General features: G+C 68.0%; 53 protein-coding genes and 1 riboswitch (1 of these 54 only partly in view). Of the genes, 20 read left to right on the top strand and 33 right to left on the bottom strand.

Features of this window, described 5'->3' with window-relative positions; all coding sequences use genetic code 11:
• Window positions 1–15 precede the first annotated feature (15 nt).
• The 3 genes from HNQ73_RS02720 to map all read left to right on the top strand — a co-directional run bounded on the left by HNQ73_RS02720 (window position 16) and on the right by map (window position 2,307).
• On the top strand, window positions 16–408 hold the full coding sequence (locus tag HNQ73_RS02720; RefSeq protein ID WP_183331955.1) for a GFA family protein: 393 nt from the start codon (window positions 16–18) through the stop codon (window positions 406–408).
• 86 nt (window positions 409–494) lie between these two features.
• Window positions 495–1,382 carry a YghX family hydrolase gene (gene yghX, locus HNQ73_RS02725; RefSeq protein WP_183331956.1) on the top strand — a complete coding sequence of 296 codons (888 nt, stop codon included), beginning with the start codon at window positions 495–497 and terminating at the stop codon, window positions 1,380–1,382.
• A 175-nt stretch (window positions 1,383–1,557) separates the two neighbouring features.
• Window positions 1,558–2,307, top strand: a complete 750-nt coding sequence (gene map / locus HNQ73_RS02730) for a type I methionyl aminopeptidase (protein WP_183331958.1) — start codon at window positions 1,558–1,560, stop codon at window positions 2,305–2,307.
• A 15-nt stretch (window positions 2,308–2,322) separates the two neighbouring features.
• On the opposite strand, the gene HNQ73_RS02735 is transcribed toward map, so the two are convergent.
• Together HNQ73_RS02735 and HNQ73_RS02740 are read right to left on the bottom strand one after the other, a co-directional pair.
• A complete protein-coding gene (locus HNQ73_RS02735; protein WP_183331960.1) occupies window positions 2,323–2,709 on the bottom strand; it encodes a DUF983 domain-containing protein in 387 nt (128 codons plus the stop codon).
• Between the two features lie 124 nt (window positions 2,710–2,833).
• Complete coding sequence (locus HNQ73_RS02740; protein ID WP_183331962.1) at window positions 2,834–4,228, bottom strand: aminotransferase-like domain-containing protein; 1,395 nt, start codon at window positions 4,226–4,228, stop codon at window positions 2,834–2,836.
• A 199-nt stretch (window positions 4,229–4,427) separates the two neighbouring features.
• Here HNQ73_RS02740 and HNQ73_RS02745 point away from each other — a divergent pair, with 199 nt between their 5' ends.
• The 6 genes from HNQ73_RS02745 (at window position 4,428) to HNQ73_RS02770 (ending at window position 10,579) form a co-directional block, all read left to right on the top strand.
• Window positions 4,428–5,693 carry an MFS transporter gene (locus HNQ73_RS02745; RefSeq protein ID WP_183331964.1) on the top strand — a complete coding sequence of 422 codons (1,266 nt, stop codon included), beginning with the start codon at window positions 4,428–4,430 and terminating at the stop codon, window positions 5,691–5,693.
• Between the two features lie 43 nt (window positions 5,694–5,736).
• Complete coding sequence (cysK, locus tag HNQ73_RS02750) at window positions 5,737–7,233, top strand: cysteine synthase A (RefSeq protein WP_183331966.1); 1,497 nt, start codon at window positions 5,737–5,739, stop codon at window positions 7,231–7,233.
• Between the two features lie 227 nt (window positions 7,234–7,460).
• The gene (locus tag HNQ73_RS02755) at window positions 7,461–8,069 is read left to right on the top strand and encodes an OsmC family protein (RefSeq protein WP_183331968.1); all 609 of its coding nucleotides are present in this window, start codon (window positions 7,461–7,463) and stop codon (window positions 8,067–8,069) included.
• Window positions 8,070–8,141: 72 nt separating this feature from the next.
• Complete coding sequence (locus HNQ73_RS02760) at window positions 8,142–9,383, top strand: flavin-containing monooxygenase (RefSeq protein WP_183331970.1); 1,242 nt, start codon at window positions 8,142–8,144, stop codon at window positions 9,381–9,383.
• Window positions 9,384–9,500: 117 nt separating this feature from the next.
• Window positions 9,501–9,725, top strand: coding sequence for a DUF1127 domain-containing protein (locus HNQ73_RS02765; protein WP_183331972.1), 225 nt, complete (start codon window positions 9,501–9,503; stop codon window positions 9,723–9,725).
• Window positions 9,726–9,949: 224 nt separating this feature from the next.
• Window positions 9,950–10,579 (top strand): hydrolase, encoded by a 630-nt coding sequence (locus HNQ73_RS02770; protein ID WP_183331974.1) that lies wholly within the window; start codon window positions 9,950–9,952, stop codon window positions 10,577–10,579.
• A 105-nt stretch (window positions 10,580–10,684) separates the two neighbouring features.
• Here the strand turns inward: HNQ73_RS02770 and HNQ73_RS02775 are convergent, their stop codons facing one another.
• Window positions 10,685–11,611: a LysR substrate-binding domain-containing protein gene (locus tag HNQ73_RS02775; protein ID WP_183331976.1), complete on the bottom strand. Its 927-nt coding sequence runs from the start codon at window positions 11,609–11,611 to the stop codon at window positions 10,685–10,687.
• Window positions 11,612–11,756: 145 nt separating this feature from the next.
• Here HNQ73_RS02775 and HNQ73_RS02780 point away from each other — a divergent pair, with 145 nt between their 5' ends.
• On the top strand, window positions 11,757–12,518 hold the full coding sequence (locus HNQ73_RS02780; protein WP_183331978.1) for a pirin family protein: 762 nt from the start codon (window positions 11,757–11,759) through the stop codon (window positions 12,516–12,518).
• A 37-nt stretch (window positions 12,519–12,555) separates the two neighbouring features.
• Here the strand turns inward: HNQ73_RS02780 and HNQ73_RS02785 are convergent, their stop codons facing one another.
• Window positions 12,556–17,259, bottom strand: a complete 4,704-nt coding sequence (locus tag HNQ73_RS02785; protein WP_183331980.1) for an alpha/beta fold hydrolase — start codon at window positions 17,257–17,259, stop codon at window positions 12,556–12,558.
• Window positions 17,260–17,624: 365 nt separating this feature from the next.
• On the opposite strand from HNQ73_RS02785, the gene crcB reads away from it, so the two are divergent.
• The 4 genes from crcB to HNQ73_RS02805 all read left to right on the top strand — a co-directional run bounded on the left by crcB (window position 17,625) and on the right by HNQ73_RS02805 (window position 20,169).
• Window positions 17,625–18,017 carry a fluoride efflux transporter CrcB gene (crcB, locus tag HNQ73_RS02790; protein WP_183331982.1) on the top strand — a complete coding sequence of 131 codons (393 nt, stop codon included), beginning with the start codon at window positions 17,625–17,627 and terminating at the stop codon, window positions 18,015–18,017.
• Between the two features lie 12 nt (window positions 18,018–18,029).
• The gene (locus tag HNQ73_RS02795) at window positions 18,030–18,428 is read left to right on the top strand and encodes a CrcB family protein (RefSeq protein ID WP_183331984.1); all 399 of its coding nucleotides are present in this window, start codon (window positions 18,030–18,032) and stop codon (window positions 18,426–18,428) included.
• Window positions 18,429–18,592: 164 nt separating this feature from the next.
• Complete coding sequence (locus HNQ73_RS02800; RefSeq protein WP_183331986.1) at window positions 18,593–19,678, top strand: NAD/NADP-dependent octopine/nopaline dehydrogenase family protein; 1,086 nt, start codon at window positions 18,593–18,595, stop codon at window positions 19,676–19,678.
• A 20-nt stretch (window positions 19,679–19,698) separates the two neighbouring features.
• Window positions 19,699–20,169 (top strand): Lrp/AsnC family transcriptional regulator, encoded by a 471-nt coding sequence (locus HNQ73_RS02805; RefSeq protein ID WP_210310565.1) that lies wholly within the window; start codon window positions 19,699–19,701, stop codon window positions 20,167–20,169.
• A 19-nt stretch (window positions 20,170–20,188) separates the two neighbouring features.
• Here HNQ73_RS02805 and HNQ73_RS02810 read toward each other — a convergent pair whose 3' ends face one another.
• Genes HNQ73_RS02810 through HNQ73_RS02820 form a run of 3 tightly spaced genes read right to left on the bottom strand, consistent with a single transcriptional unit; the run spans window position 20,189 to window position 23,123 of the window.
• Window positions 20,189–21,694: a tripartite tricarboxylate transporter permease gene (locus HNQ73_RS02810; RefSeq protein WP_183331990.1), complete on the bottom strand. Its 1,506-nt coding sequence runs from the start codon at window positions 21,692–21,694 to the stop codon at window positions 20,189–20,191.
• Window positions 21,691–22,164, bottom strand: a complete 474-nt coding sequence (locus HNQ73_RS02815) for a tripartite tricarboxylate transporter TctB family protein (protein ID WP_183331992.1) — start codon at window positions 22,162–22,164, stop codon at window positions 21,691–21,693. Before HNQ73_RS02815 ends, HNQ73_RS02810 begins: the two co-directional genes overlap by 4 nt.
• Window positions 22,155–23,123, bottom strand: a complete 969-nt coding sequence (locus tag HNQ73_RS02820; protein WP_244649780.1) for a Bug family tripartite tricarboxylate transporter substrate binding protein — start codon at window positions 23,121–23,123, stop codon at window positions 22,155–22,157. Before HNQ73_RS02820 ends, HNQ73_RS02815 begins: the two co-directional genes overlap by 10 nt.
• A gap of 298 nt (window positions 23,124–23,421) precedes the next feature.
• On the opposite strand from HNQ73_RS02820, the gene mazG reads away from it, so the two are divergent.
• Entirely contained in the window at window positions 23,422–24,261 is an 840-nt protein-coding gene (gene mazG / locus HNQ73_RS02825) for a nucleoside triphosphate pyrophosphohydrolase (RefSeq protein WP_183331994.1), read from the top strand.
• 3 nt (window positions 24,262–24,264) lie between these two features.
• Here mazG and hflX read toward each other — a convergent pair whose 3' ends face one another.
• The 8 genes from hflX to dusB form a co-directional block, all read right to left on the bottom strand.
• Window positions 24,265–25,665 (bottom strand): GTPase HflX, encoded by a 1,401-nt coding sequence (gene hflX / locus HNQ73_RS02830; protein ID WP_183331996.1) that lies wholly within the window; start codon window positions 25,663–25,665, stop codon window positions 24,265–24,267.
• Between the two features lies 1 nt (window position 25,666).
• On the bottom strand, window positions 25,667–25,921 hold the full coding sequence (gene hfq / locus HNQ73_RS02835) for an RNA chaperone Hfq (protein WP_055458280.1): 255 nt from the start codon (window positions 25,919–25,921) through the stop codon (window positions 25,667–25,669).
• A gap of 176 nt (window positions 25,922–26,097) precedes the next feature.
• On the bottom strand, window positions 26,098–26,955 hold the full coding sequence (locus HNQ73_RS02840) for a D-amino-acid transaminase (protein WP_183331998.1): 858 nt from the start codon (window positions 26,953–26,955) through the stop codon (window positions 26,098–26,100).
• Window positions 26,952–28,322: a nitrogen assimilation response regulator NtrX gene (gene ntrX / locus HNQ73_RS02845; protein ID WP_183332000.1), complete on the bottom strand. Its 1,371-nt coding sequence runs from the start codon at window positions 28,320–28,322 to the stop codon at window positions 26,952–26,954. Before ntrX ends, HNQ73_RS02840 begins: the two co-directional genes overlap by 4 nt.
• Window positions 28,319–30,598: a sensor histidine kinase gene (locus HNQ73_RS02850; protein WP_244649778.1), complete on the bottom strand. Its 2,280-nt coding sequence runs from the start codon at window positions 30,596–30,598 to the stop codon at window positions 28,319–28,321. Before HNQ73_RS02850 ends, ntrX begins: the two co-directional genes overlap by 4 nt.
• A 104-nt stretch (window positions 30,599–30,702) precedes the next feature.
• Entirely contained in the window at window positions 30,703–32,148 is a 1,446-nt protein-coding gene (gene ntrC, locus HNQ73_RS02855; protein WP_183332002.1) for a nitrogen regulation protein NR(I), read from the bottom strand.
• A 12-nt stretch (window positions 32,149–32,160) separates the two neighbouring features.
• The gene (locus HNQ73_RS02860; RefSeq protein WP_373284839.1) at window positions 32,161–33,273 is read right to left on the bottom strand and encodes a two-component system sensor histidine kinase NtrB; all 1,113 of its coding nucleotides are present in this window, start codon (window positions 33,271–33,273) and stop codon (window positions 32,161–32,163) included.
• Window positions 33,274–33,296: 23 nt separating this feature from the next.
• Entirely contained in the window at window positions 33,297–34,301 is a 1,005-nt protein-coding gene (gene dusB, locus HNQ73_RS02865; protein ID WP_183332006.1) for a tRNA dihydrouridine synthase DusB, read from the bottom strand.
• Window positions 34,302–34,478: 177 nt separating this feature from the next.
• Between dusB and HNQ73_RS02870 the strand changes: the two genes are divergently transcribed.
• Window positions 34,479–35,690, top strand: a complete 1,212-nt coding sequence (locus HNQ73_RS02870; RefSeq protein ID WP_183332008.1) for a bifunctional 2-C-methyl-D-erythritol 4-phosphate cytidylyltransferase/2-C-methyl-D-erythritol 2,4-cyclodiphosphate synthase — start codon at window positions 34,479–34,481, stop codon at window positions 35,688–35,690.
• Window positions 35,687–36,184 (top strand): CinA family protein, encoded by a 498-nt coding sequence (locus tag HNQ73_RS02875; RefSeq protein ID WP_183332010.1) that lies wholly within the window; start codon window positions 35,687–35,689, stop codon window positions 36,182–36,184. The genes HNQ73_RS02870 and HNQ73_RS02875 overlap by 4 nt, the downstream gene beginning before the upstream one ends.
• Before the next feature lie 4 nt (window positions 36,185–36,188).
• On the opposite strand, the gene HNQ73_RS02880 is transcribed toward HNQ73_RS02875, so the two are convergent.
• The 9 genes from HNQ73_RS02880 to eno form a co-directional block, all read right to left on the bottom strand.
• On the bottom strand, window positions 36,189–36,665 hold the full coding sequence (locus HNQ73_RS02880; RefSeq protein ID WP_183332012.1) for a type II toxin-antitoxin system RatA family toxin: 477 nt from the start codon (window positions 36,663–36,665) through the stop codon (window positions 36,189–36,191).
• A 9-nt stretch (window positions 36,666–36,674) separates the two neighbouring features.
• Window positions 36,675–37,634, bottom strand: a complete 960-nt coding sequence (lipA, locus tag HNQ73_RS02885) for a lipoyl synthase (protein ID WP_183332014.1) — start codon at window positions 37,632–37,634, stop codon at window positions 36,675–36,677.
• Between the two features lie 140 nt (window positions 37,635–37,774).
• Complete coding sequence (locus HNQ73_RS02890) at window positions 37,775–38,029, bottom strand: GlsB/YeaQ/YmgE family stress response membrane protein (RefSeq protein ID WP_183332016.1); 255 nt, start codon at window positions 38,027–38,029, stop codon at window positions 37,775–37,777.
• A 113-nt stretch (window positions 38,030–38,142) separates the two neighbouring features.
• Window positions 38,143–39,582, bottom strand: a complete 1,440-nt coding sequence (lpdA, locus tag HNQ73_RS02895; RefSeq protein ID WP_183332018.1) for a dihydrolipoyl dehydrogenase — start codon at window positions 39,580–39,582, stop codon at window positions 38,143–38,145.
• 56 nt (window positions 39,583–39,638) lie between these two features.
• Complete coding sequence (locus tag HNQ73_RS02900; RefSeq protein ID WP_183332020.1) at window positions 39,639–40,994, bottom strand: pyruvate dehydrogenase complex dihydrolipoamide acetyltransferase; 1,356 nt, start codon at window positions 40,992–40,994, stop codon at window positions 39,639–39,641.
• A 15-nt stretch (window positions 40,995–41,009) separates the two neighbouring features.
• On the bottom strand, window positions 41,010–42,407 hold the full coding sequence (locus HNQ73_RS02905) for a pyruvate dehydrogenase complex E1 component subunit beta (protein ID WP_183332022.1): 1,398 nt from the start codon (window positions 42,405–42,407) through the stop codon (window positions 41,010–41,012).
• Between the two features lie 96 nt (window positions 42,408–42,503).
• Window positions 42,504–43,571, bottom strand: a complete 1,068-nt coding sequence (gene pdhA / locus HNQ73_RS02910) for a pyruvate dehydrogenase (acetyl-transferring) E1 component subunit alpha (protein WP_183332024.1) — start codon at window positions 43,569–43,571, stop codon at window positions 42,504–42,506.
• Window positions 43,572–43,755: 184 nt separating this feature from the next.
• The gene (locus tag HNQ73_RS02915) at window positions 43,756–44,079 is read right to left on the bottom strand and encodes an FtsB family cell division protein (RefSeq protein ID WP_183332026.1); all 324 of its coding nucleotides are present in this window, start codon (window positions 44,077–44,079) and stop codon (window positions 43,756–43,758) included.
• Between the two features lie 97 nt (window positions 44,080–44,176).
• A complete protein-coding gene (eno, locus tag HNQ73_RS02920) occupies window positions 44,177–45,460 on the bottom strand; it encodes a phosphopyruvate hydratase (RefSeq protein ID WP_183332028.1) in 1,284 nt (427 codons plus the stop codon).
• A gap of 188 nt (window positions 45,461–45,648) precedes the next feature.
• Between eno and queF the strand changes: the two genes are divergently transcribed.
• Window positions 45,649–46,107 (top strand): preQ(1) synthase, encoded by a 459-nt coding sequence (gene queF, locus HNQ73_RS02925; RefSeq protein WP_183332030.1) that lies wholly within the window; start codon window positions 45,649–45,651, stop codon window positions 46,105–46,107.
• Here queF and HNQ73_RS02930 read toward each other — a convergent pair.
• The 9 genes from HNQ73_RS02930 to tpiA form a co-directional block, all read right to left on the bottom strand.
• A complete protein-coding gene (locus tag HNQ73_RS02930) occupies window positions 46,089–46,706 on the bottom strand; it encodes a thiamine phosphate synthase (protein ID WP_244649776.1) in 618 nt (205 codons plus the stop codon). The genes queF and HNQ73_RS02930 overlap by 19 nt on opposite strands.
• A 3-nt stretch (window positions 46,707–46,709) precedes the next feature.
• Window positions 46,710–47,507 (bottom strand): thiazole synthase, encoded by a 798-nt coding sequence (gene thiG / locus HNQ73_RS02935; protein WP_183332032.1) that lies wholly within the window; start codon window positions 47,505–47,507, stop codon window positions 46,710–46,712.
• Between the two features lies 1 nt (window position 47,508).
• On the bottom strand, window positions 47,509–47,739 hold the full coding sequence (gene thiS, locus HNQ73_RS02940; RefSeq protein WP_183332034.1) for a sulfur carrier protein ThiS: 231 nt from the start codon (window positions 47,737–47,739) through the stop codon (window positions 47,509–47,511).
• Window positions 47,736–48,905 carry a glycine oxidase ThiO gene (gene thiO, locus HNQ73_RS02945; RefSeq protein ID WP_183332036.1) on the bottom strand — a complete coding sequence of 390 codons (1,170 nt, stop codon included), beginning with the start codon at window positions 48,903–48,905 and terminating at the stop codon, window positions 47,736–47,738. Before thiO ends, thiS begins: the two co-directional genes overlap by 4 nt.
• Window positions 48,894–48,993: riboswitch (TPP riboswitch) on the bottom strand. It overlaps the preceding gene by 12 nt.
• An 82-nt stretch (window positions 48,994–49,075) precedes the next feature.
• The gene (gene kdsA, locus HNQ73_RS02950) at window positions 49,076–49,918 is read right to left on the bottom strand and encodes a 3-deoxy-8-phosphooctulonate synthase (RefSeq protein ID WP_183332038.1); all 843 of its coding nucleotides are present in this window, start codon (window positions 49,916–49,918) and stop codon (window positions 49,076–49,078) included.
• Window positions 49,919–50,018: 100 nt separating this feature from the next.
• Entirely contained in the window at window positions 50,019–50,423 is a 405-nt protein-coding gene (locus HNQ73_RS02955) for a DUF350 domain-containing protein (RefSeq protein WP_183332040.1), read from the bottom strand.
• A 42-nt stretch (window positions 50,424–50,465) separates the two neighbouring features.
• Window positions 50,466–52,094 carry a CTP synthase gene (locus HNQ73_RS02960; protein ID WP_183332042.1) on the bottom strand — a complete coding sequence of 543 codons (1,629 nt, stop codon included), beginning with the start codon at window positions 52,092–52,094 and terminating at the stop codon, window positions 50,466–50,468.
• 162 nt (window positions 52,095–52,256) lie between these two features.
• Window positions 52,257–52,676, bottom strand: coding sequence for a preprotein translocase subunit SecG (secG, locus tag HNQ73_RS02965; protein WP_183332045.1), 420 nt, complete (start codon window positions 52,674–52,676; stop codon window positions 52,257–52,259).
• Between the two features lie 120 nt (window positions 52,677–52,796).
• Window positions 52,797–53,561, bottom strand: coding sequence for a triose-phosphate isomerase (tpiA, locus tag HNQ73_RS02970; RefSeq protein WP_183332047.1), 765 nt, complete (start codon window positions 53,559–53,561; stop codon window positions 52,797–52,799).
• A gap of 148 nt (window positions 53,562–53,709) precedes the next feature.
• Here tpiA and HNQ73_RS02975 point away from each other — a divergent pair, with 148 nt between their 5' ends.
• Complete coding sequence (locus HNQ73_RS02975) at window positions 53,710–55,623, top strand: peptidylprolyl isomerase (RefSeq protein WP_183332049.1); 1,914 nt, start codon at window positions 53,710–53,712, stop codon at window positions 55,621–55,623.
• A 6-nt stretch (window positions 55,624–55,629) separates the two neighbouring features.
• Window positions 55,630–56,462, top strand: partial view of an anthranilate synthase component I gene (trpE, locus tag HNQ73_RS02980; RefSeq protein WP_183332051.1) — the 5' portion only. It continues 688 nt past the right edge of the window; the window shows 833 of its 1,521 coding nt (coding positions 1–833); it begins with the start codon at window positions 55,630–55,632; its stop codon lies beyond the right edge, outside the window.

Consider the following 56,462-nt stretch of genomic DNA (forward strand, 5'->3'; position numbering starts at 1 on the left):
CAGAAGGAGGCGAGCATGGACCGTTTCACCGGGGGCTGCCTGTGCGGCAACGTGCGGCTCGTCGCATCGGGGCGCCCCTACAGGGTAGGCCTCTGCCACTGCCTCGATTGCCGCAAGCATCACGGCGCCCTGTTCCACGCCTCCGCCGTCTTTCCGCAGGAGGCGGTGACGATCGAAGGCGAGGTGCGCGACTATGCCGGGCGCTTCTTCTGCCCGCGCTGCGGCTCGTCCGTCTTTTCGCGCACCGGCGACGAGGTGGAGGTGAACCTCGGCTCCCTCGACGCACCCGACCAGCTGAAGCCCACCTACGAGCTCTGGACCATCCGCCGCGAGTCGTGGCTGCCGCCCTTCCCGCTCGCGCGGCGCTACGAGCGGGACCGGGACAGCACCGGCCGCCTCGAGGAATAGGCGGTATCGCAAGCGTGACCTCCTGCCCGGCCGGAACGATCTATCATCCGCCGGCCTATCATCCGCCGGCAAACACGGAGGGCACCATGACGAGACTGACGGCCAAGGATTTTCCGCAGGAACTGCTCGAGCTCTACGACTTCTACGCGCACGGGCGGATCACCAAGCGCGAGTTTCTTGACGGGGCGGCCAAATTCGCGGTCGGCGGCACGACGGCCGCGGCGCTGCTTCACATGCTCAGCCCCAACTATGCCCTGGCCCAGCAGGTGGCTCCGACGGATCCCGACATCGTCGCGCAGTACGTCACCTATCCTTCCCCCAACGGCCACGGGGAGGTGCGCGGCTATCTGGTGCGGCCGGCGAAGGCGCCGGGACCGGTGCCCGGCGTGGTCGTGGTGCATGAGAACCGGGGCCTCAACCCCTACATCGAGGATGTCGCGCGGCGCCTCGCCAAGGCAGGCTTCGTGGCGCTGGCACCGGACGGGCTGACATCCGTCGGCGGCTATCCGGGCGACGACGACAAGGGCCGCGAGCTGCAGCGCCAGGTCGACCCGGCCAAGCTGATGAACGACTTCTTCGCGGCTGTCGAGTTCCTCCCCACCCTCGACACGACGACTGACAAGGTGGGCATTGTGGGTTTCTGCTACGGTGGCGGTGTGGCGAATGCGGCCGCGGTGGCCTATCCGGAGCTCGGGGCGGCAGTGCCGTTCTACGGGCGGCAGGCCCCGGTGGAGGACGTGCCGAAGATCAAGGCGCCGCTCCTGCTGCACTTCGCCGAACACGACCAGAACGTCAACGCCGGCTGGCCGGCCTACGAGGCGGCGCTGAAAGAGCATGGCAAGATCTACGAGGCCTATGTCTATCCCGGCACGAACCACGGGTTCCACAACGACACCACGCCGCGATATGACGAGGCGGCGGCGAAGCTCGCGTGGGAGCGCACCATCGACTGGTTCAGGCGCCATCTGAACTGACGGTGCCCTTCCGCCAGACGCCCGCCGGCTGGCAGGCAGCTTCCTGTGGTGGCGCCTCCGCCGCCACAAGACTTCCGCGCGGTGTTTCGCTAAGCATACGCGCCGATGGAGAAGAAGCGGCCGTCCGGTATATGGCGGTGGCTTCAGGGCTCACCGCCGGGCGCGACGAGGCTTCATGACCATTTCCAGCGAAGACGAACTCGAGAAGCTGCGCGAGATCGGGCGCATCGTCGCCAGCACACTCGAGGCGATGGGCGCGGCCATCGAGCCGGGCATGACGACGGCGGAGCTCGACGCGATCGGCCGCAGCCTTCTGGAGCGGGCGGGCGCCCGCCCCGCACCGGAACTGTGCTATGGCTTTCCCGGCGCGACCTGCATCAGCGTCAACGAGGAGATCGCCCACGGCATCCCCGGCTCGCGCCGCATCGCTGCCGGCGATCTCGTCAACATCGACGTCTCGGCCGAGAAGGACGGCCTCTTCGCCGACACCGGCGCCTCTTTCCTCGTGCCGCCGGCACCCAAGGCGCTGGAGCGGCTGTGCCGCGACGGACGGCGCGCCATGTGGGCAGGCATCCGGCAGGTTGGTGCCGGAAGGCCTCTTGCGGCCATCGGGCAGGCAATCGGCGAGTTCGCGCGTAAGCACCACTACACGCTGGTGCGCAACCTCGCCAGCCACGGCGTCGGCCACTCGCTGCACGAGGAGCCGAAGGAGATTCCCAACTGGCCCGACAAGTCGGAGCGTCGCGTGATGACGGAGGGCATGGTCTTCACCGTTGAGCCCTTCCTCTCTCTCGGGGCGGAATGGGCGGAGAACGGTGACGATCCCTGGACGTTGTTCAGCGAGCCGCGCGCCCCGACCGTGCAGTTCGAGCACACGGTGGTCGCAACGCGCAAGGGTGCCCTCGTCGTCACCCTGCCCAGCTGAGCATGAGCGGAGGCCTCAGGAGCGGGAGACGTCCAGCCGCCCCTCTTCAGCCTTGTAGAAAAACTGGCTGGCGACCAGCCATCCCTTGAGCGGCCTCAGCGGCGGCACGCAGGTGAGGAGCATGAGCGGCAGTGTCGTGACGAGGTGCACCCACAGGGGCGCCGAATAGACAACCTCAAGCCACAGCGCGAAGATGACGCTCGGCACGCAGGCAAAGCACATCACGAAGAAGGCCGGACCGTCCGCCGGATCGGCGAAGGAATAGTCGAGCCCGCAGACCTCGCACTCCTTGCGCAGGGCGAGGAAGCCGTTGAAGAGATGGCCCTGGCCGCAGCGCGGGCACAGGCCGCGCAGCCCGGTCTTGTAGGGGGAAATGGGCGGCCACTCGTCCTTCGCAGACATCTCGCGTCCTCCGCTGGGCGCTACACCGGCGGCCATGCTCCGGCCTGCGCCGCATTCAATGCAGTCATTGGCAATTCATAGGCCGCAATTGACAGGATAGCGATGCGGCATGTCGGCGCGCAGATCAGAAGAAGGCGGAGGCCATCTCGGGCCGCCCGGCGAGCGAATGGGCCATGAAGGCCAGCCCCTCGCGCAGGCGCTCGCGACCGATTGGCCCGCCGAGGCAGATGCGCACGAACTCCTGCGGCGGCCCCGCCACGGTGAAGGCGTCGCTCGCCACCGCCGCGATGCCGGAAGCGCGCATGTGGGCCGTGAAGGCCGAGCGGCTCCAGCCCTCGGGCAGCGGCATCCAGATGTTGAAGCTGAGCGGATCGGCACGGAAGCTCCCGGCGGGCAGGATCTCGGCGGCGATGCGCTGCCGTGCCTGCGTCTCCCGGCGGATGAAGGCGAGGATCTCATCCGCCGTGCCGTCCTCGATCCAGCGCGTGGCGAGCGCCGCGGTCACCGGCGAGGCCATGAGCGTCCCGGCCCGCATGGCACTGGCGAAGAGCCACGCCGCCCGCGTCTCCGGCACGGCCACGTAGGCGAGGCGCAGGCCGGCGCCGATAACCTTGGACAGGCCACCGATGTACCACACGATGTCTGGCGCCGTCGCCGCCATCGCCGGCGGCGCCTGCTGCGGAATGAAGCCGTAGGCGTCGTCCTCGATGATCGGGACGCGATATCTCCGGGCCACGGCGCAGAGCGCGTCGCGCCGTGACGGCGGGATGGTGAGCGTGGTCGGGTTCTGAAGGGTCGGGTTGAGATAGAGGGCCTTGGGCCGCAGGCGCTCGCAGGCCTCCGCAAAGGCCTCCGGCAGGATGCCCTCCCCGTCCATGGACAGGCCGGCGAGCTCGAGCCCGAGCTGGGCGGCGATGGAGCGCACGCCGGGATAGGTGATCTCTTCGGACAGGATCCGCTCCCCCGGCTTCGCCAGCACGGAAAGAATGGCGAGCAGCGCTGGATGCGCTCCCGGCGCGATGAAGAAGCGCTCGTACGGGCAATCGAGCCCTCGCCGGGCGAGCCAGAGCGCCGCCGCATCCTTGTCCCGTCCGTCGCCGCCGAAAGCCTGGTAGCGCAGCAGCGGCACGAGGCTGGCCGAGACGACACTCAACCCCTCGCGCATCCGGGCGAGCAGCGCGGGATCATCCGGCTCGGGCGGCAGGTTCATCGACAGGTCGGCCACCGTGTCGCGATGCTCGTCGGCGGCTGGCGACGACTGCGCTGTCCCGCCGGATGGATCGCGCACGAAGGTGCCTCGGCCGACATGCGAGACGACCAGCCCGCGCTTCTGCGCCTCCACATAGCCGCGCGCGACGGTGGTGAAATCCACCTTGAGGCGGGCCGCCAGCTCGCGTTGTGGCGGCAGCCGGTCTCCCGGCCGCAGGCGGCCGCGCGCCACATCGCGCGCGATGAGATCGGCGATGGCGATGTAGCGGGGCGCGCCGCTGCGGGCCAGTTCAAGCTTCCAGTCGTCCATCGGGCGTCGTCAATGTATGCAGTCAATTGCTTGTACATTGACTGCATGGCGGCTGTCACGCGGCAATGCTGGCCGGGCAGGCCGGACGGGGCGGGCGCCGCGCATTCCACGCTGCCCGGGACTTCTTTCCACGCTCGCTCCCACGCCCGTTTCCATGTGCCGGGCGGATTGAGAGGAGACCACTCTCGGGAGCAGGCACATGCAGAAGCAGCAACCCGCCGCCGGCACCATGGGCGGCAGCACGGCCGCCGCGGTGCCGGTGTCCGCCATCCTGGCGGCCGCTGGCGCAACCACGGCCATGGCCTTCGGCTTCGGCGCCCTTGCCCTGCCGTCGGTCTTCATGCGGCCGCTGGAGGTCGAGTTCGGCTGGTCGCGGGCGGACCTCAGCCTCGTCTACACGCTGTCCACCGTCGGCATGGCCCTGGGCGGCCTCGTCTGGGGGCGCCTGTCCGACCGTTTCGCCCCTCGCCTCTTCCTCACCTTCGGCTCCGCGGCAATGGTTGCGGCGCTCGGCGTCTTCACGCTCGCGCAGTCGCTCTGGCACTTCTATGCCGCGAGCCTGGTGCTCGGCGGCCTCGGCTTCGCCTGCCTCTATGCGCCGGTTCTTTCCGTCACGGCGCTCTGGTTCGAACGCCGTCGCGGCCTCGCCATGGGCATCGTCACCGCGGGCGGCGCGCTCGGTCAGGGTGTGATGCCCTACACGGCCAACCTGCTTATCGACAGTGTCGGCTGGCGACCGGCCTACGGCATCCTCGCCGCCGCCACCATGCTGGCGCTCGGCCTGCTGCTGCCGGCTGTCCGGCCTCCCGCGTCTGCCGCTGCAGCGCCGATGCAGGCTGGCGCAGCACAGAGCGCCGGCGAGGCCCGCCCCTCGCCCGTGCCGATGCTCGCGGCCGCGGCCTTCCTGTGCTGCGCGTGCATGGGCTTTCCGCTGGTTCAGCTCGCCAGCTTCGTTACAGCCGTGTGCGGCTCGTCCGATCTCGGCTCGACGAGTCTGCTCGTTGCGATGCTGTTCGGCACCGTCGGGCGCGTGGCCTTCGGCCTCCTCGCCGACCGGATCGGCAACCTCGCCGCCTACGCGACGGCCTCGGCCGCCCAGACGGCATGTGTCGCGATCTACCCCATGCTCGACGACCGGCTCGGCCTGCTCGCGCTTTCGGCGGTGTTCGGCTTCGGCTTTGCCGGCAACATGACCTGCCTCATCCTGTGCGTGCGCGAGCTTGTCCCCGCAGCGCGCTTCGGCCGGGCCATCGGCGCGGTGATGCTGGTGGCATGGGCCGGAAGGGGCGTCGGCGGCTACCTCGGTGGCCTCGCCTATGACGGTTTCGCCAGCTACACGCCCGCCTTCCTCATCGCCTTCGCCGCGGGCGTCGCCAACCTTGCCATCCTCGCCCTGCTGGCCGCCGGCACCACGACGCGCGGCAAGCCTGCCCCGCACGGCCTTTCCCCCGCCCCCGGCCGCTGAGCGGCGCGGGCTCCGCCCGGCATCACCCTTGAAAGGAATGGCAATGATATCAATGCCATACGAGAGCATCCTCGACACGATCGGCAAGACACCCGTGGTACGCCTCGCCCGCATGCAGACAGGCGGCGCCGCGCTCTATGCCAAGCTTGAGGCCTTCAATCCCGGCGGCTCTGTCAAGGACCGGCTGGCCGCGGCGATCATCGCCGAGGCGGAACGCTCGGGCGCGCTGAAGCCTGGCCAGACCGTGGTCGAGGCGACCAGTGGCAACACGGGCATCGGCCTCGCCATGGTCTGCGCCCGCAAGGGCTACCCGCTCGTCATCGTGATGCCGGAGAACGCGAGCATCGAGCGGCGCAAGCTGATGCGCTTCTTCGGTGCGCGCGTGGTGCTGACGCCGGCGGTCGAGCGCGGCAGCGGCATGCTCGCCAAGGCCATCGAGCTCGCCGAAACGCACGGCTGGTTTCTGTGCCGGCAATTCGAGACGCCGGTCAATGCCGCCGTTCACGCCCGCACCACGGCGCGGGAAATCCTGGAAGCGTTCCGCGACCGCCCCCTCGACTACTGGGTGACAGGCACGGGAACGGGTGGCACCCTCGCGGGCGTCGCCAGCGTGCTCAGGCGCGAGCGGCCACAGACGCGCATCGTGGTCTGCGAGCCGGACAATTCAGCGCTCCTGTCGAGCGGCATCGCGCAGCAGTTCGACGAGCGCGGCATGCCGACGCGCGCGCACACGCGCTTTCGCCCCCATCCCATCCAGGGCTGGAGCCCGGATTTCATTCCGCAGATCGTCGGCAAGGCGATGGCCGAGGGGCTCGTCGACGAGATCGTGCCCGTTTCGGGTGACAGCGCACTCGCCGCGGCGCGCCGGCTCGCGACGGAAGAAGGCATCCTCGCCGGCATCTCCAGCGGGGCGACGCTCGCTGGCGCCATGGAGGTCGCCCGCCGTGCCAAGGCGGGGCGGAACGTGCTGTGCATGCTGCCGGACACCGGCGAGCGCTATCTGAGCACCATCCTGTTCGACCACATCACCGAGGAGATGTCGCTGGAGGAGGAGGAGATCTCCCGCTCGACGCCCGGCTATCGCTTCGACCGGCCACCGTCCTTCGCCGGTCCGCAGACGGCAGCCGGCGAGGTCCGCATCGATCCGGCCGCCGACGCGTTTGTCGACGAGGCCATTGGCGATCCTGACCACCCGGTCGTCCTCTTCTCCCTCACATGGTGCGAGTTCTGCTGGAGCGTCCGCAAGCTGTTCGACCGTGCCGGCATCCCCTACCGGTGCATCGACATCGACACGCCTGAACGGCAGAGGGAGGCGATGGACGGGGAGATCCGCAAGGCGTTAAGAGCCCGCGTCGGTTCCCCCACCATCCCGCAGGTCTTTGTGGCCGGCCGGCACCTGGGCGGCTGCACGGAGACGCTGGCCGCCTGGCAGGACGGCTCGCTCAGCGCGCGCCTTGCGGCGGCGGGCATCGCGCATGACCGCGACGCCTGTCCCGATCCCGACAGCCTCCTGCCGCAATGGGTGCGCGCGAAGGCTTGAGCCAAGCCTGCATCGCGCCACGGCGGACCGAAGGGGAGCGGCCCTCGCCGCTCCCCTTCCTCGTTTCATCCTGCCCCGGCGAGGTGAAATTCAACGCTTGTGCGCTCCGGCGGGCACCCGGAGCCCATTTTCCACCCTCATTCAAACGGCGCGTCACACGGCGAGGCGCGAGACATGGCGGTGGCCGGACGAGAACCGGCGAGTTCCTCCCCACTCTGGAGCGCGACATGCACACGACCACGCAGGACACCACCACGACGATGACCAAGCCGGCCCGCAAGGAGCCGCCGTCACCGCGCAATGGCGTCGACACGCCGACGCTGTTCGCCACGATCAACGCCGTGGCCGGGCAGCCCGAGCTGGCGCAGTTCCGCTTCCGTGCCCGCAGCCGCTGGGTTTCCGGCACGCACAGCGTCACGACAATGAAGGAGTTTTTCGGCGCCGGTGGCGAGCAGTCCCACGTCACCGGCTATGAGGCGCACGGTGACCATCCGGCCGTGCTGTGCGGGACCGACAAGGGGCCGACGCCGGTGGAGTATCTCCTCGGTGCGCTCGCAGCATGCCTCATGTCCGGCATCGCCAACATCGCGGCCGCCCGCGGCGTCACGCTGCACAAGGTGGAAGCGACGGTCGAGGGCGACATCGACCTGCGCGGCATCCTCGGCCTGTCGAAGGATGTGCGCAACGGCTACGAGGGTATCCGCGCGCATTTCACCATCGCCGGCGATGCCCCGAAGGAAAAGCTCGAGGAGATCGTGGCGCAGGCCCGCGCCCGCTCGGCCGTGTTCGACGTGCTGACCAACGGCGTTCCCGTCTCCATCGGCGTCGCCGCCTGAACCATCGCATCCAAGACCTTCCCTTTCGCCGGCGCCATCACCAGTGGGGCCGGCGATCTGCGGGCGCCTCTCATGAAGCACACCGATATCGTCATCATCGGCGCCGGCCAGGCCGGCCTCGCCATGAGCCGTTGCCTGAGCGCGCGCGGCATCGCGCACATTGTCCTGGAGCGGGGCCGCATTGGCGAGCGCTGGCGCAGCGAAAGATGGGAATCCCTGCGCCTGCTGACCCCGAACTGGATGACGCGCCTTCCTGGCGGCGGCTACGACGGGCCGGACCCAGACGGATTCATGACCATGCCGGAAACGGTCCGCTTTCTGGAGGGCTATGCGCACAGCATCGCGGCACCTGTCGAGAGCGGTGTCGCGGTGAAGTCCGTCAAGCGCTCGGGCGACGGATACCGCGTCGTCACCGACGCGGGCGAATGGATGGCACGCGGCCTCGTGATCGCCACCGGCCATTGCGACCAGCCGCGCATTCCCCTAATGGCCTCCCGCCTCGGACGGCGCATCCTGCAGGTCGTGCCGCGCGACTATCGCCGGCCCGGCCAGCTTCCCGAAGGCGGCGTCCTCGTGATCGGCGCTTCGGCGAGCGGCATCCAGCTGGCCGAGGAGATCCACGCTTCGGGGCGGCCTGTCACGCTCTCCATCGGCCATCACACGCGCCTGCCGCGCCGCTACCGCGGGCACGACATCCTGTGGTGGCTCGACCGCCTCGGCAGCCTGCGCAAGGCACGGACGGAAGTGCATCCCCACGACACCCAGCGCGAGGAGCCCTCCCTGCAGCTCATCGGCAGCCCCGACCACCGCTCGATCGACCTTGCGCTCCTGCAGCGCAAGGGCGTGCGGCTGGTGGGGCGGGCGACCGCGGCGCGCGGCCGGCGCCTGCGCTTTGCCGCAGACCTGCTGCAGACCACCGCCGCGGCGGATCTGCGCCTCCTGCGCATTCTCAACGGCATCGACGCGGCGGCGGAGCAGGGTTTCGGCGAGGTTGCCGCACGCGAGGCGGCCGAGCCAATCCTCCTGTCCGGGGGCGCAGCTGAACTGGACCTCGATCGCGAGGGCATCAGAACGGTGGTGTGGGCCACGGGCTACCGGCGCAGCTATCCCTGGCTCCACATTCCGGTTCTCGATGCCTGTGGCGAGATCGTCCACGACGGCGGCGTCTGTCCGCTCGCGGGCATCTACGTCCTCGGACTCAACTTCATGCGCCGGCGCAACTCGAGCTTCATCGACGGCGTAGGCGCCGATGCCGAGGCCCTCGCCGCGCATATCGCGGGCTTTCTCGGCTTGCGCCGCCGCAGCGCGGCCTGAAGCGAATTCCAACAGCAGCCGGGCGCAAAACCGACGCTCCCTTCAACGCTCACGCTCACGCTCGCCGCGGACAACCGGGCCGTCGGCGCCCTCCGGCGACCGGACACGGAGACCACCATGAGCACTCTCGACAATGTCACACCCTTCCCCGCCCGCCGCCCGGCGCGCCGCCCTGCCCTCAGCGTTCTGACGGCTGCCGTCTCCAACCTCAGGCACTTCGTCCGCCTGCGGCGGGCGCGGCAGGACCTGCACGAGCTGCCCGATTATCTCCTGGCAGACATCGGCCTCGACCGCTCCAAGATCGACGAGGTGACGGCTTTCGGCCTGCGCCGCCGGCACTGAGCCGAGAACACATGCGTCAGCGCGGCGCCCCGCGCCTGCAACGATCCCTGCCGTAGACGAAGCGTGCCAAAGCTGACGCACTGCAGGCGGAAGACCGAGCGACTGCCGCTTCCTGTTCCATTCATGGGACGCGACGACCCGGTATCGCCGGCTACTCGGCAAGACGATGCAAGTCCACCTTCGCCTCGTCGGGCTAAGCCAGCCCCGAGCGAAGGAGAAGGACAATGACTGCGAACCTTTTGACCCCTGACAATCATGCACTTCTGCTGATCGACCACCAGTATCTCCAGCTTCTGACGCTGCGCTCGCACGAGGCGTCGCAGGTCATCAACAATGCTCAGGCGGTGGCCAAGGCCTCGAAGATCTTCGGCATTCCGACCCTGCTCACCACTGCAATCGCGGAACGGCAGGATCTCATCAAGGAGATCCAGGACGTCTTCCCCGAACAGGTCCCCCTCGACCGCACCACGCTCAACACCTGGGAAGATACGCGCGTTGTCGATTGGGTTCGGCAGACCGGAAAGAAGAAGCTGGTCATGGCCGGCCTTTGGACGGAAGTCTGCCTGCTGTTGCCGGTCCTTTCGGCCTTGGCCGATGGCTACGAGGTCTATTTCATCACCGACGCGTCCGGCGGCGCGAGCCGTGAGGCGCACGACATGGCCGTGGCGCGCATGATCCAGGCCGGCGCGGTTCCGACCACCACCTGGTCCTATGTCAGCGAGCTGCAGCGCGACTGGGCGCGCGAGGAGACCGCGGGCGAGGTGACGAAGCTCTTCGAGGAGCACGGTGGCGGTTTCGGCCAGGGGCTGCGCTGGGAATGGCAGCTCCTCGGCCTCAAGGAAGGCACGAGGTGATTGCCTTGCCGCAGCGGCACGATCGGGCCGCTGCGGCATTCACGCTTGTTCCGAGCCGACGGCGATCCGAAAACCAGGCGAGCCCGCCACCGGAGGCCGGGATCTTCAGAAGGCGGTTCCCGCCGGTGCGCCCCGAGAAACGAGGGCGAACTCCTTCTCGATGAAGTCGATGAAATGTCTCACGGCCGGAGCCAGCCCCCGGCGCGAGGCGAAGACGATATGCACGATGCCTGCCTTCGGCTTCCATTTCGGGAGCACGACTTCCAGCTCCCCGGCGCCAATGTGGTTGCGAACCATGTATTCGGGTAGCTGAACGATGCCGATCCTGTTGAGGGCGGCATCACGGAGCGCCGCCATGTCATCGGAGACATAACGCGGCTGGATGGGGACTGTGACCGTGTCGCCCTCCTCGTCGGTCAATTCCCAAGCATGTCGCGGCATGACCCGCGTGAGGTCCATGGTCGGAAGGGCTGCCGCCTGCCCCGGATCGTCGGGGCGTCCGTGCATGTCCAGGAAGGCGGGATGCGCGACGAGCAGCTGCTCGCTGCTGCCGAGGTTCTTCATCACCAGATTGCTGTTTTCGAGCGGCGGGAAACGCACGCGGAAGGCGAGGTCCACCCCTTCCTCAATGACATCGACACGGCGGTTGGTCGCCGAAAGGTTGACCGTGATCAGCGGATAGGCGGCGAGGAAGCGAGCGATCATCTGCGAGACGAGCGCCTGCAGCAGGGAAACCGGGCAGGTGACCGAGATGACGCCGCGCGGCTCCGCCTTGGTGCGATCGATCACCTCCTGCGCCGCTTCCGCCTCGACGATCATCGCCTGGCACTGCCGGAAATACAGCTCGCCGATGTGGGTCAGCGAGAACTTGCTCGCATTCCTCTGAAGCAGGCGCACGCCGAGCCGTTCCTCCAGCGCCGCGACCCTCCGGCTGAGGGTGGATTTTGGCACGCCGAGCGCCCTGCTCGCGGCTGCGAAGCCCCTATTTTCGATCACCTTGGCGAAATAATAGAGGTCATTCAGGTCCTGCATTTCCCGTTCCATCCGTGGGACACGATGATCCGGCATCGGTCACTACGCGGCGCCCTGCTGTACTTATATATATTTATCATCAACTCATCAAAGCATTCGAATGGTGAATGACCATCGTCTGCGCAATGAACCATTAGAGAAACCGATGTCGACCGTCGAAGTCATCAACAACGAAATCCTCAAGGCACCGAGGACTCGGATCATCCAGCGTCAGGGGCCGTTCACGCTGCACATCAACCTGCCCGGCTTCAACCTGCCGGAGCCGAGCGATCACGGGCACGGTCCCCTGGCCCTCATCGTTGAATCGACCCTGGAACCAGGCACGCACATCCGCCTGCACGAACACACGAATGACGAGATCATCTCGTGGGTGCCGGGCGGCGTCATGCGGCACAACGACCTGACTGTTGGCGAGCTCGTTGTCGACGACAGGCACCTGATGGTCATGAACGCGGGCTCCGGCTTCTGGCATGAGGAACGCGTCCTGTCGTCCGATCCTTATCTGCGCATGCTGCAGATCTTCGTCCGGCCCCGCGCTGCGGATCTCGAACCCCGCATCCAGTTCGGCGAAATGCCGACAGGACGGCCGAACGAATGGCGCTACCTCTTCGGGCCGGAAAACTCGGATGCGCCCTTCTTCGTACGCAACGACGTGAAGTTCTTTGACATCCGCCTGTCCAATGGATCAGTGACGGCGTTGCCCCCACCGCCGAAAGGCTGGGACAGCTATTTCTATGTGTTCACCGGGCAAGTCCTGGTGGACGGGATCCCGTTCGGCGAGGCCGAAACGGGCCTGATCCGCCGGCCGAGCCGGACGGTGGTCAGCGCCCTCGAAGACAGCGTGGTCGTCTGCTTCTCGATCAATCCGAACGCACCTGTCGTGCGGCTGGGCACGGTCGGAAAATAGCGACCGTCGCTGCGTGGCCATCGTGCTGGCGGGGATGCTAGAGCGAGATCGCCGCAGCCGTGCGCTTCCGGGCCGGCAACCGGTCCGCGCGTCGCCCGTCACCACCGGCGGCGCGGTCGCGCAGGCCCATCTCCTCGCAGAGGGCATCGGCCTCCGCAAGCGTTGCGGCCGCGAGCGCCGGGTCCGTCCGGCGCTGGGCGAGACCGAGGGCATGCAGCGAACGGGCGAGCTCCGGCCGCAGCTCGCTTTGCCGCGCGAGGGCGCAGGCTTCTTCCAGCCATCGGGTTGAGGCCCGCGCCGGCCTGAGCTCCGCGAACCCCCGCAGGGCGAGGATCTCGCTCCACGGGTCTTGCCGCTGGCGGGCAAGGTCGAGCGCGTGGCCGAGATTGGCCGCGGCCTCCGGCTCGCCCAAGCGGGCGCGCAGGCTGGCAAGAACGGCACGGGCATGACATTCGAACTGCGGCAGGCCCATGCTTTCCGCCTCGGTGACGGCCCTTTCGAGCGTGGCATAGGCTGTCTGGAGCTCCCCCAGCATGACCTCCGCCTGGCCGAGGATGACGAGAAGCCACCCCTGCACCAGCAGGCGCCCGGCGCAGCTCGCCTCCGACACCGCGCGGCGCAGGCGCTCCACCGTTGCCCTGTCGGGCCCGCGCAGGATCTCGACGACGCCGGTGAAGTAGACTTCCGCGCAGCTGTCCACGGGCCGCGCAACCTCGCTGACGACCTGGCGCAGCTCCGCGAGCGTCCGGTCCGCCTCAGTAAAGAGGCCGAGCCGGGCCTGCGCCTGGGCGCGGTGGCCGAGAAACCAGACCGAGCGGGCGCCGATCTGCCCGAAGCGCTCGAGCCGCCACAGCCGGGTGAACCGCTCCTCGTGCGGCGCGAGGCGCGCCAGCACCTCGCGCGCCCTGCTGCGCAGGATGAGCGCCTGCGAGGCGGCGAGATCAGACTCGCTGATGCAGCGCTCAACGCCGTTGGCGGTCGCCGCCCTGTTCAAGGTCTCGGCCGGCTCCAGCGCCTCCTCGAAGCGGCCGTGCGAGCTGTTGAGATAGCTCAGATGCAGGAGAACGTCCGAGATGCGCTGCGGATCGCCCAGTTCCATGGCGAGTTCCCGCGCTTCCAGCAGTGGGCCGAGCGCCTTGCGATACTCTCCTATCGCACCGTATGCGGGGCGCATGCGCACGCGCAGGTCGATCGCCTGGGCGAGCGTTTCGGGCGTCCGCGGCAGAGCCGCCACGGCGATGCGCGCCTTCTCCAGAAACTGTGCGGCCGCCGCATAGGCCGAGCGCTCCTCGGCCCGGCCCGCAGCGAGCAGGAGGTAATGCGCCGCCGGCTCCCACTGCTCGGCGCGGAAGGCATGCTCCGACAGCTGCTCGATGTGGTGCGTCAGCGAACCGGCATAGAGCCGCGCCATTGCTGCGAAGACCGCGCGGTGCAGCTCCCTGCGGTCTTCCCGCAGCAGGGAGTCGTAGGCGGCACCGAGGGTCAGCGCGTGCTTGAAGGTGTATTCGGTGTGCGGGAAGCTCTGCACCTCGAACAGGAACTCAAGCTCCTGCAGGCGGGAGAGCGCCGCATCAAGGTCGATCCCTCCCAGGAGATCCTGAAGCAGCGGGCGCGACACGTTGCGGCCGATGACGGCGGCGACCTGCAGCACCTGGCGCTCGACTTCGTCGAGCTGCCGGATGCGCGCGGCGATGACCGACTGTACTGACGAGGGGATGACCAAGTCGGTGACGGGGCGTGTCGCCTCGTAGCGTCCGGGTTCGCCGCCCAGGGCCCCGCATGCGACGAGTGCGCGTACCATCTCCTCCAGAAAGAGCGGCGTGCCCTCGGCCTTGTCGGCAAGGAGCGCGCGCAAGTCCTCGAGGCTCCGATGGGTGCCGAGAAGAGCCGTCAGGAACTGATCCATCTCCTCGCGCACAAAGCGTTCCAGCCTGATCTGCTGAAAGGAGCCGCGGCGCGCCCAGCCGTGCAGGTAGTGCGGGCGGTAGGTGGCGATGAGCATGATGCGGTGCGCGCCGATGACATCGACGAGGCGGTTGACGATGGCCTCGCTCTCGGCGTCGATCCAGTGCAGGTCCTCCACCAGGAGGGCGAGCGGCGTCTGCCGGCTCACGGCGACGAGAAAGGCGGTCATCGCCGTGCAGACGCGCCCTGTGCGTTCGCGCGCGTCGAACCGGAGCCAGTCCTCGTCCTCCACCGGCATGTCGGCGAGGAAGGAGAGCGGCGCGATGTGCGCCGGGTCCAGCGCAAGCTCGGCATGCCGGCGCAGGAAGCGGTCGCGCGCCTCCTCCAGCGTATCGTCGCCACGGATGCCGCAGGCGGACAGGAACAGCTTCTTGGCGACGCCGAGCGAGGTGCTCTGGTCGAACTCGTGGCCGCCGCTTTCGAGCACGGCGAAACCGGCCACCTCGTCGAGCGCGAGGAACTCGTGGGCGAGCCGTGACTTGCCGAGACCCGGGTCAGCAGCGATGCCGACGACCTGCCCGTGTCCCTCGCGCACGCGCCGCCAGGCCGTCACCAGCGTCCTCAGCTCGGCCTCGCGCGCGACAAGGCCGGTCAGCCCGCGATTGGCCCTGAGGTGCCAGCGCGACAGGGCATGGTTTTCGCTGATGAGTTCGTAGACCTTCTCGTCCCGCCCCAGTTGCGGATGCTCGGTGTAGCGCATCCGCTGCATCTGGATATAGCCGCCTGCGGCCGCCCGTGCGCGGGCCGTCGCGGCGACGGTCGTGCGCAGCAGCGACCGCATCAGGCGGTTGGCGGCGCGGGGGGCAACGCCGTTGATCTCCACCCGGAGGCCGTCGGGCCCGGATGTGTGGCGGACGACGACCTCGCCCGTGTCGATGCCGGCCCGCAGCCGGGCACAGCCCTGCGACTGCTCCTCGACGGCGAGCCGCGCCGCGAGCGCCGCACGGCAGGCAAGAAAGGCATGATCCTCCGTCGCTCGCGCGAGGCCGAAGGCGGCGCTCACCACGCCGTCGAGGCTGGCGGTGACGACGCCGCCATGCTCCTTGATGACCGCCTCGAGGCGGTCACAGATCGGCCGCAGCTCGCGCTCCGCCGCCTCGGGATCGAGCGTTTCGTCATCGTTCAGCGGTCCGACGATCTCGGCAGCCAGCATCGTCACGTGCTGGCGCGAGCGGTCGATGCCGAGACGGGCCTTGGGTTGTGCCAGCGTCTGCATCCCTTCCGGATCGGTGAGGAAGCGGCGCGTTTCCTCGAGAAAGGTGGCGAAGGCCGGCTCGTGTGACAGAAGCACGTGATTGGCGCTGTCGAGCGCCAGAAAGCGAGCGCCGGGAATGCCGGCGGCAAGCGCCTTGCCGAACTCGAACGGGATCAGCGCATCGCGGGTGGCGTGCATCACGAGGGTCGGCACGCGGATCCGCGGGAGCAGATCGGTCACGTCGACATCCCCGCCCTCCTCGAAGATGCGCTGGGCGACCTCGGGCGAGACAGTGTCGCGCTGCAAGGCGTTGTACCAGTCCTTCTGCTCCGGCGTTGCCTCCGGGATGAACATGGAGGTGAACATTTGGCGGAAAACCGGGTCATCCTGCCCCCAGCCCTCGCGGATCAGTGCGCTCATGGCCGCCCGGCGCGCCACCTCGCGCTCGTCGCCCCGCCTGCGCCAGCCGCATGCCGCGCCGCCGTAGAGCACCATGCCGGCCACACGCTCTGGATGGCGGGCGGCATAGGCGATGGATGTGGCACAGCCGTGGGAGATGCCGAGCAGGAAGACGCGGCGCAGCCCGGCGGCGTCGATGATACTCTCCAGGTCCGCGATCATCGCTTCGAACGTGAGGTCCGCGGGGTCGCGGTCCGACAGCCCGTTGCCGCGCTGGTCGTAGCGCACCAGCCGGAAGTGCGCCGAAAGGCCCTCCATCCAGTGCTTCCAGACCGGGCTGTCCCAGTCCCGCTCCAGATGCGACATCCAGTGGGCGGCGCGGACGAGGGGCGGCCCCTGGCCGCTCAGTGCATAGGCGAGCCGCACCCCGTCGGGCGTGGCGCAGCGGCGGATTTCCTGCGCAAGCGGCCGGTTGCCAACGGGCGGTGCCCGCTGCTGCGGCCCCTCCCCGGCCCCGGCGTCGGCGGCAGCGCCCTCGGCCGTCGGAGGCCTCGGCTGGACCACGGCGATGCGGCGGGCGGCTTCGCCGAGCCGGCGGATATCGGCGCGCACCGTCTCGTCGTTGGGCGCGAGGGCCTGCAGCCTGTGCGCATGGACAAGGGCACGTGCGGGCTCATCCGCCAGCCGGTCCACCAGAATGCGCAGGAGGCGCAGGTGCGTGACGTCGAGCTCGTCGCCCACAGCCGTGCGCCAGGCCTCGAAATCGGGACAGCGCGGCAGCGACAGGTCGTCGAGAAAGGGGCCGCGGAAGGTGCCGGCTAGCGCCTCGAGCCTCCCGGTGTCGCTCGCCTCAAGGTCGTCGATGCCCAGCCCGCGCAGCGGCGCCGCATCGAGCACCAGGCGATCCTTGTTGAGGAAGACCGCGTTCCGGTCCGCCTCCAGCACGCCGCCCTCGCCGTCCTCCACAATCTGGCGGATCTTCGACAGGCTCCAGCGCAGAGCGCCGCGCGGATCGTCCGGAATTTCCCAGAACATCTCGCACAGCCGCTCCCGCCGCTGCGGCCTGTCGGTCATCGCCAGATAGGCGAGCAGCGCCCGCGTCTTGCGCGACGGTGGCAGAGCCACGGTCTCGCCGGCGCGAAGGACCGTCAGTTCTCCGAGAACGCGGATTTCGAGCGACACGGCATGATGCCCCAACTCGTTTCAAATGTATCAATTGCGGCAGGGGGCTGAAAGTCATCCGCCGAAAGGCGCCTTTGCGATGTGCCGCAGCGCACGCACAGGATGCCTGATCCGTTCGCTGCGGACGCTCACCCGTTCTTGCGTCCATCTTCCGCGCGATGTCGCAGTTGATGCACAACTATAAAAAATTTTCTGAACCAATTATCGACTATGTGAAAATTCCGATTTTGTGACCGCGCTGATCCTTGTGAATGAAGCGGCCGTTCTCGCAGGCGCCCGCCTTGTGAGGCTCCGTCGGCTTCGCTATCAACATTGCACAGCGGCAATGGCGGCGCGAGCGATGCTCGATGCCCGGATGAGAATCCATGAGCCTGGAGGCCTCCCTTCTCGTGCTGCTCGGCGGCTTTCTCGGCGGGGCCTCTCGCTTCGCCGTCGCCGGCGCGGTCGATCGCCGCCTCGGTCCAGCTTTTCCCTGGGGCACGTTCGCGGTGAACGTCTCTGGCTCAGCGCTCATCGGGCTGCTCGCGGGCCTCGTCCGCCTGCTCGATGCACCCGGCGCGCAGGACATGGTCCAGGCCTTCTTCATCGTCGGCTTCTGCGGCGGCTACACCACCGTCTCGTCCTTCGCGCTGCAGACGCTCAGCCTTGCCCTCGACGGCAAGCGAGACGTTGCGGCGGCAAACGTCGTTGCTTCGGCGCTTGTGTGCCTCGCAGCCACTGACCTCGGCTTCCTGGCCGCGGCTGGCTTCGGGCGCTGAGGGCCACCAGCGATGCGTCGTGAAGACCTTCGCATCTGCCTTGCGGTCGGCTGCGGCGCTGCGCTCGGCTCGCTGCTGCGCTTTTTCGTCACTGTCGGCGTCGGGGTCTGGCCCGTCCTCCCGCTTCTCGGCGCGACTGCCGCCGTCAACGTGGTGGGCTCGTTCATCATCGGCTTCTTCGCGCGCATCTCCGGCCCCGCAGGCAGCCTCTCCATCGGCCCCGTCGGCCGCCAGTTCGTTATGGGCGGCCTGTGCGGCGGGCTGACCACCTTCTCGGCACTCAGCCTCGAAACGTTCCTCCTCCTCGGCGACAGCCCCGGCCTCGCCGCCGTCTACCTCACGGCGGTCGTCCTGCTGTCGCTCGGCGCCGTGCTCGGTGGCCACGCGCTTGCCGCCCGCCACGGTCGCTGACAGGTAGGAAACGTTTTGCGCGAACTGCGCTGCTGCGGCAGCCGGCGGCAACATCATTCTCCACAGACCGGCAAAATGAGGCAGGCTTTTCTGCGCGGGGCAGTATTATCGGCATCCGGCCGCAATCCGGCCGGCGTGTAAAAGGAATTTCTTCGGGAGATGACATGAAGGTTGCCATTCTCGGGAGCGGGGGCATCGGGCTGGCCAGCGCCGCATGGCTCGCGCATCACGGCCATGAGCCAGTGCTGTGGTCGCCCTCCGGCGCGGGCACGCGCGAGCTCGCCGCCGGCGAGAGCCTCCGCTACAGCGGCAAGATCGAGGGCGAGTGCCGGCCGCAGGTCGCCACAAGCGCGGCCGAGGCCGTGGCGGATGCCGACGTCATCCTCGTCGCCGTTCCCGGCAACGGACACCGCACCGTGATGGAGGCCGCGGCCCCGCACATCAGGCCGGGCCAGGTGGTCATCATCAGCTCGCTCTGCTCCCTCAGCGCGCTCTATCTCTCGCGCCTTCTTGCCGGGCGCGGCGTCGAGGTGCCGATCGCCACGTGGGGCACCACGGTACTGACGGCGCGCCGGCGCAGCGGCACCGAGGTGGCGATCATGACCGTGCGCACCAGCCTGCACGTCGCCACCCTGCCCGTCTCGCAGGCGGCCGTTGGCCTGGAGACGTGCCGCACGCTCTTCGGCGACCGCTTCATCGAACAGTCGGACGTGCTCGCCACCTCCCTCATCAACATCAACCCGGTGGCGCATTTCGGCCTGGCGCTCTGCAACCTCACGCGCATCGAGCGCGGCGAGAACTGGCCGCAGTACCACTACATGACGGACGCCGTCAGCCGGCTCATCACGACACTCGACCACGAGCGCCTTGCCGTCGCCAGCGCCTTTGGCCTCAAGATCCATCCCATCGAGGAGCATTTCCACCGCTCCTTCGACGTGCCGGTGGGGGATCTCGCCGACATCGCGCGCACGATCCACGCCCGGCGCGGCGGCCCGCCCGGGCCGACCACGCTCGACACGCGCTTCGTCCACGAGGACGTTCCCTACGGCCTCGTCTTCGCCGAGGCGATCGGCAAGATCGCGGGCGTCGACACGACGGTGCACTCGGCCGGCATCACGGTTATCTCCGCCATCTACGGGCGCGACTTCCGGGCCGAGAACGACCTTCTGCCCGTGCTCGGGCTCGAGGGCCTGTCGAAGGAGGAGCTGCTGCGGCGCGCCCGCGAGGGCTGGCCAGCCGCAACGGCCTAGCGGACGATCCGACCATGGCGATCGACGAATTCGACCGTCGTATCCTTGCCGCGTTGCAGGGTGATGCGACCCTCTCCATCGCCGAGATCGCGGAGCGGGCGGGCCTCTCGCCCACTCCGTGCTGGCGCCGTATCCAGAAGCTGGAGCGGTCCGGCGTCATCCGCAAGCGCGTCGCCCTGCTCGACCGCAAGCAGCTGAACGCGGGCGTCACCGTGTTCATCGCGATACGCACGAGCCAGCACACCCTCGCCTGGCTCGAGAAGTTCCAGAAGGCGGTGGCGGATATCCCGGAAATCGTCGACGTCTACCGCATGAGCGGCGAGATCGACTACCTGCTGCGTGCCCTGGTACCCGACATCACGGCCTATGACGCGGTGTACAAGAAGCTCATCAGCCGCGTCGACCTCACCGACGTCTCCTCCATGTTCGCCATGGAGGAGATCAAGTCGACGACCGAGATACCGCTCGATTTCGCCCTCGCGTCCGGCTGAGAGCCCGGGGCGGCGGCCGTCAGGCCGCCGCCGGCTTGCGCTGCCGCTTCTCGCGCCAGCTGCGGTAGAGCGGCGTCACCAGCACGATGGCTGTCAGCAGCGCGAGGATGATCGACACCCAAGACGCAACCAGCGCGGAGGGGTCTCCCTGCGAGATGGTGAGCGACAGCCGCAGCTGGCTCTCGGCCATCGGCCCAAGGATGAGCCCCAGCACCACGGGCGCCTGCGGATAGTCCAGCTTCTCCAACACATAGGCGACGACGCCGACACCCATGAGAACATAGAGGTCGAACATCGCGTTGTTGACAGCGTAGACGCCGATGGCGACGAAGAGGACGATCAGCGGCGCCAGCACAATGCGCGGCAGACGCAGCACCTGGCCGAAGATGCGCGTCGCGGCGAGGCCCCCCACCGCGAACAGCAGGAAGGCGGACAGCAGCATCTGCAGCATGAAGCCGTAGACGATGTCGGGATGGTCGCGGAACAGCTGCGGGCCGGGCCGCAGGCCGTGCACGAGCAGCCCGCCGAGAATGACCGCCGCGACACCCGAGCCCGGAATGCCGAGCGACAGTGCCGGAATGAGCGCCGCCGCATTGTCCGCGCCGTTGCCAGCCTCCGAGGCCGCCACGCCCTCCGGGTTGCCCTGCCCGAAGGTTTCCGGGCTGTGCGCCACGCGCTTGGCCTCGTTGTAGGCGAGGAAGGACGACATGCTGCCTGCGGCGCCGGGCATGACGCCGATGAAGATGCCGATGGCGGAGCTGCGCAGCCAGACGGGCAGGAAATAGCGCCATTCGCGCATGACGGAGCGCTGCTTCTTGAACCTCAGAAGCGAGGCCGACATGCCCTCCTTGATCGCTTCCTCGGCCATCTGGAACACGGGCGGCAGGGCGAACAGACCCGTCAGCAGCACAACGATGCTGAAACCGTCCATCAGCTCGAGGCTGCCGAAGGTGAAGCGCTCCGTGCCGCTTGTCAGGTCCTGCCCCACGGTGCCGATGAGCAGGCCGATGGCGGAGGCGGCGATGCCCTTGACGAGATCGTCGCCAAGCAGCGCCGAGATGGTGGCAAGGCCGAGCATTGCCAGCCAGAAATATTCCGCCGGGCCGAAGAGCAGGCTCACCTTGACCAGCGGCGGCGCGAAGAGGATGAGCGCGATGGCGGACAGCACGCTGCCGATGACGCCGGACACGACGGCCACCTGCAGCGCGTAGGCTGCCTCGCCCCGCTTTGTCATCTCGTAGCCGTCGAGGATCGTGGCGACGGAGGCCGGCGTGCCGGGCACGCGCATAAGAATGGCCGGAATGGCCCCGCCGTAGCTGCCGGCGTTGTACATGCCGGCCATCATGCCAAGGGCAAAGAGCGGGTCGAGCCCGAAGGTGAGCGGGATGAGGATGGCGATGCCTGTCGTCACCGTGAGGCCGGGCAAGGCGCCGACGACGAGACCGGCGACGGAGCCAATGGTGATGGCCAGAAGGTTCGCCGGTGCGAAGACGTGAGGCAGGGCGTGGATTATGGCATCGATCACCGCACCGACTCCCACAGGTGCATCAGGACATCCGGCGGCATGGGCCGCTCGAGGGCCACGTTGAAGACGAGCACGATCAGCACGAGCGTGCCGACGGCGAGCGGAACCGTAAGCGCGAGGCGCCGGTATCCCAGAACGAACGGCAGCGCCACGGCGAGCGCGAAGCTGGGCAGCAGATAGCCGGTCACATCGATGGCCACGACATAGGCGACCAGCGCCACGAGGGTGATGAGGAAGCGCGGCAGATGCAGGAAGAACGGCTGCGCTCCCGCCTCGTCCCTGTGCCGGAGCTGGCGCGCAGCGACCAGGACGGCGCACAGGGCGAGCAGTACGGCAAGCACGCGCGGGAAGGCCGCGCTCTCGGCCGGATAATCGGCCGAGAGGACGAACACCGCGCCCGCGACGGCGATGAGCGCCGCCGCGAACACGAACTCGACGGTGCGTCGAGAGGGGCCGGCCGTCACCGCCACGGCGAGACCTTCCAGGTCGCCTCGAGGTCGGCCGTGCTCTTGTCGAGGAAGGCCTTGTAGTCGGCCGAGGCAAGATAGTGCAGCGGGATCTCGGCCTTCTTCGCGGCCTCGAGGTATTCCGGATCCTTCAGGGCCTTGTCGACGGCCGCCTCGAGCTTCGCGACGATCTCGGCCGGGATGCCCTTGGGCGCGGCGATGCCACGCGAGGAGCCGGCGACCACATCATAGCCCTGCTCGCGGAAGGTCGGGGCATCCTTGAGATACTCCGACCGCTCCTCGCTCATCACGCCGAGGACGCGGATCTCACCCTCGCGCGCAAGTTGCAGCGCCTCGCTGAGGTTCATCGTGGCGGCAGGGATGTGCCCGCCGAGCACCGCCTGGCGGACGGGCGCCGTGCCACCGAAGGGGGCGTGCGTCAGCTTGATGCCGGCCAGACGCTCAAAGTTGAGGATGGTGATGTGCTCGGACGAGCCGACCGCGCCCGAGGTGCCGACGGCGATCGTGCCGGGCTTCTCCTTCGCCGCCTCGACGAGGTCCTTCACGGACTTGAAGGGGCTGTTCTTGCCCACCACGAGCACACCGGGGTCATAGACGAGGTTGGCGATGGGCTGGAAGTCGTCCATCTTGAACTTTGCCTTGCCCTCGACGACGAGCGCGTTGATGGCCGGCACGTTGATGAAGCCGATGGTGTAGCCGTCGGGCTTGGCCTGGGCCACCGCCGTCCAGCCGATCTCACCGCCTGCGCCCGGCTTGTTGATGACCGCGATGCGCGCACCGTCGCCGAGGTGCTTCTCCATGAAGCTGGCGATCGAGCGGGCAGCCACGTCGGTGCCGCCGCCGGGAGCGAAGGCGACGATCATCTCGATCGGCTTTGTCGGATAGTCAGCAGCGAACGCGCTGCCCGACAGTGCGATGGCAGCCGCCATCCCCATGAGCCCCGTGCGGAAAATTCGTTTCATCTTCCCTCTCCTCCGAAGAAGGCGCGCCCGAAGGCCGCGCACCCGATGCGATCGATATAACGGTCGACATGTTCTTTTCAACGTACCACACGTACGATTTCGCCTGACGATAGCCGAAGCGGAGTGGAATAAGATTTCCTTTCGCGGCCTCGCGGGGCCCTGCCCAGCAAATCCGCTGCCGTTGCGGCGGCCTGCCGGAAATGCGAGTGCGTCCGGCCGCTCGCAGGGAAATGCCGCGCCGGCCCGGATTTCTGCTATGCAGGGGCCATCCTCCGCAATGACTCGCCCGGAAGCCGACATGAAACCATCCCGCGACATCGAGGCGCTTCTCGCCATCATGGCGGCGCTGCGTACACCCGGCACCGGCTGCCCCTGGGATCTCGAACAGTCGTTCGAGACCATCGCCCCCTACACGATCGAGGAAGCCTACGAGGTCGCCGATGCCATCGAACGTCGGGATTTCCTCGACCTGCGCGACGAGCTGGGCGACCTCCTGCTGCAGGTGGTCTTCCACGCACGCATGGCGGAGGAAGAGGGCCTGTTCACCTTCGGCGACGTGGTGCAGGCCATCACGGCCAAGCTCATCCGCCGCCATCCGCATGTCTTCGGAAACGCGCGCAACCTTTCGCCGGAGGCGGTGAAGGCGCTGTGGCACGACATCAAGCAGCAGGAGAAGGACGAGCGCCGCCGTGAGCGCGTCGCCGCGGGCAAGACGGACGACAGCGCCCACGACCATGGCCTGCTCGCAGATGTGCCGAAGGTTCTGCCCGCGCTGACGCGCGCCGAGAAGCTGCAGCGCAAGGCGGCGACGGTCGGCTTCGACTGGACGGACCGGCGCGCTGTCCTCGACAAGATCCGCGAGGAGCTGCGCGAGGTGGAGGATACGCTCGATACGGCCGACCGCAATGCCCAGAAGGATGAGATCGGCGACCTGCTCTTTGCCGTCGCCAATCTTGCGCGTCACCTCGACATCGATCCCGAGGCGGCGCTGCGCGGCACCAATGCTAAGTTCGAGCGCCGCTTCCGCTTCATCGAGCGAACGGTTGAAGACAGGGGCGCCTCGTTGTCCGAACTCACCCTGGCGGACATGGAGGACATCTGGCAGGAGGCCAAGCGGCGGGAGCGCGCGGGCGCCTGAAATTCAGGCCGCGGCGGCGCGCCTTGCGCCGGGGCAGCGCCTTGTCAGGCGCGATTCCTTCTCCGGCGAGAGACGGACGGTCAGCGCGATGTGGCCGTCCTCGCCCTCCTCGCGCTTCAGGATCTCCGCCTCTTCATAGAGCCAGTTGAGCGTCGCCCCCTCGGTCGGCGCAAGTTCGACCCGATAGATTGGCCGGCCGGCGGCGATGCGTGCCTCGATTTCGGCCAGCAGTGTGTCGATGCCGTACCCGGTCTGGGCCGACACGAGCACCGGCTGGCGGCTGCCGCTCTTGCGCGCGGCGAGCGCGGCGAGGCGCTCGCGCGTTGCCTCGTCGAGCAGGTCCGCCTTGTTCCAGACCTCGATGAGGTTGCGCTGGCGTGCCTCGTCGATGCCGAGCTCGCGCAGAATGTTCTCCACATCGGCGGCCTGGGCGTCCGTGTCCTCGTGTGACACGTCGCGCACGTGCAGGAGCACGTCGGCCTCGACGACATCCTCCAGCGTCGCGCGGAAGGCGGCGACGAGCATTGTCGGCAGGTCGGAGATGAAGCCCACGGTGTCGGACAGGATGGCCTTCTCGCCGTGCGGCAGCGTGATGGCGCGCGCCGTCGGGTCCAGGGTGGCGAACAGCATGTCCTCGGCCATCACGGAGGCTGTGGTGAGCCGGTTGAACAGCGTCGACTTGCCGGCGTTGGTGTAGCCCACCAGCGCGACGACCGGATAGGGCACGCGCCGGCGGCCGGCACGATGCAGCGAGCGCGTGCGCTTGACCTGCTCGAGCTCGCGCTCGATGCGCGTCATGCGGTCCTGGATGATGCGCCGGTCGGCCTCGATCTGCGTCTCGCCGGGGCCGCCGAGGAAGCCGAAGCCGCCGCGCTGGCGCTCCAGGTGCGTCCACGAGCGCACGAGGCGGCTCTTCTGGTAGGCGAGATGCGCCAGCTCCACCTGGAGGGCGCCCTCGCGCGTGCGGGCGCGGCGGCCGAAGATCTCGAGAATGAGGCCGGTGCGGTCGATGACCTTGCACCCCCAGGCCCGCTCCAGGTTGCGCTGCTGCACAGGCGACAACGCACAGTCCATGACGACGAGGCCGATGTTCGAGGCCTTTATCGTCCCGGCCAGCTCCTCGACCTTGCCCTTGCCGAGGTATGTCGCGGGGCGCACGTCGTCGACGGTCACGATGAAGGCCCCGACGACATCGAGGTCGATGGCGCGTGCAAGGCCCGCTGCCTCGTCGAGACGCGCCTCGGGATCACGCAGGTTTGTGCTGCCTGTCTCTCGCGAGCGCGCCTTGCGCGCAGGATAGGGACCGACGACGAAGGTGGCGGTCCCCGACGCGACGGTCTTCTCGGGTTCGGCAAGGTGCGCCGCGAGCGCACCCTTTCGCTTTCTGGGTCTGGGTTCGGTCAAGTCAGGCCTTTTCGCCGCCCTCTTCGCCCTGCTCGAACAGCTGAATCGGATGACCCGGCATGATTGTCGAGATCGCATGCTTGTAGACAAGCTGCGAGTGGCCATCCCGGCGCAGAAGGACGCAGAAGTTGTCGAACCATGTGACAACGCCCTGCAGCTTCACGCCATTGACGAGGAAGATCGTCAGCGGAACCTTGTTCTTGCGGACGTTGTTGAGAAAGGTGTCTTGCAGGTTCTGCGTGCGTTCGCCCGCCATTGTTGAGCCTCGTCAGCCGTGCCGCCGCCGGTCCGCGGCGCGCTTTTGTTGTTCTTGCCCGCTGGAGAGAATCGCCCCCAGGCCCAAGGCATACCAAGACCGGTTGGTATCATTACAAAGGCATAGGACTTTGCGCGCAAGTGGTCTTGAGCGCATTAAGTCCGTTTATTGCCGTTTCAGGCCAATTCCGCCGTGGAATGCAGCGCACGCCTCAGGCCGAGCGCCACCGGCCCGGGCTTGCCGTCGCCCACCTCCACGCCGTCGATGCGCACGATGGGCATGACGATGGCGGTCGCGGCCGTCATGAACGCCTCACGCGCCTTCTGTGCCTCCTCCACCGTGAAGGCCCGCTCTTCCAGCGTCAGGCCGTGATCCGCCAGCATGTCGATGATCGTGGTGCGCGTGACGCCGCGCAGGATGGCGTTGTCGTCCGCCGGGCGCGTGATGACCTTGTCGCCGGTGACGATCCAGGCATTCGACGAGGCCCCCTCCGTCACGTAGCCGTCCCTGTCGACGAACCAGGCTTCCCGCGCGCCCGCCTCGACCGCAGCCTGGCGGGCGAGTACGTTCGCCAGCAGGCCGACCGTCTTGATGTCCACACGGGACCAGCGGTTGTCCGGACAGGTCACGACGGCAACACCCTTTTCGGCGGCGGCATCGTTGGCCTGCGGATCAGACGAGCGGGCCGTCACCACGAGGCTCGGCCGCACCGGCACCTTGGGGAAAGCGTGGTCGCGCTTCGCGACGCCGCGCGTGACCTGGAAGTAGACGAGCCCGTCGCGCACGCGGTTGCGCTGCACCACCTCGCGCAGCACCACACGCAGCGCCTCGCGCGACAACGGCCAGTCGATGCGCAGCTCCCGCAGCGAACGGTCGAGACGGTCGAGATGCCGCTTCTCGTCCACCAGCTTGCCGGCGTGGACCTCGCACACTTCGTAGACGCCATCCGCGAACTGGTATCCGCGATCCTCGACATGCACGGTGGCGTCACGATGCGGCACGTAGCGGCCATTCACATAGGCAATTCTGCTCACGATCCGATTCCCAGCGACTTGAGTTTGCGATGCAGGGCCGAGCGCTCCATGCCGATGAATTCGGCCGTGCGCGAGATGTTGCCCGAGAAGCGGTTGATCTGCGCGATGAGATATTCGCGCTCGAAGATCTCGCGTGCGTCACGCAGTGGCAGGCTCATCAGCTTCTCGCCGCCGACGCCGCTCGGCGTGGTGGGCACGAGCGATCCGATCTCGGCCGGCAGCATGTCGGCCGTGATGGAGACGTCTGGGTCTCCCCCGGCGAGGATCATCAGCCGCTCGACGTTGTTGCGCAGCTGCCGCACGTTGCCGGGCCAGTCGTGCGTCTGCAGCACCGCCATCGCATCATCGGCGATGACGCGCTTGGGCAGGCCCGTGGCAGACGAGATCTGCTCCATGAAGAACTCGACCAGCTCCGGCACATCCTCCCGTCGCTCGGCGAGCGAGGGTACGCGGATCGGCACGACGCTGAGGCGGTGGAATAGGTCTTCACGGAAACGGCCGGCGGCAATCGCCTCGGTGAGATCGTGGCTCGTGGAGGAGATAATGCGCACGTCGACGTGGACACGCGTCGACCCGCCGACACGCTGGAAGTTCTGATCGACGAGCACGCGCAGGATGCGGTTCTGCGTCTCGCGCGGCATGTCGGCGATCTCGTCGATATAGAGCGTGCCGCCGTGCGCCTCCTCCAGGGCACCCGTGCGCCGGGGCCGCCCCTCGCTGGCTTCTACGCCGAAGAGTTCGCTCTCCATGTTCTCCGGCGTGATCGTTGCCGCATTGATGACGACGAAGGGGCCGTTGGCGCGGTTGGAGAGGCTGTGCAGCGTGCGCGCCGCCAGCTCCTTGCCTGTGCCCGGCGCGCCCGTGATGAGCACACGCGCATTGGTCGGAGCCGTGCGCTCGATCACCTGCCGCAGCTGGTTGATGGCGGCCGAGCGGCCCACGATGCGGCTGGCCTGGACCGAACGCGTGCGCAGCTCCTTGATTTCGCGCTTGAGGCGCGACGCCTCCAGCGCGCGCTCGGCGACGAGCACCAGCCTGTCGGCCTTGAAGGGCTTCTCGATAAAATCGTAGGCACCGCGCTTGATGGCGGAGACGGCCGTCTCGATGTTGCCGTGGCCGGAAATCATGATCACCGGCAGTTCCGGATGGTTCTCCTTGATGTTGTCGAGAACCTGCAGACCATCGAGCCGGCTGCCCTGCAGCCAGATGTCGAGGAAGACGAGGTGCGGCCGGCGCTGCTCGATGCTGGCCAGCGCCTCGTCCGAACTGCCGGCCGTGCGCGTGCGGTGGCCCTCGTCCTCCAGAATTCCGGCGACGAGCTCGCGGATATCCGCCTCGTCGTCGACGACCAGGATGTCTGCGCTCATCCGTCCTGCCTCGTATGCAATGCTGCGGCCTTCTGGCCCCCACCCTCTTCGGCAGCGGCTTCGTCCGCATCTGTCATGGGAAACCACAGCCTGACGCGTGCGCCAGAGCGGCCGCGCTCGTCCGGTTCGGCGTCGAGAAGCTCGATGCCGCCGCCGTGGTCTTCGAGAATCTTGCCGACGATGGCGAGGCCGAGCCCGGTGCCTCCCTCCCGCGTCGTCATGTAAGGCTCGAGCAGCCGCTGCCGCCCCTCGCGCGGGAAGCCCTTGCCGTTGTCGGAGACATCGATGACGATCCGCGCGCCGTCCTCGAGCGTCACGCTCACGGCAATGCGTCCGGGCCCGCGCTCCTCCTCCGGCACAGCGAGGACCGCCTCTGTGGCGTTCTTGACGATGTTCGTCACCGCCTGGGAGATGAGGCGCCGGTCGAAGCGCGTCGTGATCGACGCCGGCTCGTAGTGCTCCGTGAAGGTAATCTCCGGGTTGCCGACACGCATCAGGAAGATGACCTGGCGCACCGTCTCCACCACATCGTCCCTGGCCAGTGTCGGCTTGGGCATGCGCGCGAAGGACGAGAACTCGTCGACCATGCGCTTGATGTCATCGACCTGCCGCACGATGGTCTCGATGCACTGGTCGAAGACCGCCCGGTCGCTGACGATGACCTTGCCGTACTTGCGCCGGATGCGCTCGGCCGAGAGCTGGATCGGCGTCAGCGGATTCTTGATCTCGTGCGCGATGCGGCGGGCCACGTCTGCCCAGGCGGAGGTACGCTGGGCCGCGACGAGATCGGTGATGTCGTCGAGCGTGACGACGAAGCCCTTGTCCTGGCCAACCGCCTGCTCGCTGGTGACGCGTACCGTGAGTGTGCGGTCCCGCCCCTCGCGATTGATGGAAATCTGCCCCTGCACGAACTGCCGGTGACGGCTATTGAGGGCTTCCTCCACCAGCTCCGCCAGCTCCGGCACCACCTCGGCGACCGGCCGGCCGACAAGACTCGTGGCCGACTGATGCAGCAGCTGCTCGGTCGAGGGGTTGACGATGGTGATACGGCCGCGCGCATCTGTGCCCACCACGCCCGCGGACACGCCGGCAAGCACCGCCTCCGTGAAGCGCCGGCGCTTGTCGAGCACTTCACTCGCCTCGGTCAGCCGGTCGTGCTGCTGGCGCAGCTCGCTCGTCATCTTGTTGAAGGTGGCGCCCAGATGGGCGAGGTCCCCCTCGGAGCGGCGGATGGGCACCTGGACGTAGAAGTTGCCGCTCGCCACCTGGTCGGTGGCGTGGATGAGGCGGCGGATGGGGGCGACGAGGCGGTTGGCAAAGCTCAGGCCGAGCCACACGGCCGACAGGAGGACGATGAGCGCCACCAGCGCGAACATGGAGGCGAAGGCGATCTGGATGCCGGCCTTCTTCGCCTCGAGTGCCTGGTAGTAGGCGACACCGGCCTCCGCCTCGCCAAGGAAGGAGATGGCGCGCGGATCGACGGCGCGTGCCACGAAGAGCACCGCATCGTCATAGGCCGGGAGCTTGATGACGGCGCGGAAAACATTGCTGTTGCTCGTGACGAGGCAGTCAGCGTCAGTCGGGCTCGCCCCAGCCAGCACCTCCTGGCTCGGCAGGGACAGGTTGTCGAGCTGCTTGGCCTCGACGCGCTCGACGACCTCCCCGTCCTGTTTCAGCAGCATGGCCACCGGGAAGCCGAGATAGAGCGCCCGCGACGTCATGAAATCCCGGTAGAGACGCCGATCGACGTCGAACATCGGCTTGGCACGGTTAAGGTCGTCCGCCATCAGGTAGGTCTCGCGCACCAGCGAGCGGCACTGGCTGTCGCGATAGGCCTTCGCGATGTCGAGCGTGTTCGTCATCAGCGCCTTGATGGAGCCGGTGAACCAGGGGTCGAGCCCACGCTCCAGCGTCACCGTTGCGACGACCGCCACGAGTACGGCGGGAAAGGCCGCGACGAGGCTGAACAGAGAGACGATGCGCACGTGCAGGCCGGCCGCGGCGGCGCCCTGGCGCCTGGCGCGGAACAGGCTCCACGTGTCCCACAGGACAATGACGACCAGCGCGACGACGAGGACGACGTTGATGAAGAGCGCCCAGACGACGACTTCGTGCGTGGGCAGTATGGGCGTGAGCCCGGCGAGCACGAGAAATGTGATGAGCGCGCTCGCCAGCGCCAGGATCACTGCAATGGTGCCGACCAGCCCGGACACGCGCGCCGAGCCCTTCTCGTCGCGCACCGTGCTGCGGGTGCCCTGGTTCGATGATGACGTCACGCGGCCTCGAATCTTCGAGCCGGATGGCTCGGCAAGCGACTCGACTGCCGACAGTGATGCATCAAAACAACAGTGTTGTCAAAATATGACAGAGCGCGGGACACTCAGCGGGTCGTCCGGATCACCTGCATGTCGAGATCGCGAATTTTCTTCCGCAATGTGTTGCGATTGAGACCGAGCAGCTCCGCTGCCTTGATCTGGTTGCCGCGCGTGGCGGCGAGCGCGGCGCCGATAAGAGGCGGCTCGATCTGCCGCAGGACGCGATGATAGAGGCCGGGCGGCGGCAGGCGGTCGGGAAACTCGGCGAAGTAGTTCGCAAGGTGTTGCTCGACGGCCTCGGCGAGGGTCGCAGGCGCAGCCTTTGCCGGCGCCTCCTCGCTCCCGAGCACGCCGACCGGTTCGAGCTCCGCCTCGATGATCGGGGCAGTGATCGTGTCCTGCGGGTAGAGCGCCGCCAGACGGCGCACAAGGTTCTCCAGCTCGCGCACGTTGCCGGGCCAGCGGTAGCGCTTGAGCTTGTCAAGCGCCTCCGCGTCGATGTGCTTCCGCGGCAGCCCCTCCTTCTCGATCATGCTGAAGAAGTGGCGCACGAGATCCGGGATGTCTTCCGTGCGCTCGCGCAGCGGCGGCAGGCGCAGCGGCACGACGTTGAGGCGGAAGTAAAGGTCCTCGCGGAACAGACCCTGGTTGATGGAGACCCTCAGGTCCTTGTTGGTGGCGGCGATGATGCGCACGTTGGTCTTGATCGGCACCCGCCCCCCGACCGTCGTGTATTCGCCCTGCTGCAGCACCCGCAGAAGGCGCGTCTGGGCCTCCATCGGCATATCGCCGATCTCGTCGAGGAAGAGGGTTCCGCCCTCCGCCTGCTCGAAGCGTCCCGCGTTGCGGCCGGTTGCGCCAGTGAAGGCACCCTTCTCGTGGCCGAAAAGCTCCGACTCGATGAGGTCGCGCGGGATGGCTGCCATATTGACCGCGACAAAGGGACCATTGCGGCGCTTGCCGTAGTCGTGCAGGGCGCGCGCCACCAGCTCCTTGCCGGTGCCCGACTCGCCGGTGATCATCACGGTCAGGTCGGTCGGCATGAGGCGCGCCAGCGCGCGGTAGATCTCCTGCATGGCCGGGGATCGGCCGACGAGCGGGATGTCCTCGCCCTCCATGCCCTGTGCCGAGACGGCCGTGCCGCGCGGCCGCGACAGGGCGCGGCCGACGATGGCGACGAGTTCCTTGAGGTCGAAGGGCTTGGGCAGGTACTCGTAGGCCCCGCGCTCGGAGGCGCGGATCGCGGTCATGAACGTGTTCTGCGCGCTCATGACGATGATGGGCAGTTCCGGCCGGATCTTCTTGATGCGCGGCAGGAGGTCGAACGCGTTCTCGTCCGGCATCACCACGTCGGTGATGACAATGTCGCCCTCGCCCTGCGACACCCAGCGCCACAGCGTCGACGCCTGGCCCGTGGAGCGCACGTCATAGCCGGCGCGCGACAGCGCCTGATTGAGGACCGTACGGATTGCTGCATCGTCGTCTGCTACAAGAACGCTGCCGCGCTGCATCTCGTTATCCCATCATGTCCTTGTTGCCCGCCCGTCGTGGGCGAGAAGCATCGGCATCAGCAGCCGGAAGGTCGTGCGCCGCGGCGCGGATTCGCACTCGACGATGCCGCCGTGATCGCCGATGATCTTGGCAACCAAAGCAAGACCGAGGCCAGTTCCCTGCGCCTTCGTGGTCACGAACGGGTCGAAAAGGTTCGGCAACAGGTCAGGCGGCACGCCCGGGCCATTGTCCCGCACGCGGATCTCGAGCGGCAGGCTGAGCCGCTCTTCCGAGCCGCGAATCTGCATGCGCACGCCGGGCCGGAAGGCCGTGGCCAGAGTGATCTCCCCGTCGACTGCGTCGGGTCCGATGGCCTCGGCCGCGTTCTTCACGAGGTTGAGCAGCACCTGGATGAGCTGGTCGCGGTTGCCGAACACGGGCGGCAGCGACGGGTCGTATTCCTCGACGAAGCGGATGTGACGGGCAAAGCCCGAGGTGGCCAGCCGCTTCACGTGGTCGAGCACGTCATGGATGTTGACCGGGCCGCGCTCTATGGGCCGCTCGTCGCCGAACAGCTCCATGCGCTCGACGAGCTTCACGATACGGTCGCTCTCGTCGCAGATGAGGCGCGTGAGCAGGCGGTCGTTCTCGCTGGCAGTCGCCTCGAGCAACTGCGCCGCCCCGCGGATGCCGGACAGCGGGTTCTTGATCTCGTGCGCCAGCATGGCGCCGAGTGCGGTGATGGAGCGGGCAGCACCACGATGCGTCAGCTGCCTGTCCATTTTTTCGGCAATTGTCCGTTCTTGCAGCATCAGGACCACGCGGTCGCTGGATTCAGACAGCGGCGTGGCAAAAACGTCGACGATGCGCGAGCCGCCGAGGCGCGGCGAGCCGATGTCAACCCGATACTCGCTGACGCTGGCGCCGCGCTGGCGCACCTCCTCCACCAGTGCGATCACGGGCGAGCCAAAGGGCAGGAGATCGACCAGGCGCTGCCGCCGCAGGAGGGTGAGCCCCGTCTCGAAGAAGCTTTCGGCAGCAATGTTGGCCTGGATGATGAGCCCTTCCGCATCGACCGTGAGGATGGGCAACGGCAGGACGTTGACGATGGCATCGCCGTCCGGTTCCGGGCCTCTGGTCATCATGGTCGACAACTCTTCGCGTCCGTTCATGCGGCGTCCTCGAGCGGCACGTCGGCGAACATCGCGCGCAATGCGGCGATGACCTGCTGCGGGGTCTCGGACGTGACGATCCGCGCCCGCTCGACGCGGGCGCGCGCACTGCCGAGCTCGATGGCGTGGTCGGCGTAGGCGGCAAGATGCTTGCGTGCGTGCCGCAGCCCCATGTCGCGGCCATAGAGTGAGAGAAGCGTCTCATAGTGCTCCACGGCCGCGGCGCCCTTGGCCTCGGCGTCGAGCACGCAGCCGGACCTGGCCGCATCGCCCGCCAGGTCGCGGGCGATCTCGCCGACGAGCCAGGGGCGGCCCACCGCGGCGCGCCCCACCATCACGGCGTCGGCGCCCGACAGCCGCAGCGCCTCGCGCGCGCTCGCCGTGTCGCAGATGTTGCCGTTGACGACGAGCGGCAGCGAGGTGGCGGCACGCACGGCGGCCACCGCGGCCCAGTCCGCGCTGCCCTTGTAGAACTGCTGGCGTGTGCGTCCATGAACCGTGACGAGCTGCACACCGGCCGTCTCGGCGCGGCAGGCGAGTTCGGGCGCATTGCGGTTCGCATCATCCCAGCCGAGGCGCATCTTCAGCGTCACCGGCACACGCACAGCCCCGACGACGGCCTCGATGAGCCGCAGGGCGTGGTCCAAGTCGCGCATCAGCGCCGAGCCGGCCCAGCCGCCCGTCACCTTCTTCGCCGGACAGCCCATGTTGATGTCGATGATGTCGGCCCCCGCTTCCTGCGCGACGCGCGCAGCCTCGGCCATCCAGTAGGGATCGCAGCCGGCCAGCTGCACGACATGCGGCGAGACCCCCTCGCCCTCCGCCCGCATGCGCGCCTCCTCGTCGCCCCGCGCCAGCTCCTGCGAGGCGACCATCTCGGACACGACCAGCGAGGCGCCGAAGCGGCGCGCCAGCCGGCGCAGTCCGACATCGGTGACGCCCGACATGGGGGCGAGGAAGGCGCGTCCGTCGATTGCGACCGGACCGATCGTGAGCGTCATTTGCCTATTTAATGGTCATGCATAGCTTTGCATCAAAATTGCGCAAAATTCTGCGTTGCACAATAGGAGAGTTAGCCGCAGCCCGGTGCATTTGCGCTCGTCCTCCCGCCGCCTTATCAGAACTGCCGTGATGCGTCGTGCCCAAAACGCGGGGCCGGCGATGACGAAGAGGTCTAGATGCCGCTCGTTGCAGCCATCATTGTCGCCGCCGGTCGCGGCACGCGCGCCCGTCCGCACGCATTGCCCAAGCAGTACCGGCCACTGGCGGGGCGGCCGCTCGTTGCGCACAGCCTCGAGGCGACGCTGCGCCATCCCGCCATCGCCAGAGTACTGTGCGTCATCCATCCCGACGACATGTCCCTCTACGAGGAATCCGTCCGCGGGCTGGACCACGACGGCAAGCTGCTGGCGCCGGGATTCGGCGGCGCGACGCGGCAGGCGTCCGTCCATGCGGGGCTGGAGGCGCTCGCTGCGCGCATGGAGCGGGCGCCGGACATCGTGCTGGTGCACGACGCCGCCCGCCCCTTTCTGTCGCCGCAGCTCATCGACCGGGCGATCGCCGCTGCCGAGCTGCACGGAGCGGCCGTTCCGGGCCTCACAGTCACCGACACCGTCAAGATCGTCGGGGCCGATGGTCTCGTGGCCGAGACCCCGGACAGGGCGAGGCTGCGCACGGTGCAGACGCCGCAGGCCTTCACCTTTCAAGCGCTTCTCTCCGCCCACCGCGCGGCGGCCGCGCAGGGCGTCGACGGCTTCACCGACGACGGGGCCATCGCCGAATGGGCAGGCGGCTCCGTCCACATCTTTCCCGGAGACGCGCACAACGTGAAACTGACCACCGGCGAGGATTTCGTCGAGGCCGAGCGGCGCCTCGCAGCGCGGCACGAGATGATCGTGCGCTTCGGCATCGGCTACGACGTCCACACATTCGGCGAGGGCGATCATGTGATGATCGGGGGCGTTGCCATCGCACACGAGCGGGGCATCGTCGCCCATTCGGACGGCGACGTGGTGCTGCATGCGCTCACGGATGCGCTGCTCGGCGCCATCGCCGACGGTGACATCGGCTCCCATTTCCCGCCCTCCGATCCGCGGTGGAAGGGCGCCTCGTCCGACATCTTTCTGCGTGACGCCGGTGAACGCGTGCGCCGGCGCGGCGGCATCATCGACAATGTCGACGTCATCGTCGTCTGCGAGCGGCCCCGCATCGGGCCACACCGCGAGGCCATCCGCCAGCGGATCGCGCAGATCCTCGGCATCGGCACCGGGCAGGTCTCCGTGAAGGCGACGACATCGGAAGGGCTCGGCTTCACCGGCCGACGCGAGGGCATCGCCGCGCAGGCGAGCGCCACGGTGCGCCTGCCGGCGTTCATGGAGGGTCAGTCATGATCGACGATGCCATTCTCGCCCAGGCGGAGGCCCTGCTCGCGGCCTGCCGCGCGCGCGCCCTGAAGATCGCGACGGCCGAATCCTGCACCGGCGGCCTCGTCGCCGGGGCGCTTACGGCCATCGCCGGATCGTCCGAAGTCGTCGATCGTGGCTTCGTCACCTATTCCAACGAGGCCAAGAGCGAGGCGATCGGCGTCGATGCCGGCCTCATCGCGTCCCACGGCGCTGTCAGCGAGCCGGTGGCGCGCGCCATGGCGCGCGGCGCCCTCGCCCATTCGCGCGCCGACCTGGCGGTTGCCATCACCGGCATTGCCGGGCCCGGCGGCGGCAGCGCCGCCAAGCCGGTCGGCCTCGTGCATTTCGCCGTCGCGGCGCGCGGCGGCGACGTGTTCCATCGGGAGGAACGCTTCGGCGACGTCGGGCGGGCGGAGGTGCGCCGCCTCTCGGTAGCGACGGCTCTCTCGATGCTGCAGGAAGCCTGCGCAAGGGCCTGAGCGTTCAAACCCGGGCAGCCATGCCCCCGCCCCGGCCGTAGACCGTGCGGGCGCGCTCCTCGAACGCCTCGGCGAACTTGTGAAAAGCGCGCTCGAAGACAGCGCCCATCACGAGGCCGAGGGCCATGCTCTTGAACTCGTAGGAAATGAAGAAGTCCACCTCGCAGCCGACGTCGTCGAGCTGGTGGAAAGCCCAACGGTTCTCGAGGTGGCGGAAGGGGCCGTCCACATACTCGACAAGGATGCGCAGGCGCGGCCTGTCGAGGGTGACGCGGCTCGTGAAGGTCTCGCGGATGGCCTTGTAGCCCACCGTCATGTCGGCAATCAGCGTCTCCACCCCCTCGCCGCTCGCCGCGCGCCGACGCACGCGCAGCGCCTCGCACAGGGGCAGGAAGGCGGGATACTGCTCCACATCCGCCACGAGGTCGAACATCTGTGCCGGAGTATACGGCACGCGACGCTTGTTACGAAACGACGGCATGTTGCCCCGTCAGGCGCCCAGCTTGGCCGCGCGTGCCGCCTTCAGCCGCTCGAAATCCTCCCCTGCATGATGCGAGGAACGCGTCAGCGGGCTGGACGACACCATGAGGAAGCCCTTGGCATAGGCCGTTGTCTCGTAGGCCTTGAACTCCTCGGGCGTGACGAAGCGCACGATGGGGTGGTGCTTCCTGGTCGGCTGCAGGTACTGCCCGATGGTGAGGAAATCGACATCGGCGGCCCTGAGGTCGTCCATGAGCTGCAGCACCTCGTTCCGCTCCTCGCCAAGGCCGACCATGATGCCGGACTTGGTGAAGATGGTCGGGTCGAGCTCCTTCACCCGCTGCAGCAGGCGCACCGAGTGGAAGTAGCGCGCGCCGGGCCGGACCTTGAGGTACTTCGACGGCACCGTCTCGAGGTTGTGGTTGAACACGTCCGGCCGCGCCTTCACCACGATCTCGAGCGCACCGTCCTTGCGCAGGAAATCCGGCGTCAGCACCTCGATGGTCGTCTTCGGCGAGCGGGCGCGGATGGCGGCGATGACATCGGCAAAATGCTGCGCGCCGCCGTCGGGCAGGTCGTCACGATCGACCGAGGTGATGACGACGTGGCTGAGGCCCAGTTTCTCGACGGCCTTGGCCACGCTCTCCGGCTCGCCGGGATCGAGCGGCTGGGGCAGGCCCGTCTTGACGTTGCAGAACGCGCAGGCGCGGGTGCACGTATCCCCCATGATCATGAAGGTGGCGTGCTTCTTCTCCCAGCACTCGCCGATGTTGGGGCAGCCCGCCTCCTCGCAGACGGTGACGAGCTTGTTCTCGCGTACGATGCGGTTGGTCTCGGCCCACTTGGGAGACCCAGGCGCCTTGACGCGGATCCATTCCGGCTTGCGCATCACCGGCTGGTCGGGCCGGTGAGCCTTCTCGGGGTGGCGCGGGCGTGGGTCGCGATTGAGCAGGTCGAGAACGACGGCCATCAGACATCTCCGCGAGGTCGCCCCTCGCGGACGACCTCTCTTGGTTATGTATTTGCAGGCCGTATCGCAAGTAGGCAAGGCTGTCAGGACGCCGCATGGCAGCCATTACCGGCGCCGATGCGTCGTCGCGCCCGCTGGCCCTAGCGCCCCCGGACGAGGCCGAGCAGGAAGAGGAACACGATGGCGCCGATGGACGATACCACCAGGCTGACCCAGAAGCCGCCGCCCACCGGCATCAGGCCAAGAATGCCGAGCACAAACGGCCCGATGAAGGCACCGATGAGCCCGACGATGAGGTTGGTGATGAGCCCGTGGCTGCGGTTCATCACCTTCTCGGCGATCCAGCCCGCCAGGATCCCGACGATGATCGCTCCGAGGATACCAACGCCCTGCATGAGTGCCCCCTTACCGTTGAGAGAAAGGCGCGAAAGCATCGCGCGACTTCCCGACAACGGCAAGGCGGCAGTTCAGGTTCCGCGCGCACGGACAACCGTGCGTTGCGCCAACCCTACACGTGGATGACGCGCCCGTAGGCATCGAGCACGGACTCGTGCATCATCTCCGACAGGGTCGGGTGCGGGAAGACGGCGTGGATGAGCTCTTCCTCCGTCGTCTCGAGGTTCATGGCGATGACGAAGCCCTGGATGAGCTCCGTCACCTCCGCGCCCACCATGTGGGCGCCAAGCAGCCGCCCCGTCTTCCTGTCGAAGATCGTCTTGACGAGGCCCTCCGGCTCGCCGAGCGCGATGGCCTTGCCGTTGCCGACGAAGGGGAAGCGGCCCACGCGGATGTCGTAGCCGGCCTCCTTGGCCTTGGCCTCCGTGAGGCCGACGGACGCGACCTGCGGGTGACAGTAGGTGCAGCCCGGGATCATCGTCTTGTCCATGGGGTGCGTCGGCAGGCCCTTGATGGTCTCGACGCAGATGACGCCCTCGTGCTCCGCCTTGTGGGCGAGCATGGGCGGGCCGGCGACGTCGCCGATGGCGTAGATGCCCGGCACGTTGGTGCGGCCGAGCCCGTCGGTGACGATGCAGCCGCGCTCGGTCTTCACGCCCAGCTTCTCGAGGCCCAGGTTCTCGATGTTGCCCACGACGCCGACGGCGGAGATGACGCGCTCGACGGTGATCGTCTGCCGGGCGCCCTTCTCATCCTCGATATGGGCGGTGACGCTGTCCGCCGCCTTGTCGAGCTTTGTCACCTTCGCGCCGGTGAGGATCTTGATACCCTGTTTCTCGAAACGCTTGCGCGCGAAGGCGGCGATCTCCGCATCCTCCACGGGCAGGATCTGCGGCATCACCTCCACCACCGTCACCTCGGCACCCATGGTGCGGTAGAAGGAGGCGAACTCGATGCCGATGGCCCCGGAGCCGACGACGAGCAGCGACTTCGGCATCTTCTCGGGCACCATGGCCTCGAAATAGGTCCACACCAGCTTCTTGTCCGGCTCGAGGCCCGGAAGCACGCGCGGCCGGGCGCCGGTGGCGACAATGATGTGCTTGGCCTGGTACGTGCCCGGCGGCTGCGCACCCTTGGGCGCCTCGATGGGCGCGCCCTGCGCCGACTTCGTCGGCGCCTTGACGACGATCTCGCCCGGCTTGGTGATCGTGGCTTCGCCCCAGATGACGTCCACCTTGTTCTTCTTGAGCAGGAAGCCGACACCCGTGTTGAGCTGGCTGGAGACGCCGCGCGAGCGCTTCACCACCGCCGCAGTGTCCACCTTCATCGTGCCCTCGAGCACGAGGCCGTAGTCCTTGGCATGGGTGGCGTAGTGGTAGATCTCCGCCGAGCGCAGCAGCGCCTTGGTGGGGATGCAGCCCCAGTTGAGACAAATGCCGCCAAGGTGCTCGCGCTCGACCACCGCCGTCTTGAAGCCGAGTTGGGCGGCGCGGATGGCGGTAACGTAGCCGCCGGGACCGGCGCCGATGATGATAACGTCGTAGCTGGACATGTCAGGTCCTCTCCTTCCCTCCCCGCGAGGGGGAGGGATTGGCGATGCTCCCGGCTTCAGACCAACAGGCCCATCGGGTTCTCGATGAGCTGCTTGAAGGCGGCAATCAGCTCGGCACCGAGGGCGCCGTCAACGGCGCGGTGGTCCGTCGACAGCGTCACCGTCATGACCGTTGCCACTGCGGGCGCATCGTTCTTGACGATGACGCGCTTCTCGCCTGCACCGACTGCGAGGATGGTCGCATGCGGCGGGTTGATGACGGCCGAGAACTCCTTGATGCCGTACATGCCGAGGTTGGATACGGCGGTGGAGCCGCCCTGGTATTCCTCGGGCTTGAGCTTGCGGGCACGGGCACGGGCCGCAAGGTCCTTCATCTCGTTTGAAATGGCGGACAGCGACTTCGTCTCGGCCTTGCGCACGATCGGCGTGATGAGGCCGCCGGGAATGGCGACGGCCACGCCGACATCCGCATGCTTGTGCCGCAGCATGGCGCTCTCGGTCCACGACACGTTGGCGTCCGGCACGCGCATCAGCGCCATGGCCAGCGCCTTGATGACGAAGTCGTTGACCGACAGCTTGTAGGCGGGCTTGCCATCCTCGCCTTTCGGCGCGGCGGCGTTGATCTGCTCGCGCAGCGCCAGCAGCGTGTCGAGCTCGCAGTCCACCGACAGGTAGAAGTGTGGGATGGTCTGCTTCGATTCCGTGAGGCGCCGCGCAATCGTCTTGCGCATGGAATCGTGCGGCACCTCCTCGTAGGAGCCGGGCTCGAACAGCTTCTTGATCTGCTCGTCGCTCATGCCGGTCGCGACAGGCGCGGGCGCCGCCTTGGGCACGGGCTGGGCGCCGGCAGCAGCGGGTTTCGTGCCGCCGGCGAGCGCGGCCTTCACGTCTCGCTCGACGATGCGCCCGTGCGGGCCCGAGCCGGCGATGGCGGCAAGGTCGATCCCGGCCTCCTTCGCGAGGCGCCGCGCGAGCGGCGAGGCGAAGATGCGGTTGCCGCCGCTGACCGGCGCGGGGCCGCCCTTGGCGACCGGTGCCGGCGCCTCCGCCTTGGCAGGCTCACCCTTCGCAGGCTCACCCTTGGGCGCTTCGGCCTTCGGCGCCTCGGCCTTGGAGGCGTCGGCCTTGGCGGGGGCCGCGCTGGGAGCGGTGATCGCCTTCGGATCCTCGCCCTCGGCCGCCAGGATGGCGATGACGTCGTTCACCGGCACGTCGCTGGTGCCCTCGGGCACCACGATCTTCGCCAGCACGCCCTCGTCGACGGCCTCCACCTCCATGGTGGCCTTGTCCGTCTCGATTTCGGCGAGGATGTCGCCGGCCTTGACCGCATCCCCCTCCTTCTTGAGCCATTTGGCGAGATTGCCCTTCTCCATGGTCGGCGACAGGGCGGGCATCAGGATGTTGATCGGCATGGGCCCCTCCCCGCGTCAGGCGTAGGTGACGGCCTTGACCGCAGCGACCACCTCGGCCACCGACGGCAAGGCAAGCTTCTCGAGATTGGCGGCGTAGGGCATCGGCACGTCCTTGCCCGAGACGCGCAGCACCGGCGCATCGAGATAGTCGAAGGCGCGCTCCATCACCCGCGCGGCGATCTCGGCACCGACGCCGGATTGCTGCCAGCCCTCTTCCACCGTGACGCAGCGGCCCGTCTTCTTCACCGACTCCACGATCGTGTCGGTGTCCATGGGGCGCAGGGTGCGCAGGTCGATGACCTCGGCCTCGATCCCCTCTTTGGCCAGCTCCTCGGCCGCCTTCAGGGCATAGGTCATGCCGATGGACCAGGCGACGATGGTGACGTGCGAGCCGGCGCGGGCGATGCGCGCCTTGCCGATGGGCAGGACATAGTCATCAAGCTTCGGCACCTCGAACGTGTGGCCGTAGAGGATCTCGTTCTCGAGGAAGATGACCGGGTTGGGGTCACGGATGGCGGCCTTGAGCAGGCCCTTGGCATCAGCCGCCGTGTAGGGAGCCACGACCTTGAGGCCGGGAATGTGGCTGTACCAGGCCGAATAGTCCTGGCTGTGCTGGGCGGCAACGCGTGCGGCGGCGCCATTGGGCCCGCGGAAGACGATGGAGCAGCCGAGCTGGCCGCCCGACATGTAGAGCGTCTTCGCCGCCGAGTTGATGATCTGGTCAATCGCCTGCATGGCGAAGTTGAAGGTCATGAACTCGACGATGGGCTTGAGGCCCGTGAAGGCCGCGCCGACACCGAGGCCCGCGAAGCCGTGCTCGGTGATGGGCGTGTCGATGACGCGCTCAGGGCCGAACTCCTGCAGCAGGCCCTGGGTGACCTTGTAGGCACCCTGGTATTCGGCGACCTCCTCGCCCATGACGAACACGTCCTTGTCGCGGCGCATCTCCTCGGCCATGGCGTCGCGGAGCGCCTCGCGGACGGTCATCTTCACCATCTCGGTGCCGGGGGGCACCTCCGGGTCGGGCTGGACGCTGACCACTGGCGGCGCCGCGACGGCGGAAACAGGCGCCTCGCTCTGCTTTGCGGAGGCCTGAGGAGCCGCCTCGGCAGGCGCCTTGGCCGGCGCCGCCGGAGCGGCCGCGCCGCTGGCGATGCTGCCGACGTCCTCGCCCTCGCCGGCGATGATGGCGATGGGCGTGTTCACGGCCACGTCCTCGGTGCCCTCGCTGATGAGGATCTTGGCGAGGACGCCCTCGTCCACGGCCTCCACCTCCATGGTGGCCTTGTCTGTCTCGATCTCGGCGATGACATCGCCGGCCTTGACGGTGTCACCTTCCTTCTTGAGCCATTTGGACAGTTTGCCGCTTTCCATCGTCGGGGAAAGCGCGGGCATCAGGATATCGATGGGCATTGGTCGATCTCGGAGCGAAGCGATTGGCGATCGAAGCAAAGGCGCTGCCCGCCGGCCCGCATCCTCCCCTGCGGATGCGGGGGCGGAACGGCTGCCTTACCTCAGGACGTCGGTGTAGAGCTCGGCAGCGTCAGGCTCGGGATCGTTCGTGGCGAACTCGGCCGCCTCGTTGACGATCTCGCGCACCTTGGCGTCGACAGCCTTCAGCTCGTCCTCGCTGAGCTTCCACTGATCGATGAGGCGGCGACGCACCTGCTCGATCGGATCGTGCTCCTCGCGCATGCGCTGCACCTCGTCCTTCGAGCGGTACTTCGCCGGGTCGGACATGGAGTGACCGCGATAGCGGTAGGTCTGCATCTCGAGGATGTAGGGGCCCTTGCCGGACCGGGCCCACTCGATGGCGCGCTCGCCGGCGGCCTTGACGGCACGCACGTCCATGCCGTCCACCTGCTCGCCGGGGATGTTGAAGGAGGCGCCACGCTTGGAGAAATCGGTCTGGGCGGAGGCGCGGGAGACCGCGGTGCCCATGGCGTAGCGGTTGTTCTCGATGATGTACACGACCGGCAGCTTCCACAGCTCGGCCATGTTGAAGCTTTCGTACACCTGGCCCTGGTTGGCCGCGCCGTCGCCGAAATAGGTCAGGCAGACGGCGTCGTTCTTGCGGTAGCGGTTGGCGAAGGCGATGCCGGTGCCGAGCGACACCTGGGCGCCGACGATGCCATGTCCGCCGTAGAAGTTCTTCTCCTTGGAGAACATGTGCATCGAGCCGCCCTTGCCCTTGGAGTAGCCTCCGCGGCGGCCCGTCAGTTCGGCCATCACGCCCTTTGCGTCCATGCCGCACGCCAGCATGTGGCCGTGGTCGCGGTATCCCGTGATGACCTGGTCACCCTCCTTCGTCGCCATCTGCATGCCGACGACGACGGCCTCCTGGCCGATGTAGAGATGGCAGAAGCCGCCGATCAGCCCCATGCCATACATCTGCCCCGCCTTCTCCTCGAAGCGGCGGATCAGCAACATCTCGCGGTAGGCGAAGAGATCCTCTTCCTTCGTGAAGGACGCCACCCCCTTCTTCTGGGCCGACGATTGCGCCTTCCTTGCAGCGCGCGATTTTACGGCAGACGGTACGGCATCGGAGCGGGATGCCTTACGAGCGGCTACGGCCATGAACATCCTCCCAATGGGGTTGTTGTGCCGTGTTGTAGCGCAGCCGCGCGTCGAAGGCGAGCCCCATCAACGCGAGATAAATGGATACGTTTGAAACTAACTGGCTGAAATCAGTGTCGTTTTTTCAGTTAACTCGATCCCGGTTAATGGCCCCGATTGGCCGTGCTCGCCCCTTTTCGCCGCTTTACCGCTTTTCTTGCGGCAACATCACGACGACATCGTTGGGGTGCACGAAACCGAGCTCCTGGCGCGCCAATTCCTCGAGAATGTCGAGGTCGACGGACTGGGCGCGCATGAGGGAGATGCGGTGCTCCCATTCCGCCTTGATCTCCTTGAGGTCCTTCAGCTCGCCCTGCAGCTCGGCGATCTCCGCCTCGTAGGACTGACGCGCCGCCAGTCCGCGCGCTCCGCTGTGCGCGTGGACAACGAAATAGCCGACCACGGCGCTCGAGACGCCGTAGAGCGCGAGCGGGATGAGGACCGAGCGGAGGCGCTTGCGAATGACCATGGGGCGAGCATGGGACCCCATGGTTAAGAACGTATTAAGGGTGCCGCCCCGCTGGAGCGGCACCCTCGTCATGTCCGGAAGGAAGCGTTCGGATCTGTCAGCGGCGGACCTTCAGCGCCGCACGCCCCGCATAGACCGCCTGCTTGCCGAGTTCCTCCTCGATGCGGATGAGCTGGTTGTACTTCGCGAGCCGGTCGGACCGGGCGAGCGAGCCCGTCTTGATCTGCCCGCAGTTGGTCGCAACAGCGAGGTCGGCGATGGTCGAGTCCTCGGTCTCGCCCGAGCGGTGCGACATCACGGCCGTGTAGCCGGCGCGGTGGGCCATGTCGACGGCGGCCAGCGTCTCGGTGAGCGAGCCGATCTGGTTGACCTTCACGAGGATGGAGTTGGCGACGCCCTTCTCGATACCCTCGGCGAGGCGCTTGACGTTCGTGACGAACAGGTCATCGCCGACAAGCTGGCACTTGCCGCCGATGAGATCGGTCAGCGCCTTCCAGCCCTCCCAGTCGTCCTCGGCCATGCCGTCCTCGATGGACATGATCGGATAGTCGGCCACCAGCTTGGCGAGATACTTCGCCTGGGCTTCGGGGTCGCGCGTCGTGCCCTCCCCCTCGTAGACATAGGCGCCGTTCTTGAAGAACTCGGTAGCAGCGCAGTCGAGCGCCAGAACCACGTCCTCGCCCGGCTTGTAGCCGGCGGCCTCGATCGCCTTCATGACGAAGTCGAGCGCGGCCTCCGCCGACGGCAGGTTGGGCGCGAAGCCGCCTTCGTCACCGACATTTGTATTGTGGCCGGCATCCTTCAGCGCCTTCTTGAGCGTGTGGAAGATCTCCGAGCCGGTGCGCACCGCGTCCGCGAAAGTGGGCGCGCCGACCGGCATGATCATGAATTCCTGGAAGTCGATGGGATTGTCGGCATGGGCGCCGCCGTTGACGATGTTCATCATCGGCACAGGCAGGGTGCGCGCCGAGGTGCCGCCGACATAACGGTAGAGCGGCAGGCCGGCGGCATCGGCCGCAGCCTTGGCGACGGCGAGCGACACGCCGAGAATGGCATTGGCCCCGAGCTTGCTCTTGTTGGGCGTGCCGTCGAGGGCGATCATCGTCTCGTCGATCTTGACCTGGTCCTCGGCATCCATGCCGCCGATGGCGTCGAAGATGTCGCGGTTGACCGAGGTGACCGCCTTGAGGACACCCTTGCCGCCGTAGCGGCCCTTGTCGCCGTCGCGCAGCTCGACCGCCTCGTGGGCGCCAGTCGAGGCGCCGGAGGGAACGGCCGCGCGGCCCATGGAGCCGTCCTCGAGAATCACGTCGACTTCCACCGTCGGGTTTCCGCGGCTGTCGAGGATCTCGCGGGCGACGATGTCGATAATGGCGGTCATGGGCTCTTTCTCCCTGGCTCGTACAGGCCTCTGCCGTGGCCCGGCTTTTAGAGCATCGTGTGGAACGGTGGCAATCGGCTGACGCCGGCAGCACGGGCGACGCTCGTCGGATCACGTTTTTTCTTGCGCCGCAGCCACGCCGGTGCGACAGCCCTCTCCGCGGGGCACGAGCAGACACGAGGAACGAGATGGCGCATCAGCACGAATCGCTGCAGCTCGGCAAGCCGGCGTCAGTGCCGGCTTCTCCCGAGGAGGCGGTGCTCGACCGTGTGCCGAACCCGCATCCCGACACGGATTACGTGGCGCGCTTCACCTGCCCCGAGTTCACCTCCATCTGTCCGGTGACCGGGCAGCCGGACTTCGGCATCATCGTCATCGACTACGTGCCCGGTGCGTGGCTGGTCGAATCGAAGTCACTGAAGCTGTTCATGTTCTCCTTCCGCAACCACGGAGCCTTCCACGAGGACTGCACGGTCTACATCGGCAAGCGGCTGTCGGCACTGCTCGAGCCACGCTGGATGCGCGTGGGGGGCTACTGGTTCCCGCGCGGGGGCATTCCGATCGACGTCTTCTGGCAGACCGGGGCGCCGCCTGCCGGCCTCTTCCTGCCTGACCAGGGCGTGCCGCCCTATCGCCCGCGCGGCTGAGCGCCGGCCAGGGTCGCGACGAGCCGGGCCATCTCGGCCGCCGGGTCGGCGGCCCGCATGATCGACCCCATCACGGCAACGCCCGCCGCGCCTGCGGCGAGGCAGTCCCCGACATTCGACGGCTCGATGCCGCCGATGGCGAGCACGGGCACGGAGCTCGCCGCGACGATCGCCGCCAGCCCGGCGCGTCCGAGCGCCGGCCCGTAGCCCGGCTTGCTGGCCGTTTCGGCAAAGGGGCCGGCAATGGCGTAGGCCACCCGTCCCGCGTCGATGGCCCTTACCTCGGCCGGCGAATGGACGGACCGGCCGATGAGCCCCTCGGCGCCTGCCGGTGCCTGCCCGGCGGCAAGATGCACGCCGTCGAGCCCGGCGCGCCGGGCCACGGCGGGGGCGCCGTGTACAGTGAGCCGCACCTCCTGCGGCAGCGCCCGGCGCAAGCGCAGGGCAAGGGCGACCTGCTCCCCCTCGCCAAGATCCTTCTCCCGCAGGCTGACCCAGCGGCAGCCGCCGGCAACCGCCGCACGAACCACATCGACGAGATCGCCCCTCGCCTGCCGGCGGTCGGTGACGAGCAGGAGCGGCGGATGCGGCAGGGGCACGGGTCAGGATCCGACGAGGCCGAACTGCGGACTCGACGGCTCGGCATAGCGCCGCTTCGGGATGCGGCCGGCCCGGTAGGCCAGCCGCCCGGCCTCGACGCCGTGGCGCATGGCGCGCGCCATGGCGACGGGATCGTTCGCCTTCGACACCGCCGTGTTGAGAAGCACGGCGGCGCACCCCAGCTCCATGGCGAGCGCCGCGTCCGACGCCGTGCCGATGCCCGCATCCAGCACCACAGGCACGGGTGAGCGCGCCGCGATGAGCTCGATCAGGTGCGGATTGGCGATGCCGAGGCCCGAGCCGATGGGCGAACCGAGCGGCATGACGGCGGCGGCGCCGAGGTCAGCGAGCTTGCGGCAGGTCACCGGATCGTCGTTGCAGTAGACCATGACGACGAAGCCCTTGCGCACCAGCTCATCCGTGGCGCGCAGCAGCTCCTCGACATCGGGATAGAGCAGTTCCCTGTCGCCGATGATCTCGAGCTTGACCCAGTTGGTCTCCAGCGCCTCGCGCGCCAGCTCCGCCGTCAGCACAGCGTCGCGCGCCGTCTGGCAGCCGGCCGTGTTGGGCAGCAGATCGACGCGGCCCGCGATGAGGTCGACGAGGCCCTCCTCCGGGTTCGAGAGGTCGAGCCGGCGGATCGAGGCTGTCACCATCTCGGTGCCGCTGGCGGCGATGGCATCGAGCATCACCTTCTGGTTGGGATAGCCCGCCGTGCCGAGGAAGAGCCGCGAGGAGAAGCTGCGCCCGGCGATGACGAGCGGATCGGCCGCCCGCGTGCCCTGTTCCACCACGTTCATCTCAGCCTCCCTGCCGGGCATGCACGATTTCGATGCGATCTCCGGCACCGAGGGGCTCGTCCTGCCAGCGTGCGCGCGGCACCACCTGCCCGTTGCGCGCGACTGCGATGCCGCGCCCTGCCGGATCGAGGCCGCGCTGGCTCAGGAATTCGGCAATGGTCGATGCCGTCAGAAGCTCGTCGGCACCGTTGACGCGTATGCGCGCCGCTGCCGCGGGCGCCTCCATGCTCATGATGCAACCTCCCTTGTCGCATCGGCGCTCGAAGCAAAGCGCGTGAAGGTGAAGGGACGCGCCACCTCGGCGAGCTGTCCCGTGAGAATCTGATCTGCAATCACCGCCGACGTGATTGGCGTCAGCAGGATGCCATTGCGGTGGTGGCCCGTCGCATAGACAAGGCCGTCGATCTCTCCGGGCCCGAGGATGGGCGCGTCGTCGCGGCTGCCTGGCCTCAGGCCGGCCCAGGTCTCGACGATCGGCAGCTCCTCGATGGCTGGCAGGGCGCGCCAGGCGGCATCCAGCAGCGCCAGGACGCCGCCCGCCGTCATGCGCGTGTCGAAGCCCTTCTCCTCCACGGTCGCCCCGATGATGAGGCGCCCGTCGCGCCGCGGCACGAGATAGGCGCCCGGCACCCAGGTCACGTGGCTGAGAAGCGGCGCGGCCGGGTCCATCTGCACGGCGACGAGCTGGCCCTTCACCGGCCGCACCGGCGGCAGGGCCGCGCGCGGCAGGCCCCCGATGCGCCGCGACCAGGCCCCGGCGGCGAGCACGACGACATCGGCGTCGGTACGCTGGCCCCGGACGACGACGCCGCGGGCACGCCCGCCTTCGACCACGATCGATTCGACCGGGCTGTCCTCGTGGATTGTCGCGCCTGCCCGTCCGGCGGCGACATAGAGGGCCGCGGCCAGCTTGCGGTTGTCGACCTGATGGTCCTCGGGGCTCCACAGCCCGCCGACGAGGCCGGGGCTGAGGAAGGGCTCACGCCGCCGCACCTCGGCAGCCTCGAGCCAGGAGACGGGAAGACCGAGCCGCTGCTGCAGGGCAAGATGGTGTTTCAGCCGCGCCTGGTCGTCGGCCGAGAAGGCGCAGACCAGCGTGCCTTCGGTGCGCAGGTCCACGGCAAGGCCGCTCGCGGCCTCCAGTTCCCTGGCGAAATCCGGCCACAGTGCCTGGCTCGCGCGGTTGAGCGGCACGAGCGGCTCCTCGCCCGGCTCAACCTCGGCGCAGGCGGCCAGCATGCCGGCGGCGGCATGGCTCGCCCCGGTGCCGCAGCGTCCCGCCTCGAAAAGTGTGACGTCGATACCCCGCGCGGCGAGACGCCAGGCGATGGAGAGGCCCATGACCCCTCCGCCGACGATGATGGCTCGATCCGGTCGCGATGATGCTTCTGCACTCACCGGCTGCTCCCTACGCTGGCATGATCCAGACAGGTTCGATGGGTGTGATCTCAGCCGCACCACCTGTGCGGCACCCCAGGCCGTGTGATCTATAGACGACAAAAAAAGCACCGCTGCAAGTACGGCAGCGGTGCAATCCTATAGCCCTGCTTCAATATTTCGGCACAAGTTCAACTGGCAAAACGCTTCTTTGCCAGCGCATCGAACGCCTTCAGTTCGCCGAGAAGCCCCTCCATCTCCTTCAGAGGCACCATGTTGGGCCCGTCGGACGGAGCGCGGTCCGGGTCCTCGTGGGTCTCGATGAAAAGGCCGGCGACGCCGACGGCGACCGCAGCCCGCGCCAGAACGGGCACGAACTCCCGCTGCCCGCCGGAGGACGTGCCCCTGCCGCCGGGCTGCTGCACCGAGTGGGTGGCGTCGAAGATGACGGGCGCGCCCGTCGTCTGGGCCATGATCGGCAGGGCCCGCATGTCCGAGACGAGCGTGTTGTAGCCGAAGGAGACGCCCCGCTCCGTCACCAGCACGTTGGGATTGCCCGCGCTCGTGATCTTGGCGACGACGTTCGCCATGTCCCACGGCGCGAGGAACTGGCCCTTCTTGACGTTGACCGCCCGCCCGGTCCTGGCGGCGGCGACGAGAAGGTCCGTCTGCCGGCACAGGAAGGCAGGGATCTGCAGCACATCGACCACTTCGGCAACCGGTGCGCACTGGGAAGCATCATGCACGTCGGTCAGTACCGGCAGGCCGAGGCTCTCGCGGATCTCGGCGAAGATCGGCAGCGCCGTCGCCAGGCCGACGCCGCGGGCTGCGGTGGCCGATGTGCGGTTGGCCTTGTCGAAGGATGTCTTGAAGACGAGGCCGAGGCCCAGGCGGTCGCAGATCTCCTTCAGCGCCGAGGCCATCTCGAGCGCGTGGGCGCGACTCTCGAGCTGGCACGGCCCGGCGATGATTGCCAGCGGCAGGCGGTTGCCGAAGGAGACGTTGCCGATCTTGACGATTGCGTTGGCGCTCATGTTTCCCGCCCCGAGAGGTGAAGGATGGCGCTCGATGGCGCAGGAGAAAGGCCGAATTGCGTCCGAACGGCCCCCGATCGCGGCATGAAGCGCCACGCGATCAGAAGGTCATGGCACCGGCGTTGAGGATGCCGGCCGCGAGCGAGGCCGCACCGAGGAAGAGCGCTGCCGCGATCTCGTTGTTGGCGATGCGCTGCGAGAGGTTGGGCAGCACGATGCGCACGAGCCAGTAGGCGCTGATCTGCACGATCATGGCCACGAGCCCCCACACCACCAGGTCCGGCCAGGTGCGCGCATGCACGACGGCGCTCGACAGCGGCAGCGCGAAGCCGATGATGCTGAGGCCGAGCGACAGGCTCGCCGCCGCGACGTCGCGGCGGATCAGCGAGAACTCGTTGTGCGCCGTGATGAAGGTGTAGACGGCGATGTAGAGGAGGACGAGAGCGAGGGCGATGACGTAGTCGAGCAGAAAATCCGGCAGATTGTTGATCGATTCGAACAGCATCGGCGCCCCGCCCCGTTCCAGTCGTCAGTTCCGGCGAAAATGTCAGACGAGGCGGCTCTGCTCGAGGGCCGCCGCGACGAAGCTCTTGAAGAGCGGATGCGGCTCAAAGGGCCGCGACTTCAGCTCCGGATGGAACTGCACGCCGATGAACCAGGGATGGTCGGCGAGCTCGACGATCTCCGGCAGGAGCCCGTCAGGCGAGACGCCGGAGAAGATGAGCCCCTTTGCCTCCAGCCGCTCGCGATAGTCCATGTTCACCTCGTAGCGGTGGCGGTGGCGCTCGGAAATCTGCGTGCAGCCGTAGATGCTCGCCACCTTGCTGCCGGGCAGGAGCCGCGCCTCGTAGGCGCCGAGGCGCATGGTGCCGCCGAGGTCCCCCTCGGCCGAGCGGCGTTCGAGCTCGTTGCCCTTCAGCCATTCGGTCAGGATGCCGACCACGGGCTCGCTGGTAGGGCCGAACTCCGTCGAGCTCGCGGCCGTGATGCCGGCGAGCGAGCGCGACGCCTCGATCACCGCCATCTGCATGCCGAAGCAGATGCCGAAATAGGGCAGCTTGCGCTCGCGCGCGAAGGCGGCCGCCCTGATCTTGCCCTCGGCGCCGCGATAGCCGAAGCCGCCGGGCACGAGGATGCCGTGCACGTGCTCCAGGAATGGCGCCGGGTCCTCGCGCTCGAAAATCTCGCTCTCGATCCAGTCGAGGTTGACCTTGACGCGGTTGGCGATGCCGCCGTGCTGCAGCGCCTCGATGAGCGACTTGTAGGCGTCCTTGAGGCCCGTGTACTTGCCGACGATGGCGATGGTCACCTCGCCCTCGGGCGTGCGCACGCGCTCGGAAATCGCCTTCCAGCGCGAGATGTCCGGCGCCGGCGCCCCCTCAATGCCGAAGGCCGCGAGCACCTCGTCGTCGAGCCCCTCCTCATGGTAGGCGATCGGAACGTCATAGATGGAGGAGACGTCGCGCGCCTCGATCACCGCGCTCTCGCGCACGTTGCAGAACAGCGAGAGCTTGCGCCGCTCCTCCTTGGGGATCGGCCGGTCGGTGCGGCACAGCAGGATATGCGGCTGGATGCCGATGGAGCGCAGCTCCGCGACCGAATGCTGGGTTGGCTTCGTCTTCAGCTCGCCTGCCGAGGGAATGTACGGCAGCAGCGTCAGATGCACATAGATGGCGTGGTTGCGCGGCAGCTCCTGGCCAAGCTGTCGAATCGCCTCAAGGAACGGCAGGCTCTCGATGTCGCCCACCGTGCCGCCGATCTCGACGAGGACGAAGTCGTAGTCCTCATTGCCGCGCATGACGAATTCCTTGATGGCGTTCGTCACGTGCGGGATGACCTGGATGGTGGCGCCGAGATAGTCGCCGCGCCGCTCTTTCGTCAGGATATCGAGATAGATGCGGCCCGTCGTGATGTTGTCGTCACGGGTGCAGGGCCGCCCCGTGAACCGCTCATAGTGGCCGAGGTCGAGGTCCGTCTCCGCACCGTCGTCGGTCACGAAGACCTCGCCGTGCTGGTAGGGGCTCATCGTCCCCGGATCGACGTTCAGATAGGGGTCCAGCTTGCGCAGCCGGACCTTGTATCCACGCGCCTGGAGAAGCGCACCGAGGGCCGCCGAAGCAAGGCCCTTGCCCAAGGACGACACCACGCCGCCGGTGATGAAAACGTATCGTGCCATGGGGACTCTCGTTTACTCCGAACTGTGCGATTCGGGAATGCGACTCATGTGAGCGGCAACCGGAATCAACAAAGGCCCCGCGGCCGCGCGCCAAGCCTTCCGCGCGCTACCCGTTTCTCCAAAAGAAGAGGGCCGGAAGCCCGGCCCTCGCGCTGCTGCCGATTACTGCGAACTCGGCACCTGCGGTGCCGCCGGCGCGGGCGACTGCGGCGAAGGCGCCTCGCTTCCGCCCTGCGCCGGTCCGCCCTGCATGCGTTGCAGCTCCTCAAGCACGCCGGGGCCAGAGCCGGTCGGCGCGGCTGGCCCGTTCTGGGTCGCAGCGGGCGCGACGCGGTCGAGGACAGAGCTTGGCCCGGTCTGGTAGCGGGCGAGCACGGTGAGCAGCAGGCTCGTCACGAAGAAGGCTGTGGCGAGAATCGCCGTCGTGCGCGTCAGCACGTTGGCCTGGCCGCGGCCGGTCATGAAGCCGGAAACGCCGCCACCGCCCATGCCGAGGCCGCCGCCTTCGGAGCGCTGGAGCAGCACGACGCCGACGAGCGCCAGCACGATGATGAGATGAACGACGATGAGGACGGTCAGCATGCTCTGTTCCACGGCCGCACGGCCACACACGGGGCGCGGCGGCAAACCCAGTTGGCGCGGCCTTTAGCACAGGCCGCGCTGCGGATCAAAGGACGTGTCGCCGCGTCGGCGGACGAGACGTCACTCGATATAGCTGCGGGCAATCGCCAGGAAATCCTCGGCAACCAGGCTCGCGCCGCCAACGAGCGCGCCGTCGACCTCGGCGACGCCGAGCAGCTCGCGCGCGTTGCCCGGCTTGACGGAACCGCCATAGAGCAGCCGCATCGCGCGGCCGGCGGCGCCGAAGCGGTCCACGAGGCTCTGGCGAATGAAGCCATGCATCTCGGCGACGTCCGCCACCGTCGGCGTAAGCCCGGTGCCGATGGCCCAGACGGGCTCGTAGGCTACCACCACAGGCGCATGCGCAGCCTCATCGGGCATGGAGCCCGCAAGCTGGGCGCCGACGACGGCGAGCGCCCTGCCGGCGTCACGCTCCTCCCGCGTCTCGCCCACGCAGACGACCGGCGTCAGGCCAGCTGCGATGGCGGCAGCCGCCTTGGCCTTGACCGTCGCATCGCTTTCTCCGTGGTCCGTGCGCCGCTCCGAATGACCGACAATGACGTAGCTCGCGCCGGCATCGGCCAGCATCGGCGCCGAGATGTCGCCCGTATGGGCGCCGTGGGTTGCGGCATGGCAGTCTTGTCCGCCGACCTTCACGGGTGTGCCGACGGCCGCGACCGCGAAGATGTAGGTCAGCGTCGCCGGGGGGCAGACGAGGAGGTCAACCTTGCTGCGCAGCGCGGCGTCGTAGCCTTCGAGTATCGCCGCAAAGGTCTTGGTGGCGGCGCGGGTGCCGTTCATCTTCCAGTTTCCCGCCACGAGCGGGCGCGGTCGTTCCGTCGTCATATGTCCAGCCTCCGTTTGCGGGGTGGACTAACAGAGGACGGAAAGCTCGGCAACGCACGACATTGCGGGAGCCGGTGTGTCTATCTATGATCCGCCGCCTTCGCGGGGGCCTCCGCTCCTGCACCCCAGGGACTGGAACCGTACCGACATGCTTCAGGGTTTTCGCAATCTCGGCAAGAGCTGGCTCGGCAAGCTCATCGTGGGCGTTCTCTTTGGCCTCCTCATCCTGTCGTTTGCGATCTGGGGCATCGGTGACGTGTTCCGCGGCTACGGCGTCAACATCGTCGCGACGGTCGGTGACCGCGACATCACCATCGACCAGATGCGCACCGCCTACCAGAACGAGCTGCAGCAGCTCTCGCGCCGCTTCGGCCGTTCGATCACCTCCGACCAGGCGCGCGCGCTCGGCCTCGACCAGCAGGTTCTCGGCCGGCTCATCGCGGAGACCGCGCTCGACGAGCGCGCGTCCGAGCTTGGCCTTGCCGTCTCCCGCGAGACGGTGGGCGAGGCCATCGTGAAGGATCCGGCCTTCCGCAATGCCAGCGGCCAGTTCGACCGCTTTGCCTTCGACAGCCTGCTGCGCGCCAACGGCCTCACCGAGCAACTCTTCATCACCGAGCAGCAGGCCGTCATGGCCCGTCGCCAGCTGGCCGACGCGCTCACCGGCGCCATCGTGCCGCCGCTTGCGATGCGCGAGGCCGTCTACCGCTACGGCGCGGAGCGGCGCAACATCGCCTATGTCGAGCTGCCCGCCTCGCTCGCCGGCGATGTCGGCACGCCCGAGGAAGCGGCGCTGCAGGCCTTCTTCGACGAACGCAAGGCGACCTTCCGCGCGCCCGAGTACCGCACGGTCGCGGTGCTCTCGCTGAGGGCCGAGGATATCGCCAAGCCCTCCGAGGTGTCCGACGCGGACGCGATGGCGCGCTACGAACAGCTGAAGGCCAGCCGCTTCACCACGCCCGAGACCCGCAAGGTGCAGCAGCTCGCCTTCCCCTCGCAGGAGGAGGCCAACGCCGCGCGTGAGAAGATTCTGGCCGGTGCGTCGCTCGCCGACATCGCCGTCGAGCGCGGCGTGCGGCCGGAGGACATCGAGATCGGCGTCTTCACCCGCGACCAGATGATCGATCCGGCGGTGGCCGAGGCCGTCTTTGCCCTCGCGCCCGGCGAGGTGAGCACGCCCGTCAACGGGCGCTTCGGCATCGTGCTGGTGCGCGCTGCCGAGGTGACGCCTGCCTCCGTGCGGCCCTTCGCCGAGGTGGCCGACGAGATCAAGCGCGAGATCGCCATCGAGCGGGCCCGTCCCCTCATCGACGAGACGCATGACCGCATCGAGGACCAGCGCATCGCCGGCAAATCGCTCGCCGAGATCGCGCAGGAATTCTCGCTCAACGCCCGCACGGTCGGCCCCCTCGACCAGAACGGCAACGGCAAGGACGGCCAGCCTGTCGCCGATATTCCCGAGCGCGACACGCTGCTGCGCTCCGCCTTCGAGACCGACATCGGCGCCGACAATGAGCCGCTGCGCCTCGCCGACGGCGGCTACCTCTGGTACGACGTGACCAATGTGGAGAGCGCGCGCGACCGCACGCTCGACGAGGTGCGCGCCGACGTCACTGTCCAGTGGCGCACGGACGAGATCGCCCGCCGCCTGTCGGACAAGGCGCAGGAACTGGTCACCCGGCTCGACCAGGGCGCAACCATCGAGGCCATCGCCGCCGAACTCTCGCTCGAGGCGCGGACCGCCCAGGGCCTCGCGCGCGGCGCGTCGCAGGATGGCCTGCCGGCCAATGTCGTGTCGCAGGTCTTCTCCGTCCACACCGGCAAGGCGGCCTCCGCCGGCATCGGCGACGGCGACCGTCGCATCGTCTTCAAGGTGACTGAGGCGACGGTCCCGGCGTTCGTGACCTCCACCCAGGAGGCGGAGCGCCTGCAAACCCAGCTCGCAGCGGCGATGAGGGACGACATCCTCAACGAATATGTCGCCGGTCTGCAGGGCGAGCTCGACGTACGCATCAACCAGGAGGCCCTGCGCATCGCGCTCGGCGGCAGCGGCGAGTTCTGAGGCACCATGCAGCCGACACCTTCGTTCGAGGATTTCGTCGCCGGCTACGAGGCCGGCGCCGCGAGCGTCGTGAGCGCCACTCTCGTGGCCGACCTCGAGACGCCGGTCGCTGCCTTTCTCAAGCTCACCGAAGGCGGGCAAGCGCCTGCCTTCCTGCTCGAATCGGTCGAGGGCGGCGCCGTCCGCGGCCGCTATTCGATGATCGGCCTGCGGCCCGACCTCGTCTGGCGCTGCCGGGACGGGCGCGCCGAAATCAACCGGGACGCGCTCGCCCGTCCGCACGACTTCGCACCCGAGGCGGCCGCCCCGCTCGACAGCCTCAGGGCACTCATCGCCGAAAGCCGCATTCCACTGCCGCGCGGCCTGCCGCCGATGGCGGCCGGCATCTTCGGCTATCTCGGCTACGACATGGTGCGGCTGATGGAGCGCCTGCCGAACCAGCCGCCCGATGCCCTGGGCCTGCCGGATGCGGTGCTGGTGCGCCCCACGGTCATGGTGATCTTCGACGCCGTCAGGGACGAGCTGTCGCTCGTCACGCCAGTGCGGCCGAAGCAGGGCGTATCCGCCCGGGCGGCCTACGAGGCGGCGCTGGCGCGGCTCGATGCGACGCTCGAGGCGCTGGAGCGCCCCCTGCCCCACGATGCGCGCTTCGACCCGGCCGCCATCGCGGCGCCGGAACCCGTCTCCAACACCTCGCCCGATGAGTTCAAGGCCATGGTGGCGCGGGCGAAGGAATACATCCGCGCCGGCGACATTTTCCAGGTCGTGCTGTCGCAGCGTTTCGAGGCCCCGTTCACGCTGCCGGCGCTGTCGCTCTACCGCTCGCTGCGCCGGCTGAA

The organism is Chelatococcus composti (assembly GCF_014201415.1).
Classification (GTDB): domain Bacteria; phylum Pseudomonadota; class Alphaproteobacteria; order Rhizobiales; family Beijerinckiaceae; genus Chelatococcus_A; species Chelatococcus_A composti.

Coding starts and splice junctions, on each gene's coding strand:
- HNQ73_RS02720 (WP_183331955.1), top strand. CDS start 16: ATGGACCGTTTCACCGGGGGCTGCCTGTGCGGCAACGTGCGGCTCGTC.
- yghX (WP_183331956.1), top strand. CDS start 495: ATGACGAGACTGACGGCCAAGGATTTTCCGCAGGAACTGCTCGAGCTC.
- map (WP_183331958.1), top strand. CDS start 1,558: ATGACCATTTCCAGCGAAGACGAACTCGAGAAGCTGCGCGAGATCGGG.
- HNQ73_RS02735 (WP_183331960.1), bottom strand. CDS start 2,709: ATGTCTGCGAAGGACGAGTGGCCGCCCATTTCCCCCTACAAGACCGGG.
- HNQ73_RS02740 (WP_183331962.1), bottom strand. CDS start 4,228: ATGGACGACTGGAAGCTTGAACTGGCCCGCAGCGGCGCGCCCCGCTAC.
- HNQ73_RS02745 (WP_183331964.1), top strand. CDS start 4,428: ATGCAGAAGCAGCAACCCGCCGCCGGCACCATGGGCGGCAGCACGGCC.
- cysK (WP_183331966.1), top strand. CDS start 5,737: ATGATATCAATGCCATACGAGAGCATCCTCGACACGATCGGCAAGACA.
- HNQ73_RS02755 (WP_183331968.1), top strand. CDS start 7,461: ATGCACACGACCACGCAGGACACCACCACGACGATGACCAAGCCGGCC.
- HNQ73_RS02760 (WP_183331970.1), top strand. CDS start 8,142: ATGAAGCACACCGATATCGTCATCATCGGCGCCGGCCAGGCCGGCCTC.
- HNQ73_RS02765 (WP_183331972.1), top strand. CDS start 9,501: ATGAGCACTCTCGACAATGTCACACCCTTCCCCGCCCGCCGCCCGGCG.
- HNQ73_RS02770 (WP_183331974.1), top strand. CDS start 9,950: ATGACTGCGAACCTTTTGACCCCTGACAATCATGCACTTCTGCTGATC.
- HNQ73_RS02775 (WP_183331976.1), bottom strand. CDS start 11,611: ATGCAGGACCTGAATGACCTCTATTATTTCGCCAAGGTGATCGAAAAT.
- HNQ73_RS02780 (WP_183331978.1), top strand. CDS start 11,757: ATGTCGACCGTCGAAGTCATCAACAACGAAATCCTCAAGGCACCGAGG.
- crcB (WP_183331982.1), top strand. CDS start 17,625: ATGAGCCTGGAGGCCTCCCTTCTCGTGCTGCTCGGCGGCTTTCTCGGC.
- HNQ73_RS02795 (WP_183331984.1), top strand. CDS start 18,030: ATGCGTCGTGAAGACCTTCGCATCTGCCTTGCGGTCGGCTGCGGCGCT.
- HNQ73_RS02800 (WP_183331986.1), top strand. CDS start 18,593: ATGAAGGTTGCCATTCTCGGGAGCGGGGGCATCGGGCTGGCCAGCGCC.
- HNQ73_RS02820 (WP_244649780.1), bottom strand. CDS start 23,123: ATGAAACGAATTTTCCGCACGGGGCTCATGGGGATGGCGGCTGCCATC.
- mazG (WP_183331994.1), top strand. CDS start 23,422: ATGAAACCATCCCGCGACATCGAGGCGCTTCTCGCCATCATGGCGGCG.
- hfq (WP_055458280.1), bottom strand. CDS start 25,921: ATGGCGGGCGAACGCACGCAGAACCTGCAAGACACCTTTCTCAACAAC.
- ntrX (WP_183332000.1), bottom strand. CDS start 28,322: ATGAGCGCAGACATCCTGGTCGTCGACGACGAGGCGGATATCCGCGAG.
- ntrC (WP_183332002.1), bottom strand. CDS start 32,148: ATGCAGCGCGGCAGCGTTCTTGTAGCAGACGACGATGCAGCAATCCGT.
- HNQ73_RS02860 (WP_373284839.1), bottom strand. CDS start 33,273: ATGATGACCAGAGGCCCGGAACCGGACGGCGATGCCATCGTCAACGTC.
- dusB (WP_183332006.1), bottom strand. CDS start 34,301: ATGACGCTCACGATCGGTCCGGTCGCAATCGACGGACGCGCCTTCCTC.
- HNQ73_RS02870 (WP_183332008.1), top strand. CDS start 34,479: ATGCCGCTCGTTGCAGCCATCATTGTCGCCGCCGGTCGCGGCACGCGC.
- HNQ73_RS02875 (WP_183332010.1), top strand. CDS start 35,687: ATGATCGACGATGCCATTCTCGCCCAGGCGGAGGCCCTGCTCGCGGCC.
- HNQ73_RS02880 (WP_183332012.1), bottom strand. CDS start 36,665: ATGCCGTCGTTTCGTAACAAGCGTCGCGTGCCGTATACTCCGGCACAG.
- lipA (WP_183332014.1), bottom strand. CDS start 37,634: ATGGCCGTCGTTCTCGACCTGCTCAATCGCGACCCACGCCCGCGCCAC.
- HNQ73_RS02890 (WP_183332016.1), bottom strand. CDS start 38,029: ATGCAGGGCGTTGGTATCCTCGGAGCGATCATCGTCGGGATCCTGGCG.
- lpdA (WP_183332018.1), bottom strand. CDS start 39,582: ATGTCCAGCTACGACGTTATCATCATCGGCGCCGGTCCCGGCGGCTAC.
- HNQ73_RS02900 (WP_183332020.1), bottom strand. CDS start 40,994: ATGCCGATCAACATCCTGATGCCCGCCCTGTCGCCGACCATGGAGAAG.
- HNQ73_RS02905 (WP_183332022.1), bottom strand. CDS start 42,407: ATGCCCATCGATATCCTGATGCCCGCGCTTTCCCCGACGATGGAAAGC.
- pdhA (WP_183332024.1), bottom strand. CDS start 43,571: ATGGCCGTAGCCGCTCGTAAGGCATCCCGCTCCGATGCCGTACCGTCT.
- HNQ73_RS02915 (WP_183332026.1), bottom strand. CDS start 44,079: ATGGTCATTCGCAAGCGCCTCCGCTCGGTCCTCATCCCGCTCGCGCTC.
- eno (WP_183332028.1), bottom strand. CDS start 45,460: ATGACCGCCATTATCGACATCGTCGCCCGCGAGATCCTCGACAGCCGC.
- queF (WP_183332030.1), top strand. CDS start 45,649: ATGGCGCATCAGCACGAATCGCTGCAGCTCGGCAAGCCGGCGTCAGTG.
- thiG (WP_183332032.1), bottom strand. CDS start 47,507: ATGAACGTGGTGGAACAGGGCACGCGGGCGGCCGATCCGCTCGTCATC.
- thiS (WP_183332034.1), bottom strand. CDS start 47,739: ATGAGCATGGAGGCGCCCGCGGCAGCGGCGCGCATACGCGTCAACGGT.
- kdsA (WP_183332038.1), bottom strand. CDS start 49,918: ATGAGCGCCAACGCAATCGTCAAGATCGGCAACGTCTCCTTCGGCAAC.
- HNQ73_RS02955 (WP_183332040.1), bottom strand. CDS start 50,423: ATGCTGTTCGAATCGATCAACAATCTGCCGGATTTTCTGCTCGACTAC.
- HNQ73_RS02960 (WP_183332042.1), bottom strand. CDS start 52,094: ATGGCACGATACGTTTTCATCACCGGCGGCGTGGTGTCGTCCTTGGGC.
- secG (WP_183332045.1), bottom strand. CDS start 52,676: ATGCTGACCGTCCTCATCGTCGTTCATCTCATCATCGTGCTGGCGCTC.
- tpiA (WP_183332047.1), bottom strand. CDS start 53,561: ATGACGACGGAACGACCGCGCCCGCTCGTGGCGGGAAACTGGAAGATG.
- HNQ73_RS02975 (WP_183332049.1), top strand. CDS start 53,710: ATGCTTCAGGGTTTTCGCAATCTCGGCAAGAGCTGGCTCGGCAAGCTC.